Origin of the sequence: Thermofilum uzonense (assembly GCF_000993805.1) — an archaeon.
Lineage (GTDB): Archaea > Thermoproteota > Thermoprotei > Thermofilales > Thermofilaceae > Thermofilum > Thermofilum uzonense.
In genome coordinates this window covers 280802-338472 of sequence record NZ_CP009961.1, presented here as the reverse complement: position 1 = coordinate 338472, position 57671 = coordinate 280802, and the positions used below count along the sequence as shown (strand labels likewise).

At 45.6% G+C, this 57671-nt stretch carries 57 protein-coding genes (2 of these 57 running past the window's edge); 34 read left to right on the top strand and 23 right to left on the bottom strand.

What is annotated here, in order from left to right:
• The 3 genes from MA03_RS01855 to MA03_RS01845 form a co-directional block, all read left to right on the top strand.
• Positions 1 to 118 carry the end of an MBL fold metallo-hydrolase gene (locus MA03_RS01855; protein WP_191118656.1) on the top strand. The gene continues 482 nt to the left of window position 1, outside the view, so only the last 118 of its 600 coding nucleotides appear in the window; its start codon lies beyond the left edge, outside the window; its stop codon occupies positions 116 to 118.
• Entirely contained in the window at positions 115 to 1971 is a 1857-nt protein-coding gene (locus MA03_RS01850; RefSeq protein ID WP_052883644.1) for an AMP-binding protein, read from the top strand. The genes MA03_RS01855 and MA03_RS01850 overlap by 4 nt, the downstream gene beginning before the upstream one ends.
• Positions 1972 to 2117: 146 nt before the next feature.
• On the top strand, positions 2118 to 3086 hold the full coding sequence (locus MA03_RS01845) for an asparagine synthetase A (protein ID WP_191118655.1): 969 nt from the start codon (positions 2118 to 2120) through the stop codon (positions 3084 to 3086).
• On the opposite strand, the gene MA03_RS01840 is transcribed toward MA03_RS01845, so the two are convergent.
• On the bottom strand, positions 3083 to 3748 hold the full coding sequence (locus tag MA03_RS01840) for a glycerophosphodiester phosphodiesterase (protein ID WP_052883643.1): 666 nt from the start codon (positions 3746 to 3748) through the stop codon (positions 3083 to 3085). The two genes, MA03_RS01845 and MA03_RS01840, sit on opposite strands and share 4 nt — an antisense overlap.
• A gap of 65 nt (positions 3749 to 3813) precedes the next feature.
• The gene (locus MA03_RS01835) at positions 3814 to 4704 is read right to left on the bottom strand and encodes a PhoU domain-containing protein (protein ID WP_052883642.1); all 891 of its coding nucleotides are present in this window, start codon (positions 4702 to 4704) and stop codon (positions 3814 to 3816) included.
• Positions 4705 to 4817: 113 nt separating this feature from the next.
• Between MA03_RS01835 and MA03_RS01830 the strand changes: the two genes are divergently transcribed.
• Positions 4818 to 5312, top strand: coding sequence for a hypothetical protein (locus MA03_RS01830; RefSeq protein ID WP_191118653.1), 495 nt, complete (start codon positions 4818 to 4820; stop codon positions 5310 to 5312).
• On the opposite strand, the gene MA03_RS01825 is transcribed toward MA03_RS01830, so the two are convergent.
• Entirely contained in the window at positions 5296 to 5901 is a 606-nt protein-coding gene (locus tag MA03_RS01825; protein WP_052883640.1) for a mechanosensitive ion channel domain-containing protein, read from the bottom strand. The genes MA03_RS01830 and MA03_RS01825 overlap by 17 nt on opposite strands.
• A 106-nt stretch (positions 5902 to 6007) precedes the next feature.
• Between MA03_RS01825 and MA03_RS01820 the strand changes: the two genes are divergently transcribed.
• From MA03_RS01820 to MA03_RS01785, 8 genes are all read left to right on the top strand, one after another.
• Positions 6008 to 6697 carry a hypothetical protein gene (locus tag MA03_RS01820; protein ID WP_052883639.1) on the top strand — a complete coding sequence of 230 codons (690 nt, stop codon included), beginning with the start codon at positions 6008 to 6010 and terminating at the stop codon, positions 6695 to 6697.
• 6 nt (positions 6698 to 6703) lie between these two features.
• Positions 6704 to 7213 carry a hypothetical protein gene (locus MA03_RS01815; protein WP_052883638.1) on the top strand — a complete coding sequence of 170 codons (510 nt, stop codon included), beginning with the start codon at positions 6704 to 6706 and terminating at the stop codon, positions 7211 to 7213.
• Between the two features lie 104 nt (positions 7214 to 7317).
• Positions 7318 to 8712 (top strand): NAD(P)/FAD-dependent oxidoreductase, encoded by a 1395-nt coding sequence (locus MA03_RS01810; RefSeq protein ID WP_052883637.1) that lies wholly within the window; start codon positions 7318 to 7320, stop codon positions 8710 to 8712.
• On the top strand, positions 8688 to 9656 hold the full coding sequence (locus MA03_RS01805) for an NAD(P)-binding protein (RefSeq protein ID WP_052883636.1): 969 nt from the start codon (positions 8688 to 8690) through the stop codon (positions 9654 to 9656). Before MA03_RS01810 ends, MA03_RS01805 begins: the two co-directional genes overlap by 25 nt.
• Positions 9657 to 11099: an FGGY-family carbohydrate kinase gene (locus MA03_RS01800; RefSeq protein WP_052883635.1), complete on the top strand. Its 1443-nt coding sequence runs from the start codon at positions 9657 to 9659 to the stop codon at positions 11097 to 11099. It abuts the gene before it with no gap.
• On the top strand, positions 11063 to 12463 hold the full coding sequence (locus tag MA03_RS01795) for an FAD-binding oxidoreductase (RefSeq protein WP_052883634.1): 1401 nt from the start codon (positions 11063 to 11065) through the stop codon (positions 12461 to 12463). Before MA03_RS01800 ends, MA03_RS01795 begins: the two co-directional genes overlap by 37 nt.
• A gap of 2 nt (positions 12464 to 12465) precedes the next feature.
• A complete protein-coding gene (locus MA03_RS08580; RefSeq protein ID WP_191118652.1) occupies positions 12466 to 13239 on the top strand; it encodes a hypothetical protein in 774 nt (257 codons plus the stop codon).
• Between the two features lie 59 nt (positions 13240 to 13298).
• Positions 13299 to 15086, top strand: coding sequence for a phosphoenolpyruvate carboxykinase (ATP) (locus MA03_RS01785; RefSeq protein ID WP_052883632.1), 1788 nt, complete (start codon positions 13299 to 13301; stop codon positions 15084 to 15086).
• A 41-nt stretch (positions 15087 to 15127) separates the two neighbouring features.
• Here MA03_RS01785 and MA03_RS01780 read toward each other — a convergent pair whose 3' ends face one another.
• Positions 15128 to 16240, bottom strand: a complete 1113-nt coding sequence (locus tag MA03_RS01780) for an MFS transporter (RefSeq protein ID WP_191118651.1) — start codon at positions 16238 to 16240, stop codon at positions 15128 to 15130.
• A gap of 134 nt (positions 16241 to 16374) precedes the next feature.
• Between MA03_RS01780 and MA03_RS01775 the strand changes: the two genes are divergently transcribed.
• From MA03_RS01775 to MA03_RS01740, 8 genes are all read left to right on the top strand, one after another.
• On the top strand, positions 16375 to 16968 hold the full coding sequence (locus MA03_RS01775; protein ID WP_052883630.1) for a hypothetical protein: 594 nt from the start codon (positions 16375 to 16377) through the stop codon (positions 16966 to 16968).
• 40 nt (positions 16969 to 17008) lie between these two features.
• Positions 17009 to 17854, top strand: coding sequence for an energy-coupling factor transporter transmembrane component T family protein (locus MA03_RS01770; RefSeq protein WP_052883629.1), 846 nt, complete (start codon positions 17009 to 17011; stop codon positions 17852 to 17854).
• Position 17855: 1 nt separating this feature from the next.
• Entirely contained in the window at positions 17856 to 18728 is an 873-nt protein-coding gene (locus MA03_RS01765) for an energy-coupling factor ABC transporter ATP-binding protein (protein ID WP_191118650.1), read from the top strand.
• The gene (locus tag MA03_RS01760) at positions 18728 to 19558 is read left to right on the top strand and encodes an energy-coupling factor ABC transporter ATP-binding protein (RefSeq protein WP_052883627.1); all 831 of its coding nucleotides are present in this window, start codon (positions 18728 to 18730) and stop codon (positions 19556 to 19558) included. The genes MA03_RS01765 and MA03_RS01760 overlap by 1 nt, the downstream gene beginning before the upstream one ends.
• 66 nt (positions 19559 to 19624) lie before the next feature.
• Positions 19625 to 20785 (top strand): ABC transporter permease, encoded by a 1161-nt coding sequence (locus tag MA03_RS01755; protein ID WP_052883626.1) that lies wholly within the window; start codon positions 19625 to 19627, stop codon positions 20783 to 20785.
• Entirely contained in the window at positions 20778 to 21668 is an 891-nt protein-coding gene (locus MA03_RS01750; RefSeq protein ID WP_052883625.1) for an ABC transporter ATP-binding protein, read from the top strand. Before MA03_RS01755 ends, MA03_RS01750 begins: the two co-directional genes overlap by 8 nt.
• Positions 21669 to 21757: 89 nt before the next feature.
• On the top strand, positions 21758 to 23530 hold the full coding sequence (locus MA03_RS01745; protein WP_052883624.1) for a hypothetical protein: 1773 nt from the start codon (positions 21758 to 21760) through the stop codon (positions 23528 to 23530).
• A 4-nt stretch (positions 23531 to 23534) separates the two neighbouring features.
• A complete protein-coding gene (locus MA03_RS01740; protein WP_219731643.1) occupies positions 23535 to 24002 on the top strand; it encodes a hypothetical protein in 468 nt (155 codons plus the stop codon).
• A gap of 15 nt (positions 24003 to 24017) precedes the next feature.
• Here MA03_RS01740 and MA03_RS01735 read toward each other — a convergent pair whose 3' ends face one another.
• Positions 24018 to 24503 carry a nitroreductase family protein gene (locus MA03_RS01735; RefSeq protein WP_052883622.1) on the bottom strand — a complete coding sequence of 162 codons (486 nt, stop codon included), beginning with the start codon at positions 24501 to 24503 and terminating at the stop codon, positions 24018 to 24020.
• 130 nt (positions 24504 to 24633) lie between these two features.
• Here MA03_RS01735 and MA03_RS01730 point away from each other — a divergent pair, with 130 nt between their 5' ends.
• On the top strand, positions 24634 to 25725 hold the full coding sequence (locus MA03_RS01730) for a hypothetical protein (protein WP_052883621.1): 1092 nt from the start codon (positions 24634 to 24636) through the stop codon (positions 25723 to 25725).
• Between the two features lie 109 nt (positions 25726 to 25834).
• Here the strand turns inward: MA03_RS01730 and MA03_RS01725 are convergent, their stop codons facing one another.
• Complete coding sequence (locus MA03_RS01725; RefSeq protein ID WP_052883620.1) at positions 25835 to 26167, bottom strand: DUF4870 domain-containing protein; 333 nt, start codon at positions 26165 to 26167, stop codon at positions 25835 to 25837.
• A 312-nt stretch (positions 26168 to 26479) separates the two neighbouring features.
• Between MA03_RS01725 and MA03_RS01720 the strand changes: the two genes are divergently transcribed.
• The 3 genes from MA03_RS01720 (at position 26480) to MA03_RS01710 (ending at position 29823) form a co-directional block, all read left to right on the top strand.
• Positions 26480 to 28378, top strand: coding sequence for a S16 family serine protease (locus MA03_RS01720; protein WP_052883619.1), 1899 nt, complete (start codon positions 26480 to 26482; stop codon positions 28376 to 28378).
• A 272-nt stretch (positions 28379 to 28650) separates the two neighbouring features.
• Complete coding sequence (locus MA03_RS01715; protein ID WP_052883618.1) at positions 28651 to 29475, top strand: helix-turn-helix transcriptional regulator; 825 nt, start codon at positions 28651 to 28653, stop codon at positions 29473 to 29475.
• Between the two features lie 72 nt (positions 29476 to 29547).
• Positions 29548 to 29823: an AlbA family DNA/RNA-binding protein gene (locus tag MA03_RS01710; RefSeq protein ID WP_052883617.1), complete on the top strand. Its 276-nt coding sequence runs from the start codon at positions 29548 to 29550 to the stop codon at positions 29821 to 29823.
• Positions 29824 to 29827: 4 nt separating this feature from the next.
• On the opposite strand, the gene MA03_RS01705 is transcribed toward MA03_RS01710, so the two are convergent.
• Entirely contained in the window at positions 29828 to 30364 is a 537-nt protein-coding gene (locus MA03_RS01705) for a flavin reductase family protein (protein WP_052883616.1), read from the bottom strand.
• Between the two features lie 59 nt (positions 30365 to 30423).
• Between MA03_RS01705 and MA03_RS01700 the strand changes: the two genes are divergently transcribed.
• A complete protein-coding gene (locus tag MA03_RS01700) occupies positions 30424 to 31227 on the top strand; it encodes a V-type ATP synthase subunit I domain-containing protein (RefSeq protein WP_052883615.1) in 804 nt (267 codons plus the stop codon).
• A gap of 44 nt (positions 31228 to 31271) precedes the next feature.
• A complete protein-coding gene (locus MA03_RS01695; protein WP_052883614.1) occupies positions 31272 to 32009 on the top strand; it encodes a hypothetical protein in 738 nt (245 codons plus the stop codon).
• Positions 32010 to 32046: 37 nt separating this feature from the next.
• On the opposite strand, the gene MA03_RS01690 is transcribed toward MA03_RS01695, so the two are convergent.
• From MA03_RS01690 to MA03_RS01680, 3 genes are read right to left on the bottom strand one after another with little or no spacing between them, the layout of a single operon-like run.
• Positions 32047 to 33489: a hypothetical protein gene (locus MA03_RS01690; RefSeq protein ID WP_052883613.1), complete on the bottom strand. Its 1443-nt coding sequence runs from the start codon at positions 33487 to 33489 to the stop codon at positions 32047 to 32049.
• On the bottom strand, positions 33486 to 34550 hold the full coding sequence (locus MA03_RS01685) for a DUF1611 domain-containing protein (protein WP_052883612.1): 1065 nt from the start codon (positions 34548 to 34550) through the stop codon (positions 33486 to 33488). The genes MA03_RS01690 and MA03_RS01685 overlap by 4 nt, the downstream gene beginning before the upstream one ends.
• Positions 34529 to 35515 (bottom strand): pyridoxal-phosphate dependent enzyme, encoded by a 987-nt coding sequence (locus tag MA03_RS01680; protein ID WP_052884859.1) that lies wholly within the window; start codon positions 35513 to 35515, stop codon positions 34529 to 34531. The genes MA03_RS01685 and MA03_RS01680 overlap by 22 nt, the downstream gene beginning before the upstream one ends.
• 242 nt (positions 35516 to 35757) lie before the next feature.
• Here MA03_RS01680 and MA03_RS01675 point away from each other — a divergent pair, with 242 nt between their 5' ends.
• Positions 35758 to 36423 carry a DUF554 domain-containing protein gene (locus MA03_RS01675; protein ID WP_052883611.1) on the top strand — a complete coding sequence of 222 codons (666 nt, stop codon included), beginning with the start codon at positions 35758 to 35760 and terminating at the stop codon, positions 36421 to 36423.
• Between the two features lie 5 nt (positions 36424 to 36428).
• On the opposite strand, the gene MA03_RS01670 is transcribed toward MA03_RS01675, so the two are convergent.
• Positions 36429 to 37295 carry an MBL fold metallo-hydrolase gene (locus tag MA03_RS01670; RefSeq protein ID WP_052884858.1) on the bottom strand — a complete coding sequence of 289 codons (867 nt, stop codon included), beginning with the start codon at positions 37293 to 37295 and terminating at the stop codon, positions 36429 to 36431.
• Between the two features lie 251 nt (positions 37296 to 37546).
• On the opposite strand from MA03_RS01670, the gene MA03_RS01665 reads away from it, so the two are divergent.
• Genes MA03_RS01665 through MA03_RS01640 form a run of 6 tightly spaced genes read left to right on the top strand, consistent with a single transcriptional unit; the run spans position 37547 to position 43946 of the window.
• A complete protein-coding gene (locus MA03_RS01665) occupies positions 37547 to 37738 on the top strand; it encodes a hypothetical protein (RefSeq protein ID WP_052883610.1) in 192 nt (63 codons plus the stop codon).
• Positions 37738 to 41250: a formate dehydrogenase subunit alpha gene (locus MA03_RS01660; protein ID WP_052883609.1), complete on the top strand. Its 3513-nt coding sequence runs from the start codon at positions 37738 to 37740 to the stop codon at positions 41248 to 41250. Before MA03_RS01665 ends, MA03_RS01660 begins: the two co-directional genes overlap by 1 nt.
• Positions 41251 to 41252: 2 nt before the next feature.
• Positions 41253 to 42110: a 4Fe-4S dicluster domain-containing protein gene (locus MA03_RS01655; protein ID WP_052883608.1), complete on the top strand. Its 858-nt coding sequence runs from the start codon at positions 41253 to 41255 to the stop codon at positions 42108 to 42110.
• A 6-nt stretch (positions 42111 to 42116) separates the two neighbouring features.
• Positions 42117 to 42830, top strand: coding sequence for a cytochrome b/b6 domain-containing protein (locus MA03_RS01650; RefSeq protein WP_052883607.1), 714 nt, complete (start codon positions 42117 to 42119; stop codon positions 42828 to 42830).
• Positions 42831 to 42876: 46 nt separating this feature from the next.
• A complete protein-coding gene (locus MA03_RS01645) occupies positions 42877 to 43518 on the top strand; it encodes a hypothetical protein (protein ID WP_191118649.1) in 642 nt (213 codons plus the stop codon).
• A gap of 38 nt (positions 43519 to 43556) precedes the next feature.
• The gene (locus MA03_RS01640; RefSeq protein WP_191118648.1) at positions 43557 to 43946 is read left to right on the top strand and encodes a NifB/NifX family molybdenum-iron cluster-binding protein; all 390 of its coding nucleotides are present in this window, start codon (positions 43557 to 43559) and stop codon (positions 43944 to 43946) included.
• 209 nt (positions 43947 to 44155) lie between these two features.
• Here the strand turns inward: MA03_RS01640 and MA03_RS01635 are convergent, their stop codons facing one another.
• Complete coding sequence (locus tag MA03_RS01635) at positions 44156 to 45382, bottom strand: glycosyltransferase (RefSeq protein ID WP_052884857.1); 1227 nt, start codon at positions 45380 to 45382, stop codon at positions 44156 to 44158.
• Between the two features lie 68 nt (positions 45383 to 45450).
• Here MA03_RS01635 and MA03_RS01630 point away from each other — a divergent pair, with 68 nt between their 5' ends.
• Positions 45451 to 46479, top strand: coding sequence for a TrmB family transcriptional regulator (locus tag MA03_RS01630; protein WP_052883604.1), 1029 nt, complete (start codon positions 45451 to 45453; stop codon positions 46477 to 46479).
• 9 nt (positions 46480 to 46488) lie between these two features.
• Here MA03_RS01630 and MA03_RS01625 read toward each other — a convergent pair whose 3' ends face one another.
• From MA03_RS01625 to MA03_RS01575, 11 genes are all read right to left on the bottom strand, one after another.
• Entirely contained in the window at positions 46489 to 47331 is an 843-nt protein-coding gene (locus tag MA03_RS01625; protein WP_052883603.1) for a carbohydrate ABC transporter permease, read from the bottom strand.
• Positions 47328 to 48221 carry a carbohydrate ABC transporter permease gene (locus MA03_RS01620; RefSeq protein ID WP_052884856.1) on the bottom strand — a complete coding sequence of 298 codons (894 nt, stop codon included), beginning with the start codon at positions 48219 to 48221 and terminating at the stop codon, positions 47328 to 47330. The genes MA03_RS01625 and MA03_RS01620 overlap by 4 nt, the downstream gene beginning before the upstream one ends.
• Before the next feature lie 43 nt (positions 48222 to 48264).
• A complete protein-coding gene (locus tag MA03_RS01615) occupies positions 48265 to 49608 on the bottom strand; it encodes an ABC transporter substrate-binding protein (RefSeq protein WP_052883602.1) in 1344 nt (447 codons plus the stop codon).
• A 203-nt stretch (positions 49609 to 49811) separates the two neighbouring features.
• Entirely contained in the window at positions 49812 to 50117 is a 306-nt protein-coding gene (locus tag MA03_RS01610; protein WP_191118647.1) for a DUF5320 domain-containing protein, read from the bottom strand.
• 145 nt (positions 50118 to 50262) lie between these two features.
• On the bottom strand, positions 50263 to 50604 hold the full coding sequence (locus MA03_RS01605) for a DUF134 domain-containing protein (RefSeq protein WP_052883600.1): 342 nt from the start codon (positions 50602 to 50604) through the stop codon (positions 50263 to 50265).
• Positions 50605 to 50688: 84 nt separating this feature from the next.
• Entirely contained in the window at positions 50689 to 51429 is a 741-nt protein-coding gene (locus MA03_RS01600) for a LamG domain-containing protein (protein ID WP_052883599.1), read from the bottom strand.
• Entirely contained in the window at positions 51430 to 51879 is a 450-nt protein-coding gene (locus MA03_RS01595) for an RpiB/LacA/LacB family sugar-phosphate isomerase (RefSeq protein WP_052883598.1), read from the bottom strand. It abuts the gene before it with no gap.
• Between the two features lie 79 nt (positions 51880 to 51958).
• On the bottom strand, positions 51959 to 54484 hold the full coding sequence (locus tag MA03_RS01590) for an AAA family ATPase (RefSeq protein ID WP_052883597.1): 2526 nt from the start codon (positions 54482 to 54484) through the stop codon (positions 51959 to 51961).
• Entirely contained in the window at positions 54478 to 55644 is a 1167-nt protein-coding gene (locus MA03_RS01585) for a metallophosphoesterase family protein (protein WP_052883596.1), read from the bottom strand. Before MA03_RS01585 ends, MA03_RS01590 begins: the two co-directional genes overlap by 7 nt.
• 3 nt (positions 55645 to 55647) lie before the next feature.
• Positions 55648 to 57261: an ATP-binding protein gene (locus MA03_RS01580; protein WP_052883595.1), complete on the bottom strand. Its 1614-nt coding sequence runs from the start codon at positions 57259 to 57261 to the stop codon at positions 55648 to 55650.
• Positions 57245 to 57671, bottom strand: partial view of a DNA double-strand break repair nuclease NurA gene (locus MA03_RS01575; RefSeq protein WP_052883594.1) — the end only. The gene runs 911 nt beyond the window's last position; only the last 427 of its 1338 coding nucleotides appear in the window; its start codon lies off the right edge, out of view — the gene reads right to left on this strand; its stop codon occupies positions 57245 to 57247. Before MA03_RS01575 ends, MA03_RS01580 begins: the two co-directional genes overlap by 17 nt.

The following is a 57671-nucleotide window of genomic DNA, read 5'->3' as shown; positions in this document are numbered from 1 at the left end:
CCTGCGACCCTCCATCGCGATACCCGTCCACTGGGAGGATATTAGCAAAGCGCGTATATTCAAGAGGCTTACTCAGCCGTATACTCAGGTGGTGCTCTTAGAGGTTGACCGAGTTTGAGCGCGCGTAGGATTGTCCCACCATCAATGAGGTACAAAGCCATACCGATACAGGAATACAGGAAGGTCTATGAGGAGAGTATCCGCAAACTAGAGGAGTTCTGGGGCTCAGAGGCCGATATGCTTAGGTGGTCGAGAAAATGGAGTTCTATAAAATCAGGTGAGGGGCCCAATGCGAGATGGTTCACGGGGGGCCTCCTAAGCCCCTTCGAGAACATCATAGGCAAGCATAGAGGAACAAGTCTGTGGGGAAAACCGGCTCTTATCGGATTGGACGAGAATGGAGATGCTGAGGCGGTAAGCTATGCACAGCTGGAAATGATGGTTGCGAAGATTCATTGCGCGCTTGAAAACCTAGGGTTGCGTCAGGGCGACTGGGTAGTTGTTTACAGTCCACCCACGATCGCTGCCTTCGCCTTTATGCTCGCAGCGATAAGGGCTGGACTGCCGTTCGAGCCTGTATTCACCGGCTTTAGCCCCTACGAGATGTATAGACGTGTTATTACTAGGAATGCTAAAGCACTTTTTGTAACAGCGAGGTACATGCGTCGTGGAAAAAACATAGATGTATTAGGGAACAGTAAAAGTTATCTTGAACGCTTGTCCTCCAAGGGTGTTCTGGTGATATTGGAGGGTTCAGGAAATAAGGAAGTATTTTTGGAATACGATGATCTTCTCGAATACTCCTGTAACTCGCGAGAAGTGGTGGTGGACTCAAACCACAAGCTTTTCGGACTTCACAGCGGCTATGCAGAGGACTTTAAGCCAATCACACACGCGGCAGGCGGGTTCCTCGTACAGGCATACTCTACTTCGAGATGGATAGGCCTTAGATCAAGGGACACCGTCTTCTGTACTGTTTGGCCAGGATGGATAACAGGAGTAACTTATCAGCTCTTCGGTCCTCTAATGCTCGGCTCTACAGTCCTGCTATATAATGGTGGCCCCGACTGGCCTAGCTGGAGCAGGTGGCTGGACATAATCGATGCTTACGCTGTTACGGTTTTTATCACGACTGGAAGCGCTATACGGATTCTAGCGAAACAGGATCCCTCTATCTTCAAGTCGAAGAATGATACACTAAGAGAGATAATAATAACGGCTGAGCCACTTGAGCCGGAATTCTGGCATTGGAGCTATGAGATCCTTGGAACCCTGCCCTACCCTATAGTGGACTCACAATCCTCTAGAAACGGGAGCATACCTGTCTTAGACATGTATATACAGAGTGAGGTGGGCACCTTCCTAACGGGTAACCTCGTAAACTATACGTTCACTCCCATCGAGCCCGGCTCTGCGGGTCTTCCCTTTCCAGGATTTGCAGTGGATGTAGTAGACGATTCGGGTATCCCTGTTCGAGGAAAAACAGGTAAGCTCGTGATAAGGAGTCCTTGGCCTTCAACCCCAGTAGAGGCGTCACAGGAATTTTTCGAATCGTGGAACAAGGGTTACTACGAAACAGGCGACTTAGCAGTTATGAGTGACAGCGGCTACATATACCCTGCGGGACGCGCCGATGCAATCTTAAAGGTTAGCGGTTATAGGCTGAGTCCTGGTGCACTCGAAAAAAGCATAATGTCGGACCCGACGGTCGAATGGGCACTTACAGTTCCTATGAAAAACCCTGACAAATTTGAAACACCTCTCGTAATATACTATGGAAAAGCCGAGGAGGAGGAGATTGTGAAAGCTGTACGCGAGAAAGTGGGACCTATAGCAACCCCAGAGAGAGTTGTAAGGCTTAGGGTTAGACCCTCTTTAGCTCCCTCAGCCATAAGGCAAGAAATAGCCAAAGTGTTTCGGAGTGAAGATATTCAGAGTGCTCTAAGGAAACTTGAGTTCTACTTAAAATAAATTTCATAACAGTAGCAAAGTGTTTTTGTATTTTGTTCTGATTTCTATAGGGAAAATGGCTATAAAATTGCAGTTTTTTCCTAGATATTGTAAATAGACTTTTATGAATAATATGCATAGGATTTGTCGCTAAAGGTGAAACAAGAATGAAAGCCCAGACACAAGTTCTGTTTGATGCAAGCCTAACCTCCGATATTTTCACCTCACTTGCAAACAGTGAGAAAAAACATATTCTCTATATTTTCTCTGAGACACTGAAATCACTCACCAAGTCATTCCTAGATAGGGGATTCATATGGTTGCTACCCGTTGTAACAAGTAAGGCTACAGATCCCCTTTGGCCAGACCCCGGTAGCAGTATCGAGACCCGACCCGAGCTAGAGATTTATGGTGAAAGGGTCAGGCTAACCCAGAGCATGATTCTCCATAAACAGATACTTGTTGCTGCAGGCTACGAGAAAATCTTTACGTTATCCCCTAACATTCGCATAGAAAGAAGAGAACGCGCTTCCACAGGCAGGCATGCATATGAGTTCACACAGCTGGACTTTGAAGTTAGAGAGGCAAAAAGGGAAGACATATTCCGCCTCGTTGAAGGAGTGATTTCAGAGTTATTTGACCATCTCGAAGAGTGTTGCTCAAGCATATTCAGAGAGATCGGAGTTGAAATACAAAAGCCTTCTACACCTTTCAAAATCTATAGGAGGCGGGATCTCGAGGAGACGTATGGTTCAGACTGGGAAATTCAGGCTTCTACCACCCTTGAAGAACCTTTTTGGGTAATAGACATTCCCCGAGAGTTCTACGACTTCGAGGATTTCAAGACTGGAGAATGGCACAACTACGATCTAATTTTGCCCGGAGGATATGGGGAAGTGTTGTCGGGAGCAGAGAGGGAGTGGCAGTACGAGAAAATACTTTATAAAATGGGAAGAGATAGGGTTTTACTCGACTCTTACAGGTATTTTCTCGATTTAGCTAGGAAAGGCCTACTAGTCCCGAGTGCCGGTGCAGGTATAGGTGTTGAGAGACTTGTACGCTGGCTCACACAGCGAAAACATATCGCAGAGGTTCAGGCTTTCCCGCGGATCCCGGGTTTTGTAGCCTCTCTCTAAGACCCCAAAAGTATCCTGGTTATTTTTTCTGGTATATCCGTTATGATGTAGTCTACATTAAGTTCCTTTAACCACATCGCCTTCTGCGGGTCGTTCACGGTCCAAACGGCGACCTTGTAGCCTACAGAGTGTAACTCCTCAACCAGTTCTTTATCGATGTAGTGGACATTTATGGAAACACCGTCAGCATGTGCGAGTTCAACCTCTTTTATCGGGTTTGCCGGGCGATAATCAACATTTCCCAACATAGTTAAAACACTGGGATAGCTCTCCTTAACCTTTCTTAGCATGTTATGAAAGCCCGTGCTGACAATGACGTCGCTTATGCTATGGCTCAGGGCTAGCCGGACAACCTCTGTCTCGACACCCCTACTCTTGACGTCAAGCCAAACTCCCGCCTTACCCGCTATCTCTTTGAGATGCTCCTCTAGGTTTGAAGGAGCTAAGATAGGATCTTTCCCTTCTATAAGTAAGTACCCGTAGTTAATAATGAACTTTTTAACACCGGGAGCTCCTGATTCTACACCGTGCTTTACAACCAAACGACCATTAGCTAGGCTAACGTCAAACTCGATGAACTTCAAGGTCAACTTGAGATATTTTTGTAGTATGCTTTTTCGGTTAGCCTTGTGGCCGACGATTACCGGGACGCTCGTTCTCATCAAGTATTCGAAGTGACATTAAAGAGATAAAGCTTTTGACCCTAGATAATAATTGTTAGGGTTGTTCAAGATAGGTCAAGAATATCTTTTAACAGTGACTTCATATCTTCTAAGGTCTCATAAAACCTTGGTGGCAATATGACCCTTGCCCTGGCTAACTTGTCTTCGAGAGTTAAGTATTCTTCATAGATATTTTCCCTTACAATACTCTCTCCCAGAGCAAGCGCTACAACCCTCTTTTGAAAGCTTGCTAGCCTGTCGTATAACTCCCAGTCAACCTTACCCTTCACGACCCCAGCGCGTATAAATTCTTCCAGCAAGTCTCCGAGGTTCTCCAGATTACGTACAACTACTCTCGTATCTACAAGCTTCACCTTTTCAGAGCTGGGATATGAGGGATCCGATATCCTGCTTCTTATTATTCGTACAGCAAGGAAGTATAGTCTGTCGACTATATCATCCATGTATAAGATCTTTTCAGCTAGGGAAAGATCCCCTGTCTCGACAACACGGAACGAGAGATTCAACATGGATAAGGTTGTAGAACTCATCCTTTGTACTAAAGAGTCCAGATCGTAATCAGGCCTCGTAAAGGACTGCAGAACAACTAATCCAGGCTCCTCCCCCACAAGCTCTAACCCGAGTAATAACTGCCTAGCCCTTTCGACAGTTCTCAGAACATCGTCTCGGCACTCTGGATTCACTGTTATCTCGATTACCTCAAATCCTCGAAGATATGCTGAAACGATGTTTCTGAAGAGATCTTTGCTGCACAACAAACTAACTTGTTTTTTCTCGTCCTGCTTTCGAATTGAGAACGGCGTAATTTTAAGGGATCCGTCCTCTTCCACTGTTAGAGCTACTATACCGTTTCCTCCAACCCTTTCCTGAACCCATGTTTTCGGGAGCGCGACATAAAAACTGCTCCCTATTCTTACTATCCTTCTAGTCTCCACATCTAATCGTTCTTTAACTTTCTAAATATGTTTTGTTTCATTATCATATAATAGAAAAGTTAAATTATGCGAGTCATACCCTAGACAAAAATATATTAGTGAGAATGGGGGAAATGCTTATTCGAGGCCTCTTGTTCGAGACTCTCAAATCGTTTATGCTCATATTCTCTTTCCTACTTTACGTACTATTTGTTGTTCCCATTAAGGCCTTAGCCCAAACCCTGCGTCCCTCATACGACGGAATATTCATCATAGCACCAGGTTCCCGCGGCGTGGTCGTACAGTCTCAAGCCAGAAAACATATTTTTCAATTAGCCCTAGCATGGGGGGCGAGTGCCGGGCTAAGGCTTACATCACAGGGACACTTACTCAAGAAGACACCCCCTACAAGTCCAAGGGGCTACGTGTTAAGCCTTGCCGTCTCCCTTAAAAACTACTTGGAGTCGAAGGGTTACCGTGTGCGTGTAAAGTTAAAGGACGTCATGGGAGAAGAGTTAATAGCGGTAATGGAGATTAAGAAAGAGAGTCTCCTAGCAAAAATAGTGGAATATGCTGAAGCACTCAGACCCTCACGTAGAAAAAATCCTTTGTTTACTGAGACCTCTTAATTATATAAATCTTGGAGCCCACGAGTTGGTTGTTAGGTATTAATGCAATGGTCCCGTCATCCTTCTTTACCTGAGTGAAAAGTGTTGAGATGTCTTCTATTACTCCCTGCTCTCCTGCAACATTAACATAGTCTCCGATCCTTACAGGTCTGGCGAGTAGCACGAATAATCCTGCAACAGCCTGGCCAAGGACTTGTTGAGTAGCATAGCCTATGATCATACCTATGAAGCCTCCGAGGGCCACGCCGGCTGCTCCACCCGCGGCTCCACCGGCGATGCCTGCTGCTAGAGCTCCAATGCCCATTATCGTGAAGATGCTTCTAACGGCTGCGGCTGTGCTGTGTGGGTGGCGTATGCGGAGCATCCAGTAGACGAGATTAGAGAAACTTCTCACGATCATGTAGCCGAAGAATAAGGCGAGGCCTATCCCTATGTAGGTCGAATATGGGTCTATAAGATCCTTGAACGATGGGATAAGGGAGGGTATGGTAGCAAATATCAGGGCATTAACGATTATATAGAGTAAAATCCAAAGTATGAGATTTATCGTTGCTCCTCTGATTTTTTGAGGGATGTTTTCCTGAGACACAAGTAATAAAAAACTTTATTGTTTTTTAAATATTTTAGTTCAAAAATATTGTTATCTAAGACTAGAAACAGTTAAGAGGGTCTTATTTAGTTCTTGGGGGGAGATCATGAAGGCTTGCCGCTATGTGCTAGTCCTCTTTATTACTTTGGGGATCATCCGTGCGTTAGGCCAGTGCCTTGAGCCCTTGGACGAAAACGCCTTTGAGGTTGTACTCAATATTCCTTCTATAAGACTTGACACGATTAAGCTATCCTCTTACAAGGAGGTCTCAAAAATCGGCTTGAATGTTTTCGCATATAGGAGCGGTTATGACGATAGATTCGCAGTCGTCTTAAGCCTCCAGACAATACCCGGCTCTAGTACGCCGTATCCGGTGCTCCGTGTTCAACTCATTGATGAAGCATCTACAGTGACTTACGAGGATCTTAGGCGAGTGCTAGGTCTTGAACTTGAACGACTCACAAAGTCAGGTGTTCTCGTCGGCTTAAACGACAGCTTAAAGGCAAGAATAGTGTCACAGGCAAGGCTGGGACTCGCAGGCTGGGATATGAGGCTAGTATGGGATGATGGACAGTTTAAGCCCTACATTGACTCATCGATTTACGTCCCGCAGAGGGGATGCCAGCTCCCGTTAGTTACCGACTACTCTAAGTTGCCTGTATGGTCCAGCGTTGGAGAGGGCGCCGCTTGGAACCCGATATTCCTAGGCGTTTTCACAGGACTTTTACTGATCTCGCTTGTTTTTTACTTTAAGACAAGAAAACGTTTATCTATGGAGGCCTTGAAAAAGACTTGAATACACATGTTTGGTGAAGTTGGCTTCTGGGACTCTATTCTTTTTATACTACTGGGGGTTTTTACAGCTCTTTGGGGCGTTCGCCTGGCTAGGCTTACAGCTTCACTCATTTTTGGATTCTGGCTAGGGTACGTATTTTATGCCTTCACTACACCTACGCTTAAAGCCTCGCTTACCCCTCTCGTGCTTTTTTTCCTAGGATTTATTATTGGTGCAATGATAGGTTTTGCAGCCTTTAAACTGGTCGTCTCACTCCTTACCGGCTTTATGATATCTTACCTTTTAGTGGCAACCGGCTACATAGTTAACGGTGAGACGGCTTTAGTAGTACTTTCCCTTGCCTTCGCCGCAATAATTTATGCGGTCATGGAGAAGATTCTGGCTTTGGGATTCGCTACTATGGGCGCGGGACTTGTATACATCGGCTTAAGGGGGGCCAGTATTCCTCCTAATATATCCCTAATCGTGGCCGTGTTAATCCTTATATTGGGATTAATGAGTCAGCTTCGCCGTTGAAACTTGCTTCAATTTGAGTTATTATGGTCTAAACGTATTAGACATTCTCTTTCGGTAAAGACTACATGAAAATTTTTAATATATTTTCCCTGTGTAAATTTACAATGAGATCATATGACGTAGTGATTGTTGGAAGCGGAATAATAGGTTTAATGACGGCTTACAAGCTCGCTCATTACAATGTTAGCGTTCTGGTTCTCGAGGAAAATCCTGAACCTGGATGGGGTGTATCTAAGGGTCACGCCGCCATAATTCACGTCGTGCAGCTTCCCTTCAGCTCCGTTAAGAGTAAAATGGCCAGGGAGGGAAACAAGAGAATGTTTGAAATAGCCGAGAGGCTTGGAGTCCGATACGTAAAAACAAGTACTCTTGTTGTGGCTACAAAGCTACACCACCTGCTAGCCATGCCCCTGATAGCGCTTTACTTGAAAATTAATCTCGGCAAAGACTACCCCGTCAAGCTTAGAAGTAGGGCGTATTTGAGGCGAGAAGAGCCTGCCTTAACAAAAAAGGCCCTAGGAGCGATCGAGGTGTACGGGTATGGATGCATAGACAACTTCGACCTCATGTATCGTCTATACGAGTTTGCAAAGGATAATGGTGTTGAATTCAAGTTTAGCACAAGAGCGAGCCGTGTATCAATTCAAGATGACTTTGTTGAGATTGTAACGGACAAAGGGGAAAATTACAAGGCTAGGTTCCTCGTGAACGCGGCTGGACTCTGGGCCGATGAGATATACAACATGCTAGGCGATGAAGTCAGCTTTGAACTGGGAAAAGGAGTACTACTCGTGTTTGACAGGAGCGTTACCCGCAGGTTTATTTCTCCACTTTACCTCAAACCCGACCCTAAGACTAAGGGCGGAGCAATTATGTTCACAGTGGACGGTAAGGGCCTCTGGGGTCCCAACCTTAGACCAGCACGCGACAAGTCTGATCTGAGTGTTGATGAGGAGGACATAAAAGCTCTAATGGAGAAATTTTCCCCTCTCTTGGATGTTGATCCCGGGATACCTATCAAGGCTTATGCAGGGATAAGGCCCATACCCCCTGAAAACGACTTCCGTATAGTTTACTCTACAAAGTCCAAACGTGTAGTCCACGCTGTTGGAACAGAGTCGCCCGCCTTCACAGCCTCTCCAGTGATAGCTGAGAAGATTCTCGAAATGTTGAAGGCTTCCGGTCTCACATTATCAGAGAAGGAAAACATACTCTTACGCAAGCCATTCACTAAGAGCAGATATGCACCCGAGAAAGCTAGGGGAAGAGTCGTATGTATGTGTAACCTTGTCACAGAGGAGGAGATTAGGGAGGCGGTAAGGAGAGGTGCAAAGACTCTTCAAGGGGTTATGCTGCGAACTGGCGCCGGTATGGGTCTTTGTCAGGGGTCTAAATGCATCGCTGAGGTTGCGAAGATAGTTGCGGAAGAGCTGGGTGTAGGAGTCGAAAATGTTACTTTTAAGGGGGAGAACTCTTGGTTAGTGAGAAGGGCGAAATAAAGCTCCTAATTATCGGCGGCGGGCTCGCAGGATTGTCCTTAGCTTCTTACCATGAGCAATCAATCGTTTTCGAGACCCGTAGCCGACCTGGTGGTTTCTTCCTCTACGACGATCTCCCAGTCAGCCGTTCGCGGGGTAAGGATTTGGTCAGCGGTTTCCTGTCTAAAGCAAAAGTAGTGACAGAGAGAATGGTTTATAGGGTCGAGGAGAATGGAGTGTGGACTCTAGGAGAAACTGGAACTGAGTTCCACAAGGGTATGCCTGTTCTTGCATCTGGATTCCGGGAAAAAACAACCTTAGAGCTCGGGATTTATGGATATAGACCTGCAGGCGTTTTCACACTTTCCTCAGCCTGGGACTTTACCAACTCGGGCTTCCTCATAGGAGAGCGCATTCTGGTTTACGGGTTTAATCATTTTTCTCTGTCTTTAGTCTCTAAGCTCTCGATGTTAGCTGAAAAGATTATAGTTATCTACGATGAAGAATCCTTTATTTACAAGCCCGACACTCTACGCGAGTTTGGAGTCGAAGCTGTTAAGGGTAAAGTTCTATATATTGAGGGTAAGAGCCGTGTAGAAAAAGTTAAAACAACCGCCGGGGAATTCGCAGTTGACACGCTTATTCTAGCCTGCCTCACTCCTTTAAACATGTTTACCACGAGGTTTGCCACTGGAAATGCCGCCATGATTATAGAGGATCCCCTTAAGATAGTTGAATCTTCAAATTTGGTAGCTCATGCTATTTTGGAGCCGGGAGAATCTGGACGCATCGTGAGCAACATACCTGTGGTACCGCAGACATTTAAACTCAGACATCCGTATGTCATGTTGGGTTTACGAGAGGGGTTAAAAGCCGAGATAAACGGACGCGAGATTACCGTCGACGAGCCCTATCCGGTTGTGGAAATCCCAGCTGAGAAAGTTGTTAGAATAAGGGCGGGTTAAATGTACGCTGTTATAGATGTTGGGACAACGGGCATCAAACTCTCAATCTATGATCTTGATGGGCGACTAATCCATAATGAGAAGTTTATCCTGGGCTATGAGAAATTAGCTTCAGGGCTAATAGAACAAAATTCCCGTGAAATCCTGAAAGTGGTGAGAGGTTTTGCCCGTAGAGCGAGGGAAAAAGGTGCGAAGAATCTAGGGCTCGCTATTTACAGAGCTTCAGTGGTTGCCTGGGACAAAAGTGGTGAGCCTTTGACGAATATTATAACTTGGATTGATGGTAGAGGAAATAGTGTTCTCAGAGGACTCCCTGTCCATGTAAAAGCGCTGAGGAGCATAAGTAAACCTCTTTCGTACATATTGAGCCCAGACTCTCCTGCTGTCCTTATGAAATGGATCTACGAGAACATTAGTGGGTTGAGGGAGAAGGTTAAAAAGGGAGAAGCTTTTTTATGGACGCTGGACTCCTACCTCCTTTACAATATCTCGGGAAAATTCCTGTCAGATGCGACAAGTATAACTCTAACGGGTCTTGTCCATCCTCGTAACTTTAGAGATATAGGACTTGTATATGAGATCTTAGGCCTTCCAAAATTACTTCCCGAGGTTGTCGATAATGTCGAAGAAATAGGAGAGCTTGAGGGGCTCAAAGTCAACGCGGTTATAGCTGACCAACAAGCAGCAGCGGTTGGCTTGGGAGTCGTTAAAAGAGGGAGGCTTGAAAGCGTTCACGGGACTGGAAGCTTTCTCGAGCTATGCACCGGGGATTATAGGATGCCAGAGGCAGGGCTTATTCCTATAGTTATTTTGAAAGACCAGGGATCGATCACATATGGGGTTGAGGGGTTCCTCAGGACTACGGGTTCAGTTGTTGATTGGCTGAAAAGCATTGGTTTCTTTAAAGATTACGAGGAAATGGAGTTTTTAGCGGCTCAAGGAGATAAGCGCTTGCTTTTTCTCCCATCCTTTGGAGGCCTCAGGACGCCTAAAGCCAACAACATATCTGGTTTAATAGCTGGCCTCAAATTACATACAACAAGGGCTGATCTTGTGGCAAGTCTAGTTTGGGGGGTTGCCCTCTACATGGCCTACCTTGCTGAAGCTGCGATGAAAAACATAAAACATATTGAAGAACCTATGTGGGTTGCCGGTGGCTTCTCAAAATCAGACGCATTTTTGCAAATGCTGGCCGACGCTACTGGGATACAAGTGGCCCGTCCGACAGACACAGAGGCTAGCTCCCGGGGTGTTCTTAAATTGTTAATGCTTGGATCAGGACGTGCTGGTCGGGAGATATTGGCTGACCTTCCACAAATTCAGAGAGTTTTTACTCCCACACTCCCACAAGAAACTCGTAAAATGTATATGTCAAATTTTATAGAAATCCTTAAGGTGTTATCGAAATGGGAGAAGAACATTTTCCTAAAGAGAGACTTATAGAGAAACTTGAATCAGAGTTCCCTGGACGAGTTGCACGGGACAAGACTACACTTAGGCTATACAGCAGGGACTATTGGCCGTTAGCTTTATTGAAGGAGACGAGGGGCGAGGAACTGCCTCTACCTTTAGGGGTTGTGTGGCCCGAGTCCGTTGAGGAAGTCTCGAGGATAATTAAACTGTGTAACGATTATAGGATCCCATTTGTCCCATATGCCGGAGGGTCTGGAGTCATAGGAGGAACGATTTGTAAGGACTGCATAGTTATAGACGTGAAGAGGATGAACAAGGTTATCTCTTTCTCAGAGGAGGATGCTATAGTTGTAGTGGAGTCGGGTATTCTTCTCAAAAAGCTAGAAGATTTCTTAAACTCTAGGGGCTTTACACTGAGACATATTCCCCAATCATTTCCAGAAGCCGCCCTTGGCGGTTTGATAGCAACCATGAGCACAGGCCAGTTCAGCACTAAGTACGGAGGCATAGAGGAACTCGTATTGGACTTGGAGGTCGTAACCCCTGATGGCTCAATCATTCCTTTGAGGAAAAACACTGTTCCCAGAGCTGCAACAGGTCCCAATCTTAAATACCTACTTATAGGAAGTGAGGGACAGCTCGGTGTAATCACTAAAGCCGTTTTAAGGGTTTTCAGACTACCTAAAAATCAATGGAAGAATTCTTATGCATTTCCCGACTTCGAGTCAGGTCTAAAGGCGATGCGTGAGTTGATGCTCTCGGGTTTGACGCCTGCGGTTGCCCGATTGTATGATAGGGAAGATGCTTCGCTAAGATTCCACCACGATAGGGACATCCTCCTCCTCATATTCGAGGAAGATAACGAGAGACTCCTAAGCGTAAAGACTGAGGAGTCCGAAAGAATCATTAAGAATTACGGAGGCGTAGCTATTGGTTCCGAGCCGGTTGAAAAGTGGCTTAAAATGCGCTTTGACGTTATCTCAGAGTTGAAGAAACTTGTCGTACCACTTAATCTATGGTTCGACACCATAGAGACTGCAGCAACCTGGAGCGCCCTGCCCCGCGTTTACCGGGTTTTCAAGGAAAGAGTCAAGAAAGTCAAGGGAGTGTACGCGGTTCTTGCACATGCCTCCCACTTCTATACAACTGGAGCCTGCATCTATTTTACCTTGACATATGAGGCTAATGAAGAAACGTATTGGAGAATGTGGGAGGAAGCCATGAAGACTCTTTTGGAGACAGGAGCCACGATTAGCCACCATCATGGAATCGGGTTACTGAGGAAGAAATGGGTTAGAGATGAACTTGGAGACACGCTTGAATACCTTAAAAGGATAAAGCGTTGCCTTGATCCAAATAACGTCTCGAACCCAGGAAAGTGGCTCGGTGAATAAGGTTGCCGAGTATAAAAGTATTAAGAATCATCAAGATTACGCCGGGCCTCGTAGCAAGGTTTGTAATGCTTCCTGCACGCCAGGTTGAGAATCCATGTCTTTATTGTCCAGGAATATGTATCGCTAGTTGTCCGACCTATACATCTACGGGAAACCTTGCTTTGAGCCCTCTAGGCTACTCGCGTGACAAGCAACTAGCAGTTGAGAAGTGCTTAAAGTGCTGGCGCTGCAGTTTTGACTGTCCCCTGAACTTTCCTTTACCGGAAACGTTCGAGGAAAAACCTGTCAAGCTAACCCTAGAGTTTAAGAAGATGGGAAGACCCATGCTTGTCTCTTTAGAAGGATTAGACGAGGAGCTTGGCACTAAGCTTGCCGAGAAATACTTGTGGGGGCTCGCGGTAGTACGAGGTATAGATGAGAGGTATAGTGTGGGAAAACCCGTCGACAAGAGTTCATTGAAGAATATTCTTCGACAGTTAAAGCCCTTTGACCCTATAGGTCTCTCCCCCGAGAGTGCCCATGGTCTTGGAATTAGATTCCTATTAGAAAAACCTGAGGTCCTTCCGCGTATAACCTATACGGGGAAGATCCATATACCATGTCTTCTCACTCAGAAGAGCAAGGAAATAATTCATTCGCTTCAAAAACTTGGAGTTACCATAACCGGGGTAGATGTTGAGTCTTGTATTAAAACTGGGTGTAAAGATGACACATTATACCTTTGTCCAAGGGCTAAATATTATGGTGGAACAACACTTTTCGAACTCCTCTTTTGACCATCAATTTTATGGTAAAAATTTTTTAAAGCCTTTTTTACATTTAAGAAAGAGAGTCAATGAGCTCGAAGATAATTCCTCCTGTGGATGAACTCACTCCCCAGCTTTTTAGGGAAACTTTTCAACGTATAATTGAGTTGAAGAGGAAAGCGGGAGTTAAACCTATCCTCGATAACCCCCAGGATCTACGTGAGAGAGCTAAGCTGTATGCCACAGAATACAGGAACGGCGCTCTGGGATGGGCGAGCAATATCTGGAGTAGATCGGCGGCTAATACCGTCATAGTGGAGAAGGATGAAGATCTGAGAGTAGAGCATAAGCAGTTGATGCTCAGGGTTCTTGAGCACATTCTAGCCCAGGGTCCACTTATAAAGGTAGATGGATACTATGGACGCCCAGGGACGAAGGTTCAGATGCATACAAGGGTTTACGTTGACCCGCAATTCCCTGATCTCGCTTATAGGTGGAGCCAACTAGTGTTCCCTGCCCCTCCCGACGGTGTACCCGAAGCCGAGCTCTTTGTTATACCCCACTATCTTGGAAATCCTCTTATACCAGGGACAAACAGACTCATGGCTATTCTTGTATTCCCGCAACACAACCTATCTATAATAACCCTCTCAAGCTATCAGGGCGAAATAAAGAAAGGTGCACTGAGGCACTGGATATATCACGTCTACAAAAAGGGCTGTACTGGGGAACATGCGGCTCTAAGGGAGTTCACCGTTAGAACTATAGATAACGAATGGAGGCGGGTGACTCTTGTTATCTGGGGGTTGACGGGTTCAGGAAAGTCTACGCATGGTTTCTATACGTGGACCGAGCGTAACTCTAAAATCTATCTTGAAAAGTTCGGGCTAAATCCCCTAGAGTATGTACGGGACCAGAAAATTAGAAACGACGACATAGTGGCTATATGTGAGGATAGAGTCTACGGCTCAGAGAGAGGGGCATGGGTTAAGACTGAGGATCTTACACCTGAACAGGAAGCAATGTGGAATGCTTGTAGCAGCCCCAGAGCATTGCACGAGAACACGGAGTTCAACAGTGAAGGTAATCCCAGCTTCGAAGGAGTATTGTTTCAATACTTCGGCATGCTCAACAGGAATGCGAGATCAGTAGTATATTTGGAGGACACCAGTTATTTTGACGGACAGGTTGACTCAGACGGGCCCATGAATACGGCTGTATTCCTCTCACCGGGATACTTCACAGACTACGCCTGGGTAAAGCTTAACAAACCCGAATTTATCGCAAAGGCACTTGCGGACGGTAGAACTGTCGGGCACCCTGCTCAGGCACGGGAACTTGTCGGGAGAGTTAGGTTTGTACCACGTTACTCCGAATTCACCATTGGCGTTGGGGACGATGCACACGTCTTGAGATTCTACGAGTTTTTGAAAAAATGGGAGAGCAAGGGACATAGAGTCGAGGTCTTTATGTGGAATACAACCGGGAGAATAGTAGCTGAGTATAAATGGGGAGAAGTGAAAGTTGGTGAGAGGACTCTTCGAATCCCTGAACCAGTACTTCAGATAAAGGATGGTGTCCCTAAACCTGTAGGCGGAACCAGGCCTACGATAGAGGAAACTGAGTTCTTCCTGTTGCAGGCAACCAGAGGTGCTGTTAAGTGGAAGCCTCATCCAGTTTGGGGAGAAAAAGTTTTGGTACCCGCTGAGGTGCCGGGTATACCCTCTGAAAGGCTGAAGGAACTTGACCCTACAAGTTATCTATCATTGGATGAATTTCGGGAGCTGCTCAAGGCACAGGTAGAGTACAGTAAACTTATACTGAGTCAGCTTGGCCTCAAACTACCCCCTGAAGTGCTTCATGCGATGGACTTCTAGTAACTGTTTTCCAAATATAATGCAAGCACGTATAATGTTTTCTAGGCCTTTGCCCTTTGATGTGGGTTACCAAGGTAATAGATAACTAGATACACTATCAACATTGTTATGACTATAGTCGCAATGGCGACTTGTGGAGCAAGCGAGCCGGGATTTAAAGCACTATAAAAGGGAGCTCCAAGAAAATAGCCTAGAGCCCACGCAAAGTTTGCTAGGCCTGCTCCAGTAGACTCGACTCCTGGCATGTTCTCAGCTATTTTCGCCTGCGCTCTGCTCGTAATGTGCGCGTTTATGAAACCAAGGAGAGCTATTGACACAAACATCATGCTCCCCGGTACAATGATAAAGGTAAGGCCTAGCATGATAAAAGCAAGAGATATGTAGTGCTCACTGAGTATAAATGTGTAAAGAGCACCCACACTCACTTGTCCTAGCAGGCCAAAGAAATAGTATTCTGAGACCAAGCTCTCAGGACTCAATAGTTTTGTCTCCTGGGATATCTCCGGAGCATATACTATAAGAAGACTCTCGATCAACCCAACCGTTAGGGCGTTCAGTAAAGGGAGAATCGTCTTCTTACCTAGTTCTACCTTAATTTTAACTTTCTCAAGCTTCACCGTGTCAAGCTTAAAGAGAGAAGCAGTCATCAGGAAGGAGATAACAGAGCATGAGGAATACAACAAGAATGGAGCTCTAGAAGAAAAGCTTGAGAGTATATTTGCTGCAAGGGGACCAAGTGTGAAACCTAAAGTTATCGTCGCATAAATAGAGCTTACGCCTAGTATCTTTGTGTCTTGCGTGTTTTTCACCATAAGCCCGATAATGCTTGTCCAAACTAGGGCTTCCATTACACCTTCTAAAGCCCTGGCCAGTGTGTATTCTAGCGCTGTTTGACCGAAATACATGAGAAAACCTAGTGGAACGTTCGCTAGGAAAGCTATTGGAACGATCCTATTAGCACCAATCCTGTCGGCCAGGAATCCCGCAGGTATATTTGACAACAAGTAAGTAAGCCCCCATACCGTCACCGCTAGGCTAATCTCTACCCTGTTAGTAGATATGCTTCTAAGAACTATTGGGAGAGTGGCTATAATAGCCCCTATCCCCACCATGAAGGTGAACGAAGAGACTAGTAATCTAATGCGTACTTCCATACATGTTCCTTTAGACCCTAATGTTGTGTAGATATAACCCTTTTTTACTGTGGTAAGGAACACGAAGAGGCAGATTATTAAGGTTAAAACATAAAACTTATAAGTAAAAACTTTAATATTCTTTTCTGATCAACATGTCATCAGAAATCAAAGAGATTTCTCCTACCGGGAAAGCGATTATAGCCGTTGTCCTCATACCCACTATAGCTGCCTTGAACTATGTTGGAGGAGTTATCGTCGAGGCTCTAAAGGCGCCCATATGGGGTGACACCTGGGCTACAATACTTGGCACACTTATAGGAGGCTTTTGGGTGGGGGCCATAGGGGGCTTCCTCTACAACATCATCATGGCTCTCACAGTATGGGGTCTCCCTTCATGGATATGGGGCTTCGCAAATGTCGCCATCGCTCTAATAGCGTATTTTATGATGAAGATGGGCTGGACAGATCTTAAGAAACCAATGACCTGGATTGCAATGATAGTGCTCTACGGCATCCTATACCCCGCGTTCACCACAGCTATCTCTATTCTTGTCTTCGGCGGCGGCCCACTATACAAGCCCCTAGCTGCGGCCGTGTACACTGCCGTGTTAAGCTCAACAGGCAACTTTGTGTTAGCTAACTATGTCCAGAACATGTTTACAGAGATCATAGACAAGCCTATAAGCTTCATAATCTCAGTGATCATAGCTCAGCGTATACCCAAGCGATTCATTCTGGCGAGATAAGTTAAAAAGATTCTTTTTTCTTTCTTTTGGGTTGAACTAAATGTCAGTTGGAGTGTCACTGCTAAAGAAAACCGCTGTAGAAGCCGACACATTTGTACAAAGACTGGATGGACGCGTAAAATTCCTATACTTTCTATGGGCTACGGTAATAGTCTACATTTTTTATGACCCATACCTCAACCTCATCTTTGTAGCTGTAACCCTGGCCATGGCCTTCTATGCGCGTGTAGCCAAGCCAATCCTGCAGACACTTCTAATAATAGTAGTGCCATGGATAGCCTTCGCAGTACCTATCCTTGCATTGCCTTTTGGTTTTCCATGGAATAAGACAATTATAGGATACATAGATGTATTCGGCAATAAGTACCCTGTTTACCTAGAGGGACTAGGATGGGGTATAACTTGGCCCTTAAGGATAGCTGTAGCGATATCTTCAGCCCTTCTCTTTTTCCTCACCACGAATCAGGCGAAGCTAGTTGCCACACTGTTTAAAATGAAAGTACCCTTCAAGCTAATCTACATGGTTGTCGCAACCTTCCAGTTTATCCCCCTCCTCGCAAAGGAAGCGGAAACCATCCTTCAAGCTCAGGTAGCACGAGGACTGAGAACAGATGTGGGGTTCGTTGCAAAGATCAAGAATTATCTTTCTGTAGTTATACCCTTAACTTTAAGCTCTCTAAATAAGGTTCAGATAAGAGCTATAACGCTGGAGTCTAGGGGCTTCAGTGCACCGGTGAAGAAGACTCTCCTTTATGAGGCAAGGCTGATGAAAATCGACTATATCTTCCTTTCACTTATGTTTGTCTCCACAGCAGTATTAGCCTGGGTTTACGTAAATATAGGATATTCTCCTATAGCTGGCTTAAGCTGGATATGGGGTGGTTGAATTGGGACAACGTGGGAACGAGAAGGTAATAATAGTTGAAAATCTCACTTATGCATACCCGACGAGCAAGGACTTTGTGCTCAAAAAGGTGAACTTCGAGGTTCATAGAGGGGAGGTGCTAGCTATTCTCGGCCCAAACGGGTCAGGGAAGTCCACTTTATGCAAGTCGTTGAATGGCCTCGTGCCTCACTTTTATGGAGGGAGATATGGAGGCAAAGTGATCATAGATGGCCAGGAGGTTTTAAACACAAGTGTCTCGCAGCTGGCGACAAAGGTAGGGCTTGTATTTCAAGACCCTGAAGATCAGATTTCAGGGCTGGCTCTGACCGTCTGGGAGGAGGTCGCCTTTGGCCTCATGATGCTAGGAAAGCCTAAGGAGGAGATCAGACAGAGAGTTGAAGAAGCAATCAGGTATGTCGGCTTAGAAGGCCTAGAGAAAAGATCGCCGTTTGAGCTCTCGGGCGGACAAATGCAGAGGCTAGCTATAGCTACAGTGCTCGCACTACGACCAGAAGTGATAGTCATGGACGAGCCCACAGCTCAGCTCGATCCCATCGGGAAGTTCGAGGTTCTTTCCGTCATTGAGAAGTTAGCTAATGAGGGCTCCACTATTGTCATAGCGGAGCACGAAATCGAGGAGGTCGCGTATTTCGCTGATAAAGCACTCGTTCTCTTTAACGGAGAAGTAATTGCTTATGGACCGGTCAGAGAAGTACTAAGGAAAGTCGATGAGTTGAAGTCAATTGGAATTGATCCTCCTAGCGTTACCGAGCTTGCCCATGCGATAAAGAAGGAGCTTGGCTTGGAAGCTGAATACCCAATTACATTGGAAGAAGCTGTTAAAATATACAGTGAACTCCTGGGTGTTAGCTGATGAGCATCATAATTGAGACAAAAGATCTATGGTTCAGGTATCCTGGAATAGACACCTGGGCTCTTAAGGGCATAAACCTCACTATTAACACCGGTGAATTGATCGCGATTATAGGGCAAAACGGTGGAGGAAAGTCGACATTAGCAAAGAATCTTAACGGTCTTTTGAAGCCCACCAAAGGAGTTGTACTCGTTGAGGGGCTTGATACTAAAACCACGCCTTCGCACGAGATCGTCAAGCGGGTAGGATACGTTTTCCAGAACCCATCTCACCAGATATTTGAGAGCAATGTCTTTCAAGAAGTGGCTTACGGCCCTAGAAATCTAGGCCTTTCAGAGGAGGAGGTCAAGGATCGAGTACGCTGGGCACTTAGCCTTGTGGGACTTGAGGGTTATGAGGATCATAACCCATACGACCTGGATTATGGAAAGATGAAGCTCCTCACAGTGGCATCTGTTCTTTCGATGAAGCCTAAAGTGTTAGTCCTAGATGAGCCCACAACGGGGCAAGACCACGCGGGAAGGCATCTTCTAGCGAGCCTCGTCAAAAAGCTTAACAGGGAAGGCTTTACAATCGCCATAATCACCCATGACATGCGATTTGTAGCTGAAGTGGCACCACGAACTGTCCTTATAGCTGACGGGCAGAAAATTCTCGATGGTCCCACGCGGGAAGTCCTCTATACCGTAGATGTCCTTAAAAAAGCAGCTATTAAGCCGCCCCAGATAGTGCAACTCTCCCTTGCTCTCCGCGAGCACGGGTTCTCCTTCTCATCCCTAACGCTTCAAGAAATGCTCGATGAAATGCGGAAGCTCATAAAGAACCCATGATAATTAATTATGAATAGGAATAGTAGACAGTCACGTTAAATAAATACCTTTTAAGCTTTCAATTTCGTGTCTAGACAGAGCTTACTGTTCGTGGCGTTAAAATTCGTCGAAAGGGACATACTCTTCAAGAAACTAATAGCTACACTCACAATCCTAGCGATAGCAAGCGGTGTAGCAACATTCATTTCTCTTAGGATTCTAAGCGTAGGGAGCCGCACAGCAGCTCAAAGCATAGTGGAGCAAGTTCTACCTGGAGAAGTTGTGGTCTATGGCCAGGGTTTATACGATGTCTCAGAAGATGTCTTAAACGAGATAAAGAGGATTCCAGGCGTAAAGGATGTAACGCCTGCAATCCTAGTCACAGGCTATATTGGTAGAAACGCTGTCTTCGTGTTAGGGGTGAGGCCCGAGGATATTAAAAATGTTGTTTCAAAGGTTGTTAACGGCTCCGTCTTCAATACACTCGCTGGTCCTTACGCGATTGCCGACGTCGGACTTGCAAAAAAACTAGACTTAAAAGTCGGTGATAAGGTTACAGTTAAACCACCCTATGGAAGCTTCTTTAGACAGTACGAGATTATAGGAATAGCAGAAGTCACGATGAAGATAGAGGAGATAGGTGCAGCCGGCGGCTATATAATCCTCCCTCTGCGCGAAGCCCAAACCCTCCTTGGGAGACCGGGTTATGTGAGCATGGCCGTTGTAAAAGTAGAGGAGGGGGTTGACCCAGTAGCCGTGAAGAACCTCATATCCGTGATATACCCTGGCTCCCGCGTTATGATGCGGGAAGAAGTTATCGGCGTAGTTTTTAAAGTTATGTCACTTATAGAGGGACTATTATTATCAACAACCCTAGTCGGTCTAGCCGTAGCCGTTTTCGGAACCACGAGCACCATCACCTCCACTGTGCGGGAACATCAACGAGAGATAGCAATTATGAGAACACAAGGTGCTAGTAGGCGCAGCGTGGCAACGATATTCATAATGGAGGCACTCATATATGGTGTGACGGGGGGCCTTCTAGGGCTTGTATTCGGAGTTCTTGGTGCACAAGTCGGTATAGGCATTGTAGCTTCATACGGTTTCCTTAACCCTCCCCTGATCCTTGAGCCTCTAACTCTCCTTCTAGGAGTAACTCTCGCAACTCTTCTTAGCGTCGTTTCATCTTTGTACCCAATATGGCGCGCCACGTCTATTAGACCTGTAGAGGTGTTGAAGAGTGAGTGAGTACGCATTAGAGCTGAGAGATATAAGGAAAGTCTACAAGACAGCTACAGAGGAGATAGAGGTTCTTAAAGGGATTACCCTAAAAATAAGAGAAGGAGAATTAGCCACAATCATGGGGCCCTCCGGGAGCGGTAAAAGCACCCTTCTCTCGATCGCTGGAGGTTTGGACAAGCCAACCAGCGGACGCGTCATAGTGGGGGGCGTGGATATAACCGACATGAACGAGGAGGAACTAACTAGAGTTAGAGCTCGCAAGATAGGCTTTGTCTTCCAGTCCTTCAACCTTATTCGAAACTACACCGCTCTAGAGAACGTCATGCTCCCCCTACTCTTCACAGGGATATTCAACGTTAAGGAGGCTAAGGAGATAGCCATACGTGCATTGGAGGTTGTAGGTTTGAAAAACCACGCAAACAAATTTCCAAACCAGCTTAGCGGCGGACAACAGCAACGCGTAGCAATAGCCCGGGCATTAGCACCGAACCCAGACATAATACTCATGGACGAACCAACCGGTAGCCTTGACGTTGACACAGCCGCCAGAGTGTTATCCCTTGTGAAGTGGCTTAATGATGCTTTTGGTCAGACAATAATCATCGTAACACACAACCCTGAAATAGCTGAGCTGTCCACACGAACCTACTATATAAGGGCAGGCGCTATATACGAGGAGCCCCCCAAGCGTACCTTAACTGAGATAGTAAAAGAGATTAAATCCTCAGGGAGTTCGGGTGACATTAAGAAGATCCAGTTAGAGATGCTGAAATTAAAACTAGAAGCCCTTGAGAGAGCTTTAAAAGAGGACCGCATCGACCCTACACTTATAGAGGCTGAGGTTAACTCGCTCGAACATCGTATAAATAGGCTGGAGAAGGCTCTATAGGAATAAATGTTTCGTTAAAAGTCGTAAATTTTGCTAATTTAAAAGGATAAATTTATATATGTGTTATACAAGAAGGTTTCAGATCATTCATGATGCTTCGTGGTGTGTTGACTTTACTGTTAATTTTACTTTCAATAACATCCGTGGTGTATTCAGGCTACGCTAGTCCAGTCAACGTAAGGAAGACTATAATACGCGAGTTGGATGTACTCCCAGGATGTAGTGAGAATACAACAGTCACTGTTAGCTTGGTATTCGACTCGGGCTTTAACGGGAGCCTAGCAGACTATATCGCTTTTTCTGGTGATCAAGCTGTATCTGCCACGGTTCAGCCATCACAGATCGTGCAGGCTGGCTCTCTAATAGGGCTTGTGTGGAATAAAATAGAGGTTCAACCTGGCGACTCTTTAAAATACAGTATCAGTGGCAAGAATCTCTTCCACGTAAAGGTTATACTCGAAGCCGATGGGAAAACGCTTCAACCTGATTGTAGCAAGGGATACTGTTACGCTACAGCTCTAAGGTCTCATTTAATAAACTACACTATAGTCGTGGAGGCGATCGACGATCTTGTAAAAAAACAACAACTACCCATCTCAATATCGTGGAGCGTGGATCCGTTATACCTTTACCCTGTTAAGTACAGTGATAGTCCTCAGAGCCTGCGCGAGAGCGGAACTGAGGTAGCCTTCCAATGGACTTCGTTTATGAATGAAAGTTATAGGCTTAGTGTAGTTTTTGAAATTAGAGGTGAAAATCCCTGGGGAGAAGTCTTACTACCTGCCCCTACGGTGACAATTAGCTTAGATCCAAGGCTGCAATCCTCACTTATCGAAAGATACAGAGCCTTCACTCTGAAGCTACTCCAGGAAAACCTGGGAAATGTGACAAGTTTCAAGGAAAATGTGACGAGACTTAGAGACTTGTTGTACAATTTAAGCACAGGTTTCGAGGAAGAGGCAAACATGCTTGATAAGGCTGCTGTCCAAGTAGATGAAGCCAGTAAAGCCATGAGCAATGCAGCAGCTCAAATTTCAAATGGCATGGAACAGTTAAGCAAAGCAAAACTCTCTCTTAAACTTGGACTCGAAAATGCATCTGCAGCCGTGGATAAAGCTAGGGTGAATCTTGAGAAGATCCGTTCAAACGTATCGAACATAGACTTGAAGTTAGTGGAGATTATAACGTACTTGAACCTAACCGGCACCAATCTTACAACAAAAGATATACATTTATTATTAGACCAGGCTGAAAAGAATCTTACCTTATTCCAATCAGAGCTGGTAAAAGTGAAGTCGATGATAGAACAATATTCTTCGATTGAAGCCCAGCTCACACAGGCTGTGGAAAACATGAGGCTAGCCTCATTGAAGTTGACACTTATGGCTAGCACGCTAAGAGAAGCCTCAGGTAGACTTCGGGAGCTGGCAAAGGGTTTAAGGCAGGCGGCAGAGCTTATAGATTCTAGTCTTTTAAAGGTGACACAACTTTTAGACAGTCCAGCCTACCCTGAGAGTTTCAAACAGTATAATTCAACTATATTTGCCCAGAAGACTCTGTCTAGGACACCTGGCCTTGAGGTGAATACTGAACTTATGGGAGATGTAGTTTATGTATCACTCCCCATAGTAAAGATAAAAAGAAGCGAACCGCAAATCTCGGGTGTCTCTCTTGAAACTCCTGCTAGAAAGATCCACGCTTACTGGCCCCTCGCACTTAGCGTTATAGCTGCTGGTGTCTATATTGTTATGTTTCGCCGGAGATCATGGACAAGTGAGAAAACATCAACTGCTGATCTAGCTAACAGGATTGGGATTCTCAAGGCGAAGCTTCAATCAATAGAGGTAAGAAGCCATGGGTGAAACAATGAGACTAAAAAACGTTATGATTAGAGGTGTGGATGCTGCGGCATACGATGAAATGTCAACGCTTGCGAAAAAAATGGGCGTCAGCGTAGGAGCACTAGCTTCCCAAGCCTTCAAGGTGTTACTCGCCCTGGCTGATGCTGGTCCACAACTGGCTGGAATACAGTTAAGCACTACTGATATAATAAAAGAGATCATACCTGCAAAAGTCCTTAAACATAAACCCGTCTTTGTTAGACATGTTGGGAGGCTCGTGTTATCAAGAGAAGACCTTGAAAGAGCGCCCGGTCCCCTATTTCTCGTAGGAATAGAGGAGTTAGTCTTCGATGCCAGTGTTGATACCAGGCTCTTCGAGGAAAAAGTCCTAAGAATAGTCGACTGTGGGAGAGTAGTAATTCACAGGGGTTTAGACAAGCTCAGCGTATTAGCCAGGTCACTCTTTATAAAGGAGCTTGTTGAAAAAATCTGAGAATCTAAAAGAGGGTTACAACCACGTTAAGAGATCCTCGAGTTTCTTACGTGGTCTGGGGGCGGGGGACTCAGCTGGAAAACCTGCTGCCAGGATGGCGAGAAGCACTTCATCCTCGGGTATACCCAGGATTTCAGCATACTGGGGCCATCTTAAGGTGTTTATCCACACCGCTCCTAGCCCTAGAGAAGTAAGAGCAAGCCATAGGTATGTGGTGAAGATCGACCCGTCTATCATGAACGTTAAAGGAGATTCCTCAGGCATTACGACGACGCCTATTCCTAGCGGTGCTCTTGATAAAGGTCTGGCTCCTGGAGCAACCCTTGAGAGCTTGTCCAGAAGGTCTCGGCTTCGTATTATTAAAACCCTCCAGGGCTGTGTGTTTCTAGCACTTGGCGCATGCCTAGCAATATCTATAGCCTTCACAATTAGTTCTTCCGGAACATCCTTCTCCTGAAAGTTCCGGATGCTCCTTCGGGTCAGCAAGAGCTCGAATAACATGTATATATCCTTGCCCCTTATTCCGGCCTTAAGTGCTATATTTGTTTGTTTTTATAAATAACGTTGATTTCATTGAAAACCGTTTTAATCCATAAAACCTTCGATGCGACATATCGACTGGTGACCAGGCTTGAGAGTAAAAGACCTGGATACGCTAAAGACTACGAGTGTAATAGCCATAATAACGCTGATACTGCTATACCCCTTAGCTGCCACCACCGCGCAACCCGTACAGTCTGACAAAATCAATAAGCTCATAGAGATACTTAGCAAGGAAGTCGACAGGCTTCAATCATTCGTTAAAAATAAGGTGACCAATACAACAAAGCAGGAGGAGCTGCTCAAGCAGTTGGATGAAGTTAAAGCCCTGATCAACAATGCTTCAAGCCTCGCAAGCTCTGGAAACTATAACGAGAGTACGAAGGTATTGCGAGAGGTAAGGGTTGAACTCATCGACATTGCCAGGAAAATAGTGCCTGAAGTTTTCGCAGAACGTAAACACCTTGTAAATAAGAGTATAGAGGCGGAAATCAGGGCGCTGAGAAACCAGATAAATGCTATGGAGAATGTAGCCTCACGTTTCCAGCAAAAAGGAGTTGATACTCACAATCTAACCCAGCTTTTATCGGATGCAAAAAACCTCCTAAACCAAGCAGAAGAGAAGCTTAAGTTGAACGATACTTCTGCAGCTCTTCAGCTCGTCAAGCAAGCTTGGAGTGAGGTAAAGGAGGCTGAGAGATCTGTCTTTACCCTAGCACACCAGCTTAGGTTGAAGAACATTTCCGAAGACGCCACACGGTTAGAGAGAATTTTTAACAACACATATAATAGGCTTAAAGGGATAAGCCCTCAAGCAGCGTCTGAATTTCAAAAATGGGCTAGTGATAGTATTCAAAGATTAAAGTCACTGATTGCTAACGGCAGATATGGAGAGGCATTAGGATTAATGAGATCCTTAACGTACCAGTATCACGAGCGCGAAATTTTCATGTGGCATTATGCAAGGGAGGAGGGTTTAGTACAAATGGCGAAGCAACTTGCAATTGTCATCAGGCCGTGCAACGCCACTCTAGCTGAGAAGCTTACCGCTACCGCAAATCAATTAAGCAACGCTTTAAGCAGCAAGGACGCATCTAAGGCTTCAGCGGCTTCAAGTGAGCTGAGGGAATTAATTATACAGGCAAGGTTCGCTTGTCGTGCTAAGCCTAGACATAAACCTTAAACTAAAATATTTTTTCCTTAAATTTTTCTTCTCTTTCTTGTGACTGGATTCTATAGACTCGGCTAGAAAAGCTAATTGTGTGCTAAGTTTATTGTCCTGGGGTGCCAGGCTATATCCGCAGATTGAGAATGGATGCTGCTATATCTCCAAATAGCGGGAATTTGTACCATTCACCCTGATAGGCCTTAATGATCCCTATAATCCAGAGAATTAATAAGAGAAGTTCTATGAAGCATGATAAAACAAAGCCGCCACGGATAAACAAGACTATCCTGGAGAGTACTATCAACGAGGTGAAGGTTACTGTAGACTGTGCTGCGTGAAACCTTACGTATAAGCTTTTCTCCTCTAAGAGGAAAATTATCAGACCTGAAAAGAAAAAGAGAAGGTATGACAGGGCAGCCTCCGTTCTCTCCTCGAGACCCAGACTTGTCTGGGACATTATTGTCTTCAAGTTGTCTTAATATTTAAACCTTGGTGGGAAACGGTTGATCAATGTGAGGTCAGCTTGTAGCGGTCTCGTCAGCTTTCGGCAGCGCTTTGTCCCTTCTTCATCCCTCGATACCCTTATTCCATTACAGAGTCTTATTTTTTGCCGCGAGAGACTCCTGAAGCTAGCTCGTGACAGCATTAATAAAGACCATTGGTATCTTTGACTCCGTCAAGGGTATTTATCGCTTACAAGAATAGATAATAGCGTTAAAGAGTGAAAGGATAGATAACCTTTTTAGATGGCTTTTAGGATTCTTGCCATATGAGAAGAATTCTGGTACCCCTTCTCTTAATACTAATTATCGGATTGGGACTTATCTCATCCGCCAGTCCATACAACCAGTTAAAAATCATAGGCTCTGCCTGGATACTTGCTCCCGCCGTGACTCAGACCGAGACGGGCTATGCTGGATCCGCTACCAACATCAGTGTGTTTATAACTGAGGGTTGGGGCGACGTATACGTCTCTACCTACTCTCTTACACAAGAGGATTTCCAGGGAGCAGCCACGGCAGCTACACGCGTCATTAGTAATGTGCTAGGCGTCGACTTCAACAAATATAACTTCTACTTCAAGGTTCAAAGCGATGCAGTTATTGTTGGAGGCCCGAGCGCAGGAGTAGCAATGGCCGTCGTAGTATACTCGGCTCTTACGGGCAAACCCATCAATAGGAGTATCGCTGTTACCGGTATGATATCTCCTGATGGTACTGTGGGGCCTGTGGGAGGTGTTTATGAGAAAGCTCAAGCCATGGCCTCCAGTGGTGTGAAGGTATTTCTGGTTCCGCCTGGAGAGAGCGTTGTTACCACATACAAGGTTGTAGTGCACAAAGTTGGGCCCTTCCAGGTGTACTCTACCCAGCCTGTTAGGATTAACTTGACTGATTATGCACTGAAAAACTGGAACCTTCGAGTCGTTGAGGTATCAACGATAGAGGATGCGCTGCACTACTTCTTCAACTATAATATAACTCCCAATAGCATTACGATACCCTATGTAAGCAGCTCTGCAAGATCCAAAATAGACATGATATGGCAAGCCCTCGAACAGACAGCTTCTCTCGAACTATACAACGCTAAGGCATATGTTAATCAGTCGACTCTAACATCCTTCACCAAAAGCGCCCTCGTGAACTATCTAAATACATATGCTCAACCCTACATTCAGACAGCCCGACAAAATCCTCATGACATCGGAACAATACCCCTTCTGACATCCAGCATAGCTATATCTAGGTGGATAAAGCTCCTCGTAGACTACTCGTTAAACAAGAATATTGATACACAGGTAAGCTCAACCCGTGAAAATATCTCTAAGCTAATCTTGACAATACAGAACACCTACCCAAGAAACTTCCAAGAGCTAAACTACCTCGTAATAGCAGGGGATCTTGCCATTAGAGCATCGAGACTCTTCAACGATTCTGCTAAACTTTGGAGCCAAGATCCCCAAACAGCTCTCCAGAACCTGGCCTACGCCACCGCACTTGTCGATGAGGCAAAACACTGGATAAACGGGTTGCCGGTGGGCGCCACCCTTGACGCGAGGCAGTCGGCTAGCACATACCTCTCAATAGCGAGATCTACCTGGCCATACGTTTACGCAGTCCTTTCCCAGACAGGATACTCCTCCACAAGTCTCGACCTTTCCAGTACCTACTACTCCGCCTCTGTATCATTATACGGATCAGGATACTATGTGCTCGCCTCCATAGCGGCTGCAAGGAGCATAGCCCTCGCGGAGTCCTCGATGTTAGACTTCCAAGGCAGAGCTGTTGGTTCACCTGTCTACCTCGAAGTGTCATCAACAAGGGCACAAACTATACTCTCCTCAACAGCTGACCTAATTTCCGGAATATATTTCTACAACCAGAGCAGGTATGCCACCACCGACGCGGACAAGCTAGCGTACTTAAAGCTTGCTTCTGAGCTCGCAAGCCTAACCCTCGACCTAGCCAAAGGAGCAAAAATTACGGCTAGCCCACCAAAGCCAGTAGAGGAAAGACCTCAAACCTCGATACAACCAACACCCCAGACCCCTCCTCAAGGACAGGGAAGTCTTTGGGACAAGATAAGCTCCTGGCTCCACGACTTATACCTGAAAACAGTCCTCTATATAGATAACATCTACCGTTTCCTGAAGAAACTGATAGGAAGATAGGAGACTTCTTGTTATAGATTCAAAATAATAAGTATTTTTCCTCGAGTTATTTTCCCATACACTGATTTAGCTTTAGCTAGCTTAAAAAGCCTGGCTTACCTATTAAGGCCTTTTAAGTTATGGTTTAAAGCAGCGTGAAGGAATTGTTAATCGTTAATTTGTGTTACACTTTTTCCTGTCTTGAGATAAAATTAGAATCATAGCTATTCGAGGAGTTTTCTGTTGGGTATTGGCGACTAATATATATATCATTAACCATATATTGGATGCATATGAATAGGAAGCTGCTTCTTCCTGCTTGCTTACTTCTTATTTTGTACAGTTACCTAGGTTTGTCTCAACCGGTTACCGGCTACGAGAAGCTTATAATAGCTCCCGGTAACACCCTACAGGGTACTATTCTTCTTACTTCACAAATAGACACTATCTCTACCGTTAGCCTTTACGGTAGTGTTAAGGCGTTTACTATTTACAGCAAGCTAGAGGGCGTGCCACTCTACAACCTGACCGGCAACACCCTTACAGTCATGGTGGCTGCTGGGGATACCGTTAACATCACGTATTTTTCTCAACTCTCAGGGGATCCCCTTACTCTCTACGTCAAGGGTTGGAATCAGAGCCTGGAGTTGTATATACACGCTAACTACGTGATACTGGGAGTGGAGCCCATACCAGACTTAGTACTAAGGGAGGGAAACTTCACGGTTTTCAGGTATAATAGACTGGAAGAAGATCTCTCACTAAGTGCTATGGAGGTACCGGTCGCGGAGGAAAAAACAGGCACATATTTACAGGGAAAGACGTGGATACCTGTCCAACTTGTTTTCGCGGCAATCGCCATTATCCTTGTCCTAGTTGTAGTACTACTCCTTATTCTCAGAAGGGGGAGGAATAAAAAGAGTACCTTTTTAAGTGAGGAGGAAGAAGCTATCATCGACTTCCTAAGGAAAAACGGAGGAAAAGCTTACCTCAAGGATCTACGAGAATCGTTAGGAATACCCTCAACTACCCTCTTGAGGCGTGTAAGAAGACTTGAGGAAAAAGGGCTTGTGAAGACGCTTAGAGCCCCGGGAGGATTAATTGTTCAACTAACGTAGTGTTCACCTCTAAAAAGCGCATAAAAATAAAAATTTTAATAGTAATAACTATTAAGTTATAAATGAGAAAGCGTGTCGGAGCCAGATGTGGTTTATATTGGTGAAAAGCCTGTTAGCACCTACGTTTTGTATATACTTGAGCGGCTTAAAAAGGGTAGCCGGAAAATCCTTGTTAAAGCGCGAGGACACAATATCTCGAAGGCAGCCCATGTCACGGAAGCAGTCCACAGGATGAGCGGCGGTAAGACTAAATATGGAGATATAAGGCTTTACAGCGAAGAGGTTGGGGAGGAGAGCGAGGAAAAGTCTGTACCAGCCATAGAGATCGAGGTCATATCGCTTCTTTAGAGCCCTATTCTACACGGTGGGCTCTGCCAATATCATAGAATAGTTTTCCCCAGTTGTGGAGAGGTATTTTTGCTTTTAAGGTCTTCCAACCGATCCGTTCATCAAAGACCTCTTCGTCGGCTTCGGCCTCAACGACCTCTCCAATAAAGAAAGTGACATCGTTTGCTTTGATACTATGGCTAACTTTGCACTCAAGAATGCCAACAGCGTCTAAGAGCACAGGAGCACTCACCTTAGATCCCTTCTTGTATCCTAGTCTTGACGACTTGTCTTCGTTACGGCCGCTGCGGCTTCCAAAGTAATATATATCGTTTATTCTGGACAGAGGCAGAACGTTCACGGTGAACTCCCCATATTTAATTATGAGCTCGTGAGTATAGCTTGTAACATCTATAGCTACCCCTACAAGTGGCGGCTCCTCTGCTACGGGCGTAACCCAGCTAGCAGCCATGAAGTTTACCCTTTCTCCTACTAAACCACTCCCTATAATGTAAGCTGGGCGAGGGTGTAGGAGTAAATAGAACTTTCTAACTTCCCTCATTTTCCACTCAGTATTTCGTCATGGAAAAACTTAAATAATTTTGTAATGTTACATTACATATGCATAATGATACAATTAAGAGTATGTTCGATGAGATTGAAAGACATCGAGCCGAGATTATGGAGAAGCTATCAAACCTTGAAGCTAAAATAAGATCCTTCGAGGAGGAAGGTTTAAAGATTGGAAAAACATCAGAAATTGCAGGCCTTTTATCGGAGACTAGAAAACTCCGACTTGAGTTGAAAAGAATTAAGCTAGAGGCTAAAAGAGGATTCAAAGGATTTCTCACTAACGTAGAGTCCCTAAAGAACAACATACAGGATGATGTGCTCCTTGAGGAGCTTAAGGATTATATTGACGACGTCTTAGATGAAGTTGAAACTAGGATTGAAGACTTGGAAGACAGGGCCGATGATCTGGTTGAAAGACTCAGAGATGTCTTACGCGAGAGGAGGAAACAAGGAGGCTTAGCGATGGCTTCATTATCCTTTACCGAACCAGCCAAGTTGAATGTTTTGCGGGGTGATTTCAAGGTGATTGATGAGGCACTTAGGGAGGTGGACCGCATTATCCGCGAGGCTTTCTCAGGCTTATGGTCTCGGACACCCACCACGATAATTTCTTCTGTAAGACTCCCGCAGAGTGACCTTAACGTGATAGACCTTCTAGTCGAGGCAGGGATATTTAAGAGCAGGAACGAAGGAATAGCTTTCTTCGTTCACAAGGGTATCGAGTCTAGTAAGGAGTGGCTCGACAAGGTAAGGAGTAAAGTGGAGGAGATAAAGAGACTCCAGGAGGAAACTCGGAAAGAGCTCGAACGTCTCCTTGATGTGGAAGAGAAGCCTGATGCAAAAACGCAATAATTACTTAAATGACTTATATAACATCACTAAGATAGAGGCCTTGTATGTCTAGTGAGAGTGAAGAAAGCTCGTACGTGGTTGCAAGACTTCTTAACGGTCTAAAAGAGGTATACACTTTCAAAGAACTGGAAGAGTTTCTAGGTATACCGTCTCAGGTCCTGTGGAGATACACCAGCTATTCTCAATTTCCAGAGAGACATACCGCGAAAAAGATACTTGATGCGATTCGCGAAAAAAGACTGGTTGAGAAAGCCCTAAGAGAAGCTCTTCTAAGGCAGAATGAGGTTGTAGAGGAGTGGAGAATACTCTTCAATCCACGTATTCTCAACCTGGTTGGTTACGTTATTTGGAAATTCTACTCGAACCTTGAGGTTGACACGGTTTTGACTTATCCTGAGAGGAATGCCGGCCTGGCTGTAATGGCTGCTGATTGGCTACTTGCGGATGTCGCTGTGGCTTCTGAAAGAGCTTATGGTAATTGGGGGAAACTTTTGACGGCGTCGTATGTGTCAGGGGAGAGAGGAGAAATCGTTTACCTTCACATCCCAAAGGATAGTATCCCAAAGGATAGTAAGGTTCTTGTCGTCAAGAGCATCGTTAACGACTTTCAATCTCTGAATGCCCTCTCATCTCTTGTAGAACAGGCTAGGGCTCAGCTTGTTGGCGCAGTTGCAATAATTGCTTTATCAGATAAATGGATTGAAACCGTTTCACGTCTAAACTTAAAGAATATAAAAGTCCTTCTCACCTGGACCCGAGAAGGATTTTATGTAAACCTGTAGATTCTGGATAATAAGGTTCTCCACACTCTGCGAGAATTTATTCTGGGCGAGACCCCGGTAGCCATTTACCATTTACCAGGTACACGTAGCCCTTCGTGTACTTCTCGTATATGTCGAGAACCTTTTCACGGAGCTCTCTTATAGGTATAAAATCTGTTCGGGCGTTAATGTTGTCAAAATGTATCATTTCTACGTGCCATACGGGTTCCGCCTCAGAGAAGCTCCACAAGCCCCTCTGCGTTATCAAGTATTTGGAATGCTTTACAAGGGACTCTTCAAGCCTTATAAGTCCTTTCTCCAATCTTTCCGGTAGAGTCTCTATATGTTTTCTCTCATATCTAATAATCGTAGGGTCGAGTCCTTCAGCAAGCATCATGAGTAGCACCCCGTTGCATTTGAAACAGGTTCCACAAGGTTTGACTACTCCCCCTTCTATTCTCGTTGAGTGACAGCTTGTCTGGAGGACTCCTAGCTCTGGGTATCTGTTGAAGAGGATCCTGAGGACGATAATAGGCGTTATGGGGCGCAGGGGGGACCATTGCTTAATCCCGATGCCTCTCTTAGCCATGAAGCTGGTCATATAATCGTCGAAATCGAGTGATTGATCGTATGTAGCGTAGTAGTGTCGTATCCCGTTAAACTCATAGGTTAGCCCAGTAGGGTCGTCGAACTCGTTCCCCATAGTGACGTTCCCCACATTGTTCTTTACAGCAAGTGGTAGTACAGAGAAAATGAAGTGTGCATACCAGAACAAACGAACAGGATATATCTCTTTATTTTTCTTCCAATAATAGGGTACAACAATCCTCATATTCTTCTCGATAAACGCAAAGAGCCTGTCCACGTTAGTCCATACTTTTCTTGTCCTGGGATCCATAGAGGAGAGCCCCTTGTAGGCTGTGAGTGCCGTAAACCAGTGCCGGCCAGATTCGTTTACAAAATAAGGGTATGGTTCACATCCAACCTCCCGTAGGAGGCCATAAACCAGGAGACTTTCCTTTCCGCCTGAGGACATTACAGTGCACTTGTGCTCCTCTGGCCTGGAGTCAAGTCGTGTACCCGTAAATGTTTCCCTTACGTCAACATCCGCAATAGGCTTGGCATCTTCTGGTGACACGTCTCCTTTGGGTAAGTATTCCTCTTTTATTAGCCCTGTCTTGTTTATTATCCTATTGACAAATATATCCCGGGCGGTAATGTCCATCATGTCAAGGAAGTATTTGTAGTCTAACTCATGAAGTGGAGCTTTTATCTCTATGAGGGGTGTGAAGAGTCCATAATTGATAGCTGGAACAATCCCGGCAAGGACGGCGAGTTCCTCGAATCCCCTTATATTTACTTCCTCAGGATAAGATTGAATCAGTGTATACTCCTTTCTGACGCCGTTGAAATGCAGCTCGTATCTTATACTTGAGGATCTTTTCTTCACCTTCACGGGACCTACAACTATTTTGTCAAAACACTTCAAGTCTACCGTCACGTTTCACCCAACTGAGGATAATGTTTCATTATAAGGTCAACGATTCTTCCCACCCCGTCAACCAAGGGTATCAAAACAGGGATCTTATACTTCTCCTCTAGCTCGGAGGCTATTCTGCGTGCCTCATCGATCGAGAGGTTTTCCGTGTTAATGGTTAAAGCGAATATCTTCCTATCAGTGATGAGCTCCACAAGCTTAAAGTATTTTTCAAGTGGAGGCATAGGATACTCGGGATAGCCGTCCAGGGTCTTTCGACCAGGTGCGTGCTGCAGGATTATGACCTCCGGTTTTAGAAGGTTTAGTATCTCATAGCTACCGGGAAAGACGGGATGAAGGAGGGCTCCTTGTCCAGGCACAACGATTGCTTTGGGATTCTCCTCGATGTATGCACGCCATACAACGTCCTCGAGTACCCCCGGAATGAAGTCGTTGATCAATGAGTCTAGAACAAACACGTAGCGAGCACCCTGCATCCAGGCTGTCTGTCCTGTTCCAATGAAGACAGCCTTGACCCCCCTTCTGTTTAACTCGTCTGCAATTAGGTGTGCAACGGTTCGCTTGCCTATCGCTGAGTCGGTGCCGATGACGACTATTTTCAGTGCTTTGACCTCCCTTATTTTACCTGTGTAGAAAATTCTTGTGTTGTAGAAGATCTTCCTTACATCAATGAGTTCCACACCATATATCTTCGCCAGCAAACTTATTTCTTGGTCGTCGCTGAGAAACTCGTGAAGACCGTTGACTATGCTTAGACGCCTCTGAATAGCTTTTTTAATGATCTCACGATACAACGTTGGAAGTTTACCTCCGGGAGTTGCAACACCTATAATGAGGTATTTTGCATCGGGGTGTTCGCCTAACGCATCCTCTAGACTTGCATATATCTTGATTCCACGGGGTTTTCCGTCAAGAACCTCTCCGGCATCCCTTCCAGCTAAAGTACTATCAATAACTCCCACAATCTTAAATCTAAGGCTTTTCCTTACAAGACCGTGAGCAGTTTTGCCGTCTGTAGACGCGTAGAGTCCTTCCGACAGAATTATTGCTTTATCTTCCGCCATCTCCCCGTGATCACCGCAACTAGGGAACCGTCCACCTCTTCCTCTTTGATAAAGCTTTTTAGGGCTAGGAGAGAGGCAACAGAGGCCGGTAACACAGGAATCCTCTCCACAGCCTTAAGCATGAGAGACATCTCAAGCATTTCCTCATCACTGAAAGCGTAAACTCTTCCATTTGTATCATATATTGCTCGGAGAGCCTCCTCTGCGTTGAATGAGACATAGGAGACCAAGGGCTCGTTTATAGGGGTCTCTCTCACGTAGGAGGGGGAGAGCGGAATGGGCGTTGTAGACCCCTTGCTCCACGAAACAGCGATCTGGTTCCCTAGCGACGTTGTTCCGGCGATGAGCCTAGGTACACGTGTAGCTAAACCTTCTCGGTAAGCTCTCCTAAAACCTTCATATATGCCTACAAGTGTAGTACCGTTGCCTACAGGAACTCCCACGGCAAAAGGAGCATCACCCAAGTCTCTTATAATCTCCCAAGCTATGGAACTATAGGCCTCAAAACTCACCTGATCGGTGGAATTACCAGGATTAGCATCATACCATTCATTGGCCTTCGCAGCGCGAGAGCTAAGCATTACAGCTTCCTCGTAAGTTCCATCAACAAAAACGACACGAGCCCCATTCCTCTTTATTTCGTCAACCCTGCTATTCTCATAGGATCTGGGTACAAATATAACCGCACGGACCCCTGCGAGACGAGCAAAGTAGGATATCGCAGCGCCATAATTCCCGCAGGTACCGACGGTTATAGTGTCCCTTCCTAGCTGTATTGCACGTGCAACGTGTGCTCGAGCCGCTCTATCTTTATGGGTTCCAGTTGGATTGATTCCCTCATATTTTACGTAGATAAGGGAACTATCCAAGCTAAATAGCTTGTTTAGGGTGCGGAGGCGGTAGAAGGGTGTATGTAAGCCTAGAAGCTTGGAAACAAGATATTTACTCGATGAGTCGTCCTCCACCTTCACCTTTCACCGTCAACTGCTAAGATTACCCTACAGGTATCAATATTAGTCTACCTCTTGATGTTTAAGCATGATAAATTCCAAATAGGAAGATTTCTGATTTAAACGCTCCAGAGTTTAACTTAGAAATTCTGGGATTTTGTTTTCACTTTCATGGATCAGTTTTCCTGTAAAATTCTTTGAAACTTTTACAAATATCAAGGAAAGAAAAATATAAAAATGCAAGTTAATGCCTCCTAGTGTTTGGAACTTTCGTCAATGCCCTAGCAGTAGTTTTGGGCGCGTTGACGGGAATAACTTTCAAGAAAAAAGTCCCGGAGAGAATCGTGAACTCTCTACCCGAAGTCATAGGTCTTTTCACCTTATATCTTGGTATAAGCATGGCATTAAAGAGCCAGAGAACTCTTGCCCTTCTCTTCTCCTTAATCCTCGGGGAAGCAACTGGAACTTTCCTGAGGTTGCAGAATAGGCTCGAGATGTTAGGTGGGAGGTTCACTAGTGGCGACAGTAAGTTTATTGATGGTTTGATGACAGCATTCCTAACTTTCTGCGTGGGCCCAATGACTATAATAGGTTCTATACGCGATGGGATGGGGGACCCCTCTATTATACTTGCTAAGTCAATAATGGATGGAGTCGTTAGCGTAGCTCTAGCTGCATCACTGGGCGTTGGGGTATTATTCAGCGCAGTGCCGCTATTACTTATGCAGGGTTCCCTCGCACTACTCGGAAGCATCGCCGGCCAGGCATTACCTGAGATAGTGGTAAACGAGATTACGGCTACTGGTGGGGTGCTAATGATAGGAATAGGTGTGAATCTTATAGGTCTCAAGAGAATAAGGGTGGGTGACGGCCTCCCAGCACTGCTTTACGCGTCTGTCTTGCCACTCATAATACCCTTTTAAAGAATCTAGACAAATATCGCTCTATAACCGCTATGAATAATCCTTAATTTTTCACCGTAGATGCGATGAAATACACGGATACCGTTAAACCCGGTGCAATGCCCAGCATGTAACTCGCTCACGCCAAGGGCTTTTAGCTCCGAGGCTATTCTTTCGACCTCGCTGTCAGTCGCGCTGGCGGTATGCAATCCACCTATAATACTCAATTCTTCGACACCCGTCAACCTTTTAGCCTGCGCCGCGATGTTGGAAATGCCGGAGTGACTGCAGCCGGCCAAAACAACCGCTTTATTACCTAGCTTTATCGCTACTCCCGTATCGTCTAGCATCTGATCGGGAACAATTTCTCCCCCTTCCAGAGTAAGAAAGCCCTTGACCGCATAACTATTATCGTACACTCGCGGTATCTCCCCTAGAAACCATACGTTGGGTGCGAGTTCGAGAGGTTTTCGTGAAAGTACGAGCTCACCTCTCATCCTGAGTGCCTCAATGTCTTGTCTCGTGAAGCCCAGGTTGAACTTCTTGAAGCCTCCTCTATCAGCGTAGTTGGGTTTTTCAATATCTGGGTGAGCTATAACCGGTTTTGATCCAGTTGACTCCAGCAGCCTTACCAAGCCTCCCGTATGATCATAGTGTCTATGTGATAGAACGATAGCATCGAATTCACTGGGATTTAGAGAAAGTTTCTGCATGTTCTTTAAAAGGACCTCCCCGGACTGCCCAGTGTCAAATAGTATCTTATACATAGTCCCGTCTCGATATTCGATACTAGCCATGATGCTTAGCCCATGCTCTGCGAGTAAGTTGGTAAAGCCTGCATAGTCGTCTACAAGAACTAGTATCTTTACGCTAACTATATCACTTTTAGACACATGTTTTATGAAAGGCAGAACAAATAAAAAGATACCTAGCACGCTACAAAGCACGTTCAACAACAAATTTCTTTTTATTTTTAAGTTTTTAAACTTCAGGAGAAACTCATCGCTTACTGGTACAGAGTTAAAAATCTCTATTTAGCGATATTTTTCAGCCTGAATATCGGAAAAACTCTCTATATGAATAATTACAAATTATCATTTAAACATAAAATCTTAAAAAATAGTTATTAAGTAATTATATTGTTATGAAGCCTCAAAACAACTTAGACTCTCAACTTGCCGCCATTAAAAAGAAAATAGTGGAGGAGAGCAGCCTTATCCCAGAGTACATGCATGGATTTGCAGCGCTATACTGGGAGGAGGAAGATTTCACCTGCTTCCAAGCAAAGAGACTCTACGGAAAACGTGAAAAAGGTGAATTGAAGAGGGTGTTCTAATGAGTGAGGGTTTGGATAGAAGAAGCTTTTTAAAGCTCGCCGCTATTGCCGCGTCAGCCCTAGCCATACCCGTGGAAGCCCAACCCGTACCTTTGAAACCTTGGAAGAAAGAGTGGAGTCTAGGAGAAATTGGAGGTAAAACTGCTTTAACCAAGGCACGGATAACACCTGTTATATGCCCCTACTGCTCGATGGGATGTTCAATAGATTTCTACACTATCGGGGATGACATCGTCTGGACAGAGGGGTCAGCCGACTCATATATCAACTCGGGGGCCTTGTGCCCCAAGGGTAAAGCTGCCTTCGAGCTTGTGGATAACGACCTCCGTGTAAAGTACCCCATGATTAGGACTGGACCCAAGCCTCCACCCGAGGAGATACTCAACGCAAAGTCTTGGGACGAGCTTGTGGCTCTTGTTAAGAAGTACCCGCCCCAGTGGAGAGTGGTCAGCTGGGATGAAGCATTCAGATACATAGCTACCAAGACGGCCCAAATTTTAGAGGGCTGGAGAAAGTCTACAGGTGCTCCTAAGCAGCAAGATGGCTACTACTACGTGGGATCCAAGCTACCCATACAACTCATCGGTTCATCAATCATGGTGAACGAGGGTGGATATCTAACAGCTAAGCTTGCCCAGTTTATCGGAACCACTAACATAGACTCCCAGTACAGGAAATGCCATAGCTCGACAGTGAGCTCCCTAGCATTGACCTATGGGTGGGGAGCAGAGACAGCCACTATCGAGGATGTAACATGGGCAGATGTTGTCCTCTTCTTCTCAAGTCCAGCGGAGGCTCATCCTCTATCCTTCCTGCACTTCCTGGAGGGCAAGAAGAAGCGTGGAACTATTTTCATAACCTTTGACCCCAGGTACAGCAGGACAGCGATGGCTTCAGACATTTGGGTTCCCTTCAGGAGCGGCACCGATACGGCCGTATTCCTCTACATTCTCTACTATGCCTTTTACGAACGCAATCCACCAATCGATACATTGGATACATTCAAGGCGTTAAGGGCTCGCTGGAACATAACAGATGATGACCTCGCAGATTTCAAGGAGCTGCTTAAAGAGTACACTGCTGAGAATGTTTCAAGAATAACCGGAGTACCCGTTGACCTACTACGCACTGTTGCCCAGATATACGTGGAAAACTCTGGCGTCGTTACAAACCACAAGAAGCATGGTATTGTGCAGTGGGCTATGGGAATGACCCAGCACACAAACGCGACCGTGAACATTATAAGGTCAGCGGCGATTATGCAGCTACTCCTGGGTAACGTAGGATTCGTGGGTGGTGGAACACACCCGTTCAGGGGACATAGCAATGTTCAGGGAATAACGGATGTGCAAGGGGCAGGACTTGGCGCACTGCCAGGATACCATGCCTCACCCGCCTCCGCCGGCGTAGTACGCCTGTATCAAGACTGGAAGCTTCAGGGGATGCCCGATGCTTGGAACTGGCAGGTTCCCGAATGGGGCAAAAAGATATTCACAACCACAACCCCTGACAAAGGAAAAGCTGACCTTTTAAAAATCCTCCAGGTATTTACCTTCTACGGGTGGAGAAGATTCGAATTGATGTGGGGCTTCTTCTGTGGCACCGTTCCAGAAGACGACCCAGTAAATGGCACCGTGGTATGCGACTTCCCATTCGGCACAGGCTCCACTGAAATAACTTTTCCAAGGAGGGTGCTTAACGGCGAGATAAAGGTAGCTTTTATATTCGGGGAGAACCCGGCGGTCACTAACCCGAATGCCAAGGTGATCTGGGCCGCTCTAGCAAGCCTCGACTTGCTTGTTGTAAGCGACATATTCGAGACCGAGACAGCCTGGTTTGCAGATGTCCTACTCCCAGCAGCGTCGTTCGCTGAAGTCGAGGGTACTAGAACCAACGGTAATAGAGTTATACAGTGGACCTACGCTGCCGTTAGACCGCGAGGCATGGCTAGGCCCGATTACTGGATAGCTACAAAGCTCTACAAATATCTAAGGGAGTACGGTGCAATCAAGCTTCCAAGCGAAGTTTTCGGGTTAAAGTCCGAGAAGGTTAAGATAAAGAGGGGCGATAAAATCGTACTACTTTATGAGCGGCCCCTGAGACCCGACAAGAGCTGGGACTACTCGGGTGGCAAAGGAGCGGCTGAGCCAATTAGAGACATTGAATCCGAAGTTAATCCGAGAATCATCAACAAGGAAATCAACTTTGGAATGCTCATCTATCACGGCATGTACGACCCAGTACGGGACGTCTTCACGTCCATGCGCAGAGACAGGAAACTCAGGAAGCCGGGAGAAATAGACGGCTTGTTCTCATCCTCCTTCAATATATACAAGGACTGGGGCTGGGCCTGGCCTATGAACGTACGCATACTCTACGCTTACACGGACCTCGTGGACCAGTTAGGAAAAACCGACACAATTAGGGCGGCTGGGAAAGAGTGGACCGCATCGGGCGAGACCGGGGAGTGGATAGACGAGTTTACAGGCGAGTATGTCCCCGCGTTTATACCGGGTCATAACTACTGGATACCCAGAGCATTCAAGAGGCGCCTGAGCGGTATAGCAGACGTCTTCGGCGGCGTAGACATGATGACGTTCATACGGACAAATGAACTCGTGCCGTTAGGCAAGTTCGTCATCGAGGAGGGAGGCGAGGTCAAGACACTTACATTTGATGAATTCGTAGCGAAAACCGGAATGAAGTACCTGTGGGCTAACGATACCCTTTACTGGGACAGCGAGGTCACTGCGGCACCGAAAGCCACTCTCAAGAGACTCTTCTTCACAGGAGGCGGCTGGAGGGACTTTAAGCCAACATATGAAAAGATGAGAGCTACCCTGAAAGCCTATTATGATCAAACCAAGAATATGCGTGAAGCGGTCAACAAGACGATTCAAGACCTCAAGGGATGGTACGCCGGCTACTCCTTCACATGGCCGATACACACAGAGCCCGCAGAAAGCCCAGACGTAGAGATGGCCTTGATGTATCCTACTCTAGCTTTCCTCAACCCATATAACCTCCAAGTCCTGAACGAACAGCCGGACATAGTCAAAGGAAAACCAGTAGGCTTAGCATTGACTCCCGATGATCTCTCCAACCTTCCAGGAGAACTCGTCGTGATAACTACGAACAGGCTGACAGAACACTGGCATAGTGGTTCGATGACAAGACGTACACCTCTACTGGCAGAGCTCGACCCAGAGCCCTTCGTATATGTTCCAGAGAAACTTGCGTTAAAACTAGGAGTGAAATCGGGAGATTTGGTAGAGATACTGACAGCGAGAGGCTCTATTAAGATGAAGGCATTCGTTACCAAGGGAGAAGCGTATCTGACGGTTAACGGTAGGGAATTGCCTCAGATTAACGTGATTTGGGCTTTCAGCTTCCTGGGATACGTGACCGGACCCCAGGGGAACTTCATATCACCCGATGTGGGTGATGTGGTTACGACTATACAGGAGAGTAAGGCTTGGATTGGTAAGATCAGGAAGGCCGAGGTGATGTAAGAATGGTGGTACAAAATCTCCCGGGTATGAAGGAGGGATATGCGGTACTAGTAGACCTAGATAAGTGCATTGGCTGCCGCGCCTGTCAAGTTGCATGCAAGGACTGGAACGGTAGACCAGCAGAAATGACTAAGTTCAGCCCGACTTTCACTAATCCTCCAGACCTTACCGCAGACGATTGGAAAGTCGTCTTCTACTATGAGGACATGACCAAGAAGGCACTGCTACTCCCCTCAGGTGATAAAATCTTTGAACAGGTGGACATAGGCCCCCTGCCATTCCAGTGTATGCACTGCGCAGACCCGCCGTGCGCAAGGTCATGCCCTGTAGGAGCTATTAAGGTTACAGCTGAAGGCGCCGTAGTCATAAACAAAGACGAGTGTATTGGCTGCGGCTACTGTGCCACCGCGTGCCCGTTCAGGGTGCCTAAAAGAGGCTCCGACGGAAAATTCTACAAGTGCACGTTCTGTATCGACAGAATACAAAACGGTATGCTCCCAGCCTGTGTAGAGGCTTGCCCGACAGGAGTCTTCAAGTTCGGCAAAGCCTCAGAGATAATCTCCGCCGCCCAAGACATGCAAGCCAAAGGAAAACTCGTATACGGGCTAAACCTTGACAGCTATGTAGGCGGAGGGACACGATGGATTTACGCTAGCTCAGATAGGAGGAGCTTTGCAATCAAAAAGCATTTTGCTGACCGTGGCAAGCCGGTTGCAACTCAGCAGAGTAGAGAGATCCTCAAGCAGCTTATCGTTTATGGTGGTGCGCTGGGCGCGCTGCTTCTCGCAGGGCTTGAGTTGGTTGCTTGGAGAAAGAGCAGGGTAGAGGAGAAGACTCAGGTTAAAGAGGAGAGCAGGTGATAGGGAATGAAGAGGGTAAAAATTATTAGTAACAGTTACAGGATCGCGCATACACACAACCTTCACTTCATAGCTTTTCTATCTATAACGGGGATAACATTAATGGCCATCGAGTACTTCTCCTGGCTGGCATACATAGTAGGACTACCTTTTGCACCTTACATGAACACCGATCCAGTCACCGCGGGCGTGCAAGTCTTCAGGGTACTCCACAGGATCTTCGGAATAGCGTGGGGAGGCCTCATCATAATATATGGTTGTTACCTCTTCTGCAGCGGAAATCTGAGAGTCATTGACGCGTTGAAAAAGCCTATCGGGCAGCAGATACAGGAGGCTAAAGCACTAGCCGGGCTATACCTGTTCGGCAAACCACTACCAAGTGATGTCAAGGAAAGACTGGAAAGACATAACGTGTTCGTTGCCTACCTAGCTTTACTCCTTGCTATAGGATTCGCCTTACTAGCCCTCAGCGGCGTGGGCCTTATGCTGCGCTTCGCCCTTGGCCTTTCAGACCAGACCGCTGCACTTCTACTCTTCCTACACGATCTAGGCTTCGGCATAACAGTTCTATTCGTCCTACTCCACGTGTTCGCCTCGCTACATCCAGCTAACACGCCACTATTAGAAGCGATGTTCGGTGACGGCTACGCACCATTCGAGTGGCTTAAGGACCACATGCAAGCCTTTATCAAGCGGTATAATATAGCCCCTGAAGAATAAACAAAATCTTTTTCTTTACCTTTACCTTCTTTCCTGGTGAGTACACTTGTCCAAGGTTATCGAGTCTCTTATTAGAGCTGTGTGTGGAGAATCCGAGAATTGCAGGGAGACAATGCAAAGCATTTACAAATACATCATCCGGTTAGAGGAACTCATCATAAGCTCCCCAAAACCCGTATTAAACAGATTCGAGCCCCCTCTAATAAAAAACGTTGAGAATATTGAAGAGATAAAGAAGGCATTGCCTGAGGATGTGGCTAGTGATAAAGCCCTCTTGGACTATACGTTGAGCAGACTCCTCGTTAATGAATTTAGTCAAAAAATAGAAGCCGCGAACTTGAGCTGCCCAATATGTGGAAACTATCCTACCCTCCTTTTACTTGATAAAAAGCCTACGCTAAGCTTTGAGGTTGTGGAGGCCAGGAGCAGATGCATTTGTGGGTACGAGAGAGTCCACGAGAGATTCATGTGTCCGCGATGCGGCTCGAAGGGTAGAGAGGTTTTTGAGAGCTATGTGACACGGAGAGGAGAGGTAAAGGTGTTCAGGTGTAAAAAGTGCGGCCATATATTTGGAGAGGTTGATAGAGATGGCCTTAGCGATAAGGAAATTCAGGGTTTACACTTCGCTTTAAGGCTAGCATTTAGAGACTTAGAGAAGTCTGAAGGAGGGGTCGAGAACCCAGATTAGAGTTTTAACTGTGTCGATATTGATGTCTAGTGATGATTATGAAGATAGCTATCCCGGTTGTGAAATCTGGGGAGAAATATTTCCTTGTACCGCATTTCGGTAGAGCTCCAGCCTTCGCCATCGTGGACGTCGGCGACTCCCAATTTAAGGTTTTAGAGGTGTTTCAAAATGTTCATGAAGCGCATGAACACGGAAAGGTGAGTGGGCTTCTCCACGAGCTTCTAAGCAGAGAAGTTCAGGCAATTCTAACCATGGGCATAGGATATGGGGCTTTCTACAGACTTAAGGATCTCGGATTGAAAATATTCTATGTGAGGCCCTCTCCGGGCAAAGCGACGATTTCTCTTGAAGAAGCAGTAGAGAACTTTATTAGCGGGAAAGTTGAGGAGGCAGGAGAACCAAAAGAAGCTGACGATCATCATAATTAATGCTTCCTATTATATATTTGAAAGTAAAGTTGTTATTTAATGGCAAGTGTCTGAGTCTACTTTAGTTTTCGCAGAAACTAATCATCAGAAGTTTTCCTAAACTTTCTAAGCATAATCCTCAAGACGCTAATGTAAAAACCAAAGAATTCGGCTAAGTCTTAAATAATGAATAACCAAAGAAATACCACATCTTTTTATTTCACATTCAATCATAAGAACTTGGCGAGAAGGGAGAGATACCTGTAAACATGTCGTGTAATAACGAAGTTCCTCCTAACATGTTCACGTCCTGCCTCTCCCATACTTTTACGTAACCCAGCATTTTCCAGGAGTGATTCAACATGTTGGGCCAAATCCTGAACTGTGGAAGCTGTGTAACCCGTCACGCCATGTATGACCTGTATCTTTACCCCTCCAACTGGTCGAGCCACTACAGGTACTCTTTTCCAAAGCATTTCGGAGACCACTAGACCAAAGCCTTCACGTATAGCCGTGTGTATTCCTACCCTGGACCCTCGCTGGAAGGCATTCACCTCTAAATCTCTGACTCCCATTTCATCAGTCAGTATATGTATGTCCTCGTCTTGACCAACGTGCTCTTTTACTTTTTCGTAAAAAACTAACCCTTCTGGATCATCTCTAGCCATCATCGAGATAATTAAAAGCTGGAGATCACGTTTTTTCTTCAATATTTTGTAAACGTCTATCGCAGCGGGGATATCTTTCCATGGATCAAATCTTGCAACTTTCGTTATGGAAGGTTTCTCTGGATCAACGTTAAATCTCTCGGATACCTTTACAACTTCCTCTCCCGTTAGCTCTCTATTTTTATCGCTTAAGGGATCTATGCTGGGAGGTGACACGAAAGCTTTATCTTTAAATTCGTCACGAATATATTCCTCACTATGAACAATCACCGCGTCATACTGGTTAACGAGTGGGCCAAGACGTCTCCAAAAAAGCGGATTTGGATGAGTCAAGTCGATATGACATCTCCATATCCAATGTTGCTTGCCTTTTTTAGCGAATGATGGAAGTGCCATAGGCTGTGGGTCGTGTACAATTATGAAATCGGCATCCAGATCGAGAATTTCAGCGTTGTACCGATTCCACTTGAGGTAGACCTCCCACTCCTCTTCAGTTAGGGAAATGTCAAGGTTTCCTTGCAGACCATTGTGAATTTTCTTCGTTATGTTGAAAAAATCATCTTCAGCCTCTATGACCTCCCACCTTGCATCGATGTCTAGGGACTTCATTAGAGGTACCATACTGTGGAGAATCTCGGCCACACCTCCCCCGTAAGGTGTAGAGTTTATGTGAAGGATGCTTTTCCCTCGGAAACTTTCTCCCAGAGCCTTCAACTCATTAACATCGTCCTCTCCTGTTACTTTTACATAATCATCAATGCTACGTGTATATTTTGGTGTTACTTTCATGGCTACCACAATTAAGTAGTAGTTATCTTAAAGAAATATTTTTCCGAAGACAGAATATTCTGAAAAATGTGAATAACGCGCGTGAACTAGCAGAAACAGCTCTAATCGAACTTGGGTTAACCCCTTACCAGGCTAAAGTCTATCTGGCGATTGCTGATGGGAAGGAGAGAACAGCCAGTGAGATAGCTTCTCTAGCAAGGGTACCACAGCCAAGGATTTACGAGATCCTTGATTCACTGACAAAGCTGGGAATAGTCGAAGAGATCTTAGCAAAGCCTAGAAGATATAGAGGAGTACCCCCTGCTGAGGCTGTTGAAAGGCTAGCCGATCATGCTAGTAGGAAAATACTAGAGAAGAAAGAGACTGCCTTACAGGTACTAAGGCAAAATATCACATATACAACAGCCTCTTCTAAATTTGGTGTAAAAATAATTAGAAATTACAGCGAATTATTGAGGAGAGCAAGGGAAATGCTCTTGAGTGCCAAATACGAGATACTGATAGCGGCTACACCCGAGCTACTACTTGAAATTATTGAAGATCCTGAATTGTATTTGAATAAGCCCGGAAGACTAACTGCCCTCGTCTCTTTTGAGGCAAATCCGCCATTCCATGCCGAAGCACCTTGGATAGGTATTCGAAGAAGAGCGGTAAGAGTTCTACCAATAATTATTGTAGACTCTGCTAAGTGTCTCGTTTTTCAAGATGAGAACACACTCGAGATAACTGATGAGGGATTGCTCAGGTTACTAAATGATTTTTTCAATCATTCTGTGTGGCGCGTAAGTCAGACTGTAAAGGAGATCCAGGCTTTGAGAGGCTTAGAATACACCTCCACGTCACTTTGGCTTATTAGGGAAGTTATATCAGACGTGTTGAAAAAAGGTTATCAAACCATGGTGTCTGTTAATGGAGTCGAGAGAAAAAGCGGAAAAATGGTCGAGGTTAGTGGCAAGCCACTAGCCCTGCAAGAAAATAGCTTTGGGGTAACACTAGCCCTTGTACTTGATGTTGGAGGTAAAAAATTAACAGTTGGAGGGAGAGGAGCCAGGTTTGAGGACATAGAAGGGCATATTTTCAAGGTAAAAATACTCTGAGGCGCGATGCTACCCTTTTAGGCCCCATCCCACGAAACCTCTCACGTAATACTTCTTAAAGGCCAAGTAGATTGCGAGCGGAGGAATCATTGCAAGGATGGCTCCGGCGCTCAGTAGCCCCCAGTCAATGTGATACTCTCCCTTAAGTAGTGCTAAGCGCTGCGTGACGACGTAGAGGTCTGGAGATGGTAGAAATATCATAGCATAGAAGAAGTCGCCCCACACCCAAGTGAACTGTATGGCGGATGCCGCTATTAGTGCGGGTATGCTTATAGGTAGCAGAATTCTTAGAAATATGCTCATCTCGGAGGCGCCGTCGACTCGCGCGGCTTCAACGAAGCTTAAGGGTATAAGCTTCAAATAGTTACGCAGGAAGAAGGCTATCCATGGTATACCCCAAGCGCTATGAAGCAGTATAAGACCAGTTAGCGTGTTATTCAATCCTAGCTTCACATAGAGGTTGAAGAGGGGTATAACTACCATTTGCTGGGGTATAGACATGAAGAAAAGTATCATAGTGAATAGGAGGGTTTTGTATCGGAACGACAGATAGGTTAGAGAGTAGGCTACCATTGCTGCGAAAAATATTGGTATTACTGTGCTCGTAATTGAAATTATCAATGAGTTCTCTATACCTTGGAGGAAGTTGTAGGAGGGATTCATCAAGACCTCTAGGTAGTTTTTGAGCGAGTAATTCCCTCCAAGGCTCCACCACCCATGAAGTATTACCTCCGTGTAGGGCTTTACAGACATAATAAGTAGAGCTATGAAGGGCAGGAGCCATAGGATGGTAAAAACCCATACGATGAGATTGAGAAGCACTCCTTTAAGTGAAATCCTAGCTTTACTCACTCTCTCTCACCTTTTAAAACTATGCGAATATACCAATACGCAGGTATAAGGGTTAGAAGAGCTAATATAACGGCGACAGCTGCCGCCTTATGGTACTCTAGGGAGCTGGCAAAGTACATATACATTATCATGGCGAGTACTGTTGACGATCCGCCGGGTCCTCCACCCGTGACAACGTATACTATGTCGAAAATTTTCAGGACCCACATTACGGTCATAAGTATTACAACCGTAGTCACGGGTCTAAGTTGAGGTACGATAATCTTGGCGAATATCTGCCACTGCGACGCACCATCTACAAGAGCTGATTCTATCATGCTTGAAGGTATGGAGTCAAGACCCGCAGAGTAAAGAGTAACGCTGAATCCAAGCCAGAGCCAGATAGATCCTAAAATAAGGGCTAATAGAGCTGTCTGAGGGTATATGGTCCATGTCTTTGAGAGCATAGGAACCCCTAAAACCGCGAATATTCTCGGAAAGATACCTATGCTGTCATCGAACATGAATCTGATTACGAGACCACTAACGACACCCGGTAGTACCATCCCTAGGAAAACTGTTCCTAAGACAAAGCTTGATCCAAAAACATACCTGAGAACATAGGCTAGTATCATCCCTAGTAGTACAACCGCAGGAACAGAGATTAAGATCCAAACTGCGTTGTGGATGAGGGCTCCCCAAGGAGGTGTTGGTTCCAGCTTTGTCAAGATCAAGGCTTTGAGAGGTATGCTTTCAGTTAGCACCTCGTAATAGTTTGAGAGCGAAAAAGTCCCTTTAGAGATAAAACTGAGGACGACTGTCCCAATGATCGGATAAATGACGAATATGGAGAGTACTACCAGAGGAGGTAAAAGAAATAATAATAAATCAATTTTCGATTCTTTATTCAAGTTTTTCACCCAAAAAAATATTTTATTTTTTATTTTTAAAGATTTAAGGTTTCGGCTGAGCGCTCTCCAGAGTTTTAAGTACGGAGTCCAATGCCCCGGGGTTGACCCATAGGAGCTTCAGCTGATCCCAGAAAAGCTTCTGCCAGTCTCCTCCAATAGAGTCATCCAGGTCAGGCAGGATCGCCATTCCTCTCTGAGTAATCTTGGTATATACGCTTTGCATAGGTTTCCATAATTGGCTTACTGGAACCTTCGTCCATGTCGGTATCTTGCCTGACGGGACGCTCGCGTGAACCCCTTGTCCTTCGGTGGCCAAAAACTTGAGAAAGTCAACAGCGGCATCTACGTTTTTCGAGTACTTAGGTACGAAGGCATAATCAGCCCCTCCTACGACACCTTTACTTTCAGGGAGCGGGAAGAAGTCAAGATCATTGGGATCCTCCACCATTCCGGTAATCCATGTACCCATAAAGTATAACCCATACTCGCCGGCCCACCATTTAGGGATAACAGTAGTCCACTCAATAGGCTCGCTAAAGTACTTCTTTTGAAGCAACGGCACAAGGTAGTTCTCAAAGACCCTCCTAACGCTAGGATCTGTAAACCTCGTCTTACCGGAAATGAGGTTTAACTGCATCTGGGGGCCTCCGTAGGCTATTATGAAGTGCTCCACGATATCAGACAAAGGCCAGCCCATACCGTCTCCACTGGCAATCGGATTCTTTACACCCTGTATAGACTTGATTTTTTCTAAAAGCTGCACAAATTCGTCATAAGATTTTGGCTCGGATAACCCGTATTTTTGGAAGAAGGACTTACGATACCAGAAGCCAGGCTTCAACCACATCGTGAATGGAGCTCCCCAGACCTTACCGTCAGCTTTGACGGCATCCAGTATTCCGGAAACATACTCGTCTTGCTTGATGATACTCGTAAGATCTACCAAATGTCCCTCTTTACCCATCTTGGCGATGAACCAACCCCATCCGAAGATGACGTCTCCCGGAGCAACTCCCGCGGCAAACTGTATAGGCATTGTTGCCGCAACATCCTCCGCCCTCATCGTCCTGTATTCTATTTCAACGTTGGGGTGGGTTCGCTGATAAGCTTCTATGACTGCTTGGAAGTATTTGGCTTCGTCCCCACTCCAGGGTCCTATGACTACAAGCTTTACTTTCTGCTGAGGAGCTGGTTGAGTTGGGACGGCCTTACCTATCTGCTGACTTAAGGCCTGTATGTCAGATTTTAGACCGGCAACAGAGTTTGACAAGTCGGTTATGCGCGAGGCAAGTGATTGTAGAGTGATGACGGAGTAAAGACTTAGGACCAGGGCAAGGAGAGCCAAGACAACTGCGAAAATGACTAACTTGTTTTGCGTTTGGCTCATCAAGAATATTAACTCCAATACAAAGATTTAAGTTTTACTACACTACCACTTTAAAGTGGTAGTGAATCAGAACATAGCACTCTCAAGGAATCATTATGTATATATGAGGAGAAGAGCTAAATAAGGAAGTAATGAGCCTCCCTATCTAAAAATCTAGGGTGTAGGAGAAAGAAAAAAAAATATTGAAGTCTTAAGGGGAAAAATTAATCGGTTTTTCCTTGTCCTTTAAGCTCCTTTATTCTTTTATCCAGTTCTTGGATCTCCCGTTCCAGGTTTCGTCGTGCATCTTCTAGCCACTGCCTGTATGCTTCGAGATACTCTTGTTGTACAGTAGGCACCTGAGCGGTGGGAAGTGGAAACGTTGGAAGACTGCCGTAGCGTGCGTAGTACCACCAGCACCATCCTGGTCCGTAGATCCATCCAGGGCGCTGCCATGGCGGAAGGTAAGAGAATGGTCCTCTGCCTGGGTATGGTCCCCAGCCTCGATACCACCCCCAACCTGGTGACATGTCTTACACCATTTTGAAATATATTTCACATATATTTAAGTTTTTCGATGCCGTGAACGAGGATAAAGCCTGGAACAGACAATGAAATGAGATATTTTACAACAATAAGAACTTTTCAGTGTGAATAACGGTGAGGCCTAATCGTTCATTCCTCCATGGATGGTTTTGAAGTAGAGAGGCTTATACGAATAGGCTTCAGATTTATTAACGCATCAACTAATTTCCTCCTAGCAGAGTCTAAGATTCGCCATAGAGTGGCATTTGAAAAACCCAGCATAGACGCCGCTTCATCAATTGTTAAACCATCAATATAAACTATCTTTAACACTTCCAGTTCCTCCGGATATATATCGACGCTCTCCTCAAGATTTATGTGAGCCGTGTTCCCAGGCAGAGGTAGGAACACTATTCCTTGAGGAGAATTCTCGTTGGGGGGAGACCCCCTCCAGTGTCTGCCTGTTCTCCTTCGTCTTCCCCATTTATGCATGATGAATACAGTCCTCTATAGAATTACTTGTATTCTTATGAACTAATAAGTGATTCGTTTAAATAGATTTAAGCGGGGTATCATCTAATAGATTTTTATATATTCTACTTCGATACAGGACTTGCTTCTATTCTCTTGGGTCAAGTGCCTGTAGACCTGACCTGCATCTCTTCTGTTATAGCCGAAGACTGCGTTGTCTATCCATATATCCGCCCTTGCTTTGAACGATCCTGCATTAATGGGAAGCCTGGCTACAAGGCTGCCATCTATATAGTATTTTGCCTCAGTCTTCAACCATTCTATCTTGTAGGTGTGCCAATCAGTTAAATCGAGGTTTTGAAGCACGGGTTTGTGAGTGTAAATTGTTACGCCTATCGCACCTCCTGTTAGCCTTGAGATGAGGCTTGGAGCCAGCAGAGATCCTCGGTAAATTTTAATCGGTATAAAGCCTGTAACAGCCTGCGCAAAGAAGCCCTGGAAAATATATGGGCCCCTGCTCTGCAAATGTATAAACCATATCGGCCTGCTGAGGCTGAAGAGCATCGAGTGGTTCCAGAAGCCCCATCCTGCTGAGCCGTAGTGCAGCTGAGACATTCTCAGCTTTGCCTCAAACGTCTTGGTTTCCCAGGGGAGATCGTCAAACCTTCCATCGGATATCTCAGCGTTGGAATAGTAGAGAGCTTCTGTTGGACCGCTACAAAGTGTAAGCTTGCTGTCCCTGACGCTAATTGAGGCGTAATTGTCTGTCCTGTAATCCCAGTAGGGTGTCCTTTCCTCGAACTCGTCGTAGAGGCCTTCCTCGCTCTTAGTAAACCCCTTATGCACTCACGTGCACCTCTCAGCGTCTAGCCTTTTCAGGCTCTCTATGTTTTCTCTCTCAGAGGGGTCTATTTCTCTCGTCAAGAACCATTCGTCTAGGATCTCCTTTGCGACCTCCTCGCTAGTGAGCCTGCCGCTCAGGGCTAGCACATTTGCATCGTTCCACAGTCTAGCGCCTCTAGCCGTCTTAGCGTCGAAACAAAGAGCTGCTCGAACACCGCGAACCTTGTTTGCAGCAATGGAAACACCTGTCCCCGTATAACATATCACTATACCGGTGTCCACTTTACCGCTGGCTACAAGCTCTCCTACAGTCTGCCCAACTCTTGGCCAGGGATAAGGCTTTCCCGTCTCAAGAGAGCCGACCTTGATAACCTCAAAGCCTCTCCTCTCCAACTCCTTAACAATGAACAAGGCGACTGGGTAAAGGTCGTCTGAGCCGACAGCGACCCTCATACATCTCTGTAAAAGCATGGAGTCCTTAAATAATTACCTCGAAACCCTACTCTACTAATGCTCGTCTAACACTTGAGAATTATGCCTCCTCGCCGCCAGCCTTGTATACCCTTGTTATTCTTCCATCTTCGATATAAATTATAGTGGCTCCGGGTGGCTCCTCCACCTCTACATGGGTTATTAGAAAGATCTGATCAAAGAACCTTGAGAGCTCCCCTGCGAAGAAACTAACTATCCTCTCCCTCCTTTCTCCATCCGACGAGCCGAGAGGCTCGTCGAGAACTATGAATTTAGGATAAGAGCCCTTAGAGCTAGGTAGAAGCGCAAGCGTGAAAGCTATCCTTAAAGCTAAAAGGAACTGGTCGTTCGTTCCCCCTGAATAAATGTCTCGTCTAAGCCATCTTCCTGCCTCAGCATCATATACCTCCAAGTCGTAGGTATCAGGCTGCAACCTAACGGCTTTGTACCTTCCGTCTGTAAAGTAGTTTATTGTCCAGCTCATATAGTTCTCGACCAGAGGGGCGAACAACTCACGCCTCCTACGTGATATCTCTTTCAGTGCCTGAAGAGCTCTTTTGACAGCTTCAAACTCCTTATCGAGGCGTTTACGCTCTTCCTCTAATTTTTTAATCTCTTCTTGGAGCTCTTGTAGTCGCGGCTTAATCATCTCAGCCTCGCTTAACTCTTTTTTCAGGGTTTCCTTCCGTACATTTAATTCTGTTTTTTTATTAGAGATTCCCAGTAAATCATCGTCTAACTTGCGATATACCCTATCTACCAGGTCGAGGTCTTGTTCCTCAGCAGCCATCTCAACGTATTCTACCCTACCCTTGAGTCCTGGTGGAACGGATGGTATGATTACGTGCTCCAGTTCCTCTAATATCTTCCTTCTATTCTCTTCTAGTTTGCTTAATTTAGCGTTAAGTTCTTCTAGCTTCTCTGTGGATTCCTTGACTTCCTGTTTGAGCCTTTCTAACTGCTTGCCACTGCTTTCAATCCCAGCCTTCAGGTTGCTCTCCTTTTCCCTCAGTTCATTAATTTTCTCACTGAGGAGTTTAACCTCATTTTGCAGAGCATTTAATGCTTTATCAATGCTTGCTGCATTACTTTCGCCAGTAAGTATGATGATCTCCTGTTCCAGTCTCTCGAGATGAGCCCGGATTTTCTCTTCCTCTAATTTTAGATCTTCTAAACGTTTATTTTTCCCCTCAAGCTGAGCAACAAGAGCTTTCCTTGGACCTATTTCCGACTCAAGTCTACCCAGTTTAGTTAGCAATTCTTGCTTGAGGGAAGATCTACGATGATAGGTTACAAGAAAAACAATAAGTGAGACGCCTGAAAGTGGAATAGCAACCCAAGTAGCTTGGTATAGCAAAGCGAGCAAAGCTATGAAGGCGAGACCTATACTACTCAGATAAGGTTGTATGGAGGGTTTTATGGAAGCTAGGAGTAGCTCTATATTTCTTTTCTCTTCTTCGAGTTTCGCGAGCTCCTTTTTAGCGATCTCTATTCTCCTTATGTCGTCTTCTAGAGTCTCTAATTCGTTGCTTATCCCTTTCATCCTGTCATACTCTCTGTCCCAGTTATCCTTGTAGGATTTTAAATCGCTAAGTATTTTCAGTTTATCTTCATACGTTGATTGCAGCTGCTCAAGTTCCTTTTGGATCTTTTCGAGTTCATCTTGTAACTTTGGTAGTTTTCCTTCTATTTGTTTTATTTCATTATCATTTCTGTTCTTTTTTTCCTGTTCATCTCTGATAGCCTTCTTGGTTTCAGCTATGAGCTCCTCTACACGCGACTTCTTGTCCTCTAATTGTTTTTTCTTATAAAGGGATTGCCTCAGGTGCGCCAAGTATTGAAGGGCTAGCTTGAGTGCAGCTTCCTCCTCACCTAGAGCAGGGATTTTTTCCTCTATTTCTTTGAGCTCTCTCATAAGGTTTGGAATTGAGTTTACTTTTCCTTCTAGGGAGTCGGCTTCCTTCTTTTTTTCTTGGTATACGCGATCAAGTTGTTCTTTTTCACGATTTTTGTTGCTCCTTGTTTCCTCGAGAGCCTGTATAGCCTTATTATAGCTTTCAAGACCCATCATGAGGTTAATTATTTGTTCTCGCTCGCTTTTACCCATTTGAATAATCCTCTCAAGATCTTTTTGTGCAACGATGTTTGTGGAGAGCATCTCTCTCCATGAGACTCTTAAGAGACGTTGAATCTCATCGTTTACTTGCTTGGTACCAGAAGCTATGACTCTTTCAGTGCCTTGTGTAATTTCTATGAGGCGAGCGTTAACCTGCTTTATCGTTTCACCCTCTCTGACAAGTTCCCTGTACACGCGGTACCTTTTACCGTCGACCTCGAACTCGACCTCTACTTGTGCTCTCCGAGCCTTATGGTTCACGACCTCATTATAGCCTCCGCGTGGATTACCCCGCAAATCGCCTATGACTTGATGGTCTCCGTAAAGACCGAAAAGTATGGATTCGATTAAGGTGGATTTGCCAGCCTCGTTCCGGCCCTTTATTATATAAAATCCTTTTCCTAGGCTGAGAGGCGTCGTCAGGTTAAGCCTTCTAAAGTTTACTGCTTTAATGGAATGTATGACTACCACGCTCCCACCTCCTGTAGTACTTTAAGACCTATTTCCAGGGCAAGCCTCAAGATGTCCGCTTCCTCGCCCGTCACATTGGATAAGGCCTCATTGAAGTACTCTTTATAGGAATCGATTGGCGAACTTATATCAGATGTTAACTTGATCTCCTTGAAGAGGCTTTTAAGACCAGAGTCATCAACGACAACGTGGAAAAAGTTGTTTGCTAGTTTGTTTAATAGTTCAGCCTTGCTGTAGCGTGACATCTTCTCAACGGGAAGGCTTCCCTTTATTACGATCCTTGCCAATAGCTCTTGATCAACGACATTAACGGCTTTAAGAACCCTGGTTACGGGTTCGTCAACCGTCTCGTCTAAAGTTACCTCAAAAGTTTTCATGGGACGGGTCGGAACCTCTATAAACTCCAGTCTGGGTGTATTGTTACCAGTGAGCTCAACGTACACGAATCCCTTTTTATCGTCAGTTTCCTCGTTGAAGCTTCTGCGCTCAGTGCTCCCAGGGTAGACCACGAGTGTCTCCTTAATGGTTGTATAGGAGTGCCCGTGGAGGTGTCCCATGGCGAGATAGTTGAGGCCTTCGGGGAGATCTGCGGGAGTTATCGTGGGTGCTGCCCAGTTCTTGGGTATTTTGAAGCCTGCAAAGTTATAATGGAGCATGGCGATGTTTATATCCCCTTCGATTGGGATCCTTAGGTTGCGGTCACGAAGAGGATTAGAGCTTATTTCCAGAGTAGGATCAAAGGAGAGACCCGTTACTGCTACGTCCAGCCCCTCGACTTTAAGGTGCTCCACCCTGAACTCGTCTAGTTCTGGGAAGAATGTCGCGTATCCTGCGGCCTCAATCTCACCTATGGGTGACATGCCCTCTTCTTGTGATCGAGGCATGTCGTGGTTGCCACCGATGACGAAGGCCTTAATGCCCTCAGACGTTATTCGACGGAAAGCTTGCAATACTCTCGTCCTTACGGGGTTTCGGGGATTTATCGAATCGAAGAGATCCCCCGAGACTAAGAATAGATGAGGCTTCCTCTCTAGCGCGAACTCGACAACCCTGAGAAAGGATTTGTAGAAGTCAAGTCTTCTATCGAGGGCTTTCGAACCAAGATAACTTAGTTTTGGGTCTAGGTGGTTGTCAGCTGTATGAACTAGCCTAAGAGGCATGTTTTACACCTCTGAGAATACACCCTTGGCTGGTGGAGCTATTTTAGGCGTGGTAAGCCTTAACTCTTCCCTTGCCTGCCTTAGTTCCTCGACCAGATCAATGTCCGCACCACCTTCCTTTGTCCTTCTAGCACGAACCTTGACTACCACGGGCACACGCGTGAGTTCACCTAGGATTACAGCCTCACCCACGTTTAGCCCAGGCAGATCTGCAAGGAGGTCTGCACTGAGCCTCTCGCTTGATTCTTGAACTGCTCTCTGATCCAGAGGGTTTGTTATTCTCAATATTATCTGGCTGTTGCACTGGCTTAAAGCATCCGAGTCTATCTTGCTGGGCCGCTGGGTTACCAGTACGAGGAAAACGCCGAACTTTCTCCCCTCTGCAGCTATTGTTTTAATAACCTGAGAGGACATGGTATTTTTCTTGGACTCCTTACCCGGGACGAATCGATGAGCTTCTTCAACCACGACGAATATAGGGTACCTGAATTGCCCCGTGTATCTCAGCTCGAATATACCTTCAAGGATCCTGCTAACAATATAGTCCTGGCTTGCATCGTTTAGCCCTGACAAGTCGATAACTGATACATGCCCGGGTTTAAGTATCTCGTCTTTGAGAGAAGTAGTCCTTTCCCCAAACACTTTAAACTTAGTTAAACGTCTCAAGTGGTTTATAGCTCGCTGGGCAGCCTCTTTAACTCTCTTAGTTCCAGACCTTGCAGCCATCTCTTCCAGCACCTGTATTAGATCCCTGACCTGATAATCGTTCCCTTTCTCGCGAAGCTTCTTGATAGCCGCACGTATTACCTCCCGAACATTCGACCACCCCTCTGGGATGCCGGCGACACCGGCAACCTCGTCGCCTTCAAGCTCTGAAAACTTGAAAACAAGCTCGTTGACGTTATCCAGCTGACTCGACGAATATCTTCCCGTACTGTTTGGGTTTCTGAAGACTAGGATTCTATCTGAGTACTCGTGTCTTTTCATATCCCTGTCTCTGCTCAGGAAGACATAGTCGGCGTGTGGATCAATGATGACAACTGTGCCACCCAACCTTAAGAGTTCCTCTATTATGACGCCAACAGTGTAAGATTTACCAGCACCTGTTTGTGCAATGACAGCTACATGCCTTCTGAAGCCGTTCACGCTCAGGTAAACGGGGACCGAACTTCGGGAAACCAGAGTACCTATATACAGTCCCTCCTCGGGTTCATAGGAAAAAAAGTTACTGACTAACACGTCCGGAGCCAAAAAGACTGGATTACCTGGGAATAGTGCTCTCCTAGGCATGAGTACAACCCGGCGACCATTTTCTTCGGCTAGGAATCCAAGTGTTTTAGCCGTACAAAGGATATTGGAGTCGTCTATACCGGCCCGATGTACCCTTTCGAGTGTCGTCAAATTCAATGATGAATTGAAGGCAGTACTGCTAGAGAGTACGCCGACCACTTGTGCAAGGACGTCTACTTCTCGGAGAACTCCGTTGACATATTCCCTAGACTTGACTATTACATACTCGAACTTTTGCGGGTGCTCCTCCTTATCTGTGACGAAAACAAAGCTCTCAGGAGACGCTTTTTCAACTATTCTTCCTACGAGTCTAAGGGTAGTGGACACGTCTCTCACCCCTCGAGTGGAGAATAAGCGTATCAAGCTCCCTCATTATAACCCTCCTGTATGTTTCCAGAGTCGCAGCTGAAATTTTAACCCTGCGGTCTACCTCTAGCAATAAAACATTGTAGCCTTTCTCACCTGCATAAAGCCCTCTTAAAAGTGACAAGGACCGCTCTACAGTTGCAATAGATGTATCATCGTCAGTGAACCGAGTAGAGCTTTGGAGTGCTCCACTTTTTAGAAAGCCTACGTCGGAAATCTCCTTACTTATAATATCAACACGTAAAGGATCATCACCAGGCCCCATAATGGTGTATGACATCAAAACAGGAGGATAGCTTCTAAGCTGGGCGATAAGCTCGTGTGCCATTTTTACAAACTCCCCTCTATGCTTGTCAGCTGATTTCTCGAAA

Excerpts from the sequence above, each read along its gene's own strand:
- MA03_RS01845 (WP_191118655.1), top strand. The coding sequence starts at position 2,118 with ATGAAAGCCCAGACACAAGTTCTGTTTGATGCAAGCCTAACCTCCGAT.
- MA03_RS01840 (WP_052883643.1), bottom strand. The coding sequence starts at position 3,748 with ATGAGAACGAGCGTCCCGGTAATCGTCGGCCACAAGGCTAACCGAAAA.
- MA03_RS01830 (WP_191118653.1), top strand. The coding sequence starts at position 4,818 with ATGCTTATTCGAGGCCTCTTGTTCGAGACTCTCAAATCGTTTATGCTC.
- MA03_RS01820 (WP_052883639.1), top strand. The coding sequence starts at position 6,008 with ATGAAGGCTTGCCGCTATGTGCTAGTCCTCTTTATTACTTTGGGGATC.
- MA03_RS01815 (WP_052883638.1), top strand. The coding sequence starts at position 6,704 with ATGTTTGGTGAAGTTGGCTTCTGGGACTCTATTCTTTTTATACTACTG.
- MA03_RS01810 (WP_052883637.1), top strand. The coding sequence starts at position 7,318 with ATGAGATCATATGACGTAGTGATTGTTGGAAGCGGAATAATAGGTTTA.
- MA03_RS01800 (WP_052883635.1), top strand. The coding sequence starts at position 9,657 with ATGTACGCTGTTATAGATGTTGGGACAACGGGCATCAAACTCTCAATC.
- MA03_RS01795 (WP_052883634.1), top strand. The coding sequence starts at position 11,063 with ATGGGAGAAGAACATTTTCCTAAAGAGAGACTTATAGAGAAACTTGAA.
- MA03_RS01785 (WP_052883632.1), top strand. The coding sequence starts at position 13,299 with ATGAGCTCGAAGATAATTCCTCCTGTGGATGAACTCACTCCCCAGCTT.
- MA03_RS01780 (WP_191118651.1), bottom strand. The coding sequence starts at position 16,240 with ATGGAAGTACGCATTAGATTACTAGTCTCTTCGTTCACCTTCATGGTG.
- MA03_RS01775 (WP_052883630.1), top strand. The coding sequence starts at position 16,375 with ATGTCATCAGAAATCAAAGAGATTTCTCCTACCGGGAAAGCGATTATA.
- MA03_RS01770 (WP_052883629.1), top strand. The coding sequence starts at position 17,009 with ATGTCAGTTGGAGTGTCACTGCTAAAGAAAACCGCTGTAGAAGCCGAC.
- MA03_RS01760 (WP_052883627.1), top strand. The coding sequence starts at position 18,728 with ATGAGCATCATAATTGAGACAAAAGATCTATGGTTCAGGTATCCTGGA.
- MA03_RS01745 (WP_052883624.1), top strand. The coding sequence starts at position 21,758 with ATGATGCTTCGTGGTGTGTTGACTTTACTGTTAATTTTACTTTCAATA.
- MA03_RS01740 (WP_219731643.1), top strand. The coding sequence starts at position 23,535 with ATGAGACTAAAAAACGTTATGATTAGAGGTGTGGATGCTGCGGCATAC.
- MA03_RS01735 (WP_052883622.1), bottom strand. The coding sequence starts at position 24,503 with ATGTTATTCGAGCTCTTGCTGACCCGAAGGAGCATCCGGAACTTTCAG.
- MA03_RS01725 (WP_052883620.1), bottom strand. The coding sequence starts at position 26,167 with ATGTCCCAGACAAGTCTGGGTCTCGAGGAGAGAACGGAGGCTGCCCTG.
- MA03_RS01720 (WP_052883619.1), top strand. The coding sequence starts at position 26,480 with ATGAGAAGAATTCTGGTACCCCTTCTCTTAATACTAATTATCGGATTG.
- MA03_RS01715 (WP_052883618.1), top strand. The coding sequence starts at position 28,651 with ATGAATAGGAAGCTGCTTCTTCCTGCTTGCTTACTTCTTATTTTGTAC.
- MA03_RS01705 (WP_052883616.1), bottom strand. The coding sequence starts at position 30,364 with ATGAGGGAAGTTAGAAAGTTCTATTTACTCCTACACCCTCGCCCAGCT.
- MA03_RS01700 (WP_052883615.1), top strand. The coding sequence starts at position 30,424 with ATGCATAATGATACAATTAAGAGTATGTTCGATGAGATTGAAAGACAT.
- MA03_RS01695 (WP_052883614.1), top strand. The coding sequence starts at position 31,272 with ATGTCTAGTGAGAGTGAAGAAAGCTCGTACGTGGTTGCAAGACTTCTT.
- MA03_RS01685 (WP_052883612.1), bottom strand. The coding sequence starts at position 34,550 with ATGGCGGAAGATAAAGCAATAATTCTGTCGGAAGGACTCTACGCGTCT.
- MA03_RS01665 (WP_052883610.1), top strand. The coding sequence starts at position 37,547 with ATGAAGCCTCAAAACAACTTAGACTCTCAACTTGCCGCCATTAAAAAG.
- MA03_RS01660 (WP_052883609.1), top strand. The coding sequence starts at position 37,738 with ATGAGTGAGGGTTTGGATAGAAGAAGCTTTTTAAAGCTCGCCGCTATT.
- MA03_RS01655 (WP_052883608.1), top strand. The coding sequence starts at position 41,253 with ATGGTGGTACAAAATCTCCCGGGTATGAAGGAGGGATATGCGGTACTA.
- MA03_RS01650 (WP_052883607.1), top strand. The coding sequence starts at position 42,117 with ATGAAGAGGGTAAAAATTATTAGTAACAGTTACAGGATCGCGCATACA.
- MA03_RS01640 (WP_191118648.1), top strand. The coding sequence starts at position 43,557 with ATGAAGATAGCTATCCCGGTTGTGAAATCTGGGGAGAAATATTTCCTT.
- MA03_RS01635 (WP_052884857.1), bottom strand. The coding sequence starts at position 45,382 with ATGAAAGTAACACCAAAATATACACGTAGCATTGATGATTATGTAAAA.
- MA03_RS01615 (WP_052883602.1), bottom strand. The coding sequence starts at position 49,608 with ATGAGCCAAACGCAAAACAAGTTAGTCATTTTCGCAGTTGTCTTGGCT.
- MA03_RS01610 (WP_191118647.1), bottom strand. The coding sequence starts at position 50,117 with ATGTCACCAGGTTGGGGGTGGTATCGAGGCTGGGGACCATACCCAGGC.
- MA03_RS01605 (WP_052883600.1), bottom strand. The coding sequence starts at position 50,604 with ATGCATAAATGGGGAAGACGAAGGAGAACAGGCAGACACTGGAGGGGG.
- MA03_RS01595 (WP_052883598.1), bottom strand. The coding sequence starts at position 51,879 with ATGAGGGTCGCTGTCGGCTCAGACGACCTTTACCCAGTCGCCTTGTTC.
- MA03_RS01585 (WP_052883596.1), bottom strand. The coding sequence starts at position 55,644 with ATGCCTCTTAGGCTAGTTCATACAGCTGACAACCACCTAGACCCAAAA.